This is a genomic window from Kribbella sp. NPDC051952, from assembly GCF_040680855.1.
GTDB lineage: Bacteria > Actinomycetota > Actinomycetes > Propionibacteriales > Kribbellaceae > Kribbella.
Window position 1 is genome coordinate 1 of sequence record NZ_JBFAXQ010000041.1, and the last position, 49,057, is coordinate 49,057.

The 49,057-nt window shown below is 67.9% G+C and carries 49 protein-coding genes; 31 read left to right on the forward strand and 18 right to left on the reverse strand.

The genetic code is table 11. The features are described 5' to 3' along the window. Nucleotides 1-3,144: UvrD-helicase domain-containing protein (locus AB0L70_RS39200; RefSeq protein ID WP_363691970.1), on the reverse strand; the 3,144-nt coding region annotated here is incomplete at its 3' end. Further along, a complete protein-coding gene (locus tag AB0L70_RS39205; RefSeq protein WP_363691971.1) occupies nt 3,137-6,223 on the reverse strand; it encodes a PD-(D/E)XK nuclease family protein in 3,087 nt (1,028 codons plus the stop codon). The genes AB0L70_RS39200 and AB0L70_RS39205, both read right to left, overlap by 8 nt. Nucleotides 6,224-6,472: 249 nt before the next feature. Here AB0L70_RS39205 and AB0L70_RS39210 point away from each other — a divergent pair, with 249 nt between their 5' ends. From AB0L70_RS39210 to AB0L70_RS39250, 9 genes are all read left to right on the forward strand, one after another. After that, a complete protein-coding gene (locus AB0L70_RS39210) occupies nt 6,473-6,670 on the forward strand; it encodes a hypothetical protein (protein ID WP_363691972.1) in 198 nt (65 codons plus the stop codon). Nucleotides 6,671-6,677: 7 nt separating this feature from the next. Further along, a complete protein-coding gene (locus AB0L70_RS39215) occupies nt 6,678-7,073 on the forward strand; it encodes a VOC family protein (protein WP_363691973.1) in 396 nt (131 codons plus the stop codon). Nucleotides 7,074-7,177: 104 nt separating this feature from the next. Further along, a complete protein-coding gene (locus AB0L70_RS39220; RefSeq protein WP_363691974.1) occupies nt 7,178-9,994 on the forward strand; it encodes an FtsK/SpoIIIE domain-containing protein in 2,817 nt (938 codons plus the stop codon). Then, entirely contained in the window at nt 9,991-10,668 is a 678-nt protein-coding gene (locus AB0L70_RS39225; RefSeq protein WP_363691975.1) for a hypothetical protein, read from the forward strand. Before AB0L70_RS39220 ends, AB0L70_RS39225 begins: the two co-directional genes overlap by 4 nt. Before the next feature lie 16 nt (nt 10,669-10,684). Next, nucleotides 10,685-10,945, forward strand: a complete 261-nt coding sequence (locus AB0L70_RS39230; protein WP_363691976.1) for a hypothetical protein — start codon at nt 10,685-10,687, stop codon at nt 10,943-10,945. 7 nt (nt 10,946-10,952) lie between these two features. Further along, complete coding sequence (locus AB0L70_RS39235) at nt 10,953-12,158, forward strand: hypothetical protein (RefSeq protein WP_363691977.1); 1,206 nt, start codon at nt 10,953-10,955, stop codon at nt 12,156-12,158. Further along, a complete protein-coding gene (locus AB0L70_RS39240) occupies nt 12,158-12,616 on the forward strand; it encodes a hypothetical protein (protein ID WP_363691978.1) in 459 nt (152 codons plus the stop codon). The genes AB0L70_RS39235 and AB0L70_RS39240 overlap by 1 nt, the downstream gene beginning before the upstream one ends. Before the next feature lie 231 nt (nt 12,617-12,847). Beyond that, nucleotides 12,848-13,039 carry a hypothetical protein gene (locus tag AB0L70_RS39245; protein WP_363691979.1) on the forward strand — a complete coding sequence of 64 codons (192 nt, stop codon included), beginning with the start codon at nt 12,848-12,850 and terminating at the stop codon, nt 13,037-13,039. Next, nucleotides 13,036-13,434 carry a hypothetical protein gene (locus AB0L70_RS39250; protein WP_363691980.1) on the forward strand — a complete coding sequence of 133 codons (399 nt, stop codon included), beginning with the start codon at nt 13,036-13,038 and terminating at the stop codon, nt 13,432-13,434. The genes AB0L70_RS39245 and AB0L70_RS39250 overlap by 4 nt, the downstream gene beginning before the upstream one ends. 93 nt (nt 13,435-13,527) lie before the next feature. Here the strand turns inward: AB0L70_RS39250 and AB0L70_RS39255 are convergent, their stop codons facing one another. Continuing rightward, nucleotides 13,528-13,839, reverse strand: coding sequence for a hypothetical protein (locus tag AB0L70_RS39255; RefSeq protein ID WP_363691981.1), 312 nt, complete (start codon nt 13,837-13,839; stop codon nt 13,528-13,530). 186 nt (nt 13,840-14,025) lie between these two features. Here AB0L70_RS39255 and AB0L70_RS39260 point away from each other — a divergent pair, with 186 nt between their 5' ends. After that, complete coding sequence (locus tag AB0L70_RS39260; RefSeq protein ID WP_363691982.1) at nt 14,026-15,015, forward strand: NAD-dependent epimerase/dehydratase family protein; 990 nt, start codon at nt 14,026-14,028, stop codon at nt 15,013-15,015. Nucleotides 15,016-15,026: 11 nt separating this feature from the next. Next, nucleotides 15,027-15,518, forward strand: a complete 492-nt coding sequence (locus AB0L70_RS39265; RefSeq protein WP_363691983.1) for a metallophosphoesterase — start codon at nt 15,027-15,029, stop codon at nt 15,516-15,518. Between the two features lie 96 nt (nt 15,519-15,614). On the opposite strand, the gene AB0L70_RS39270 is transcribed toward AB0L70_RS39265, so the two are convergent. Continuing rightward, complete coding sequence (locus AB0L70_RS39270) at nt 15,615-15,770, reverse strand: hypothetical protein (protein ID WP_363691984.1); 156 nt, start codon at nt 15,768-15,770, stop codon at nt 15,615-15,617. Nucleotides 15,771-15,887: 117 nt separating this feature from the next. Here AB0L70_RS39270 and AB0L70_RS39275 point away from each other — a divergent pair, with 117 nt between their 5' ends. From AB0L70_RS39275 to AB0L70_RS39290, 4 genes are all read left to right on the forward strand, one after another. Then, complete coding sequence (locus tag AB0L70_RS39275; RefSeq protein ID WP_363691985.1) at nt 15,888-16,421, forward strand: hypothetical protein; 534 nt, start codon at nt 15,888-15,890, stop codon at nt 16,419-16,421. Between the two features lie 87 nt (nt 16,422-16,508). Continuing rightward, a complete protein-coding gene (locus AB0L70_RS39280; RefSeq protein ID WP_363691986.1) occupies nt 16,509-17,120 on the forward strand; it encodes a 3'-5' exonuclease in 612 nt (203 codons plus the stop codon). Nucleotides 17,121-17,129: 9 nt separating this feature from the next. Next, entirely contained in the window at nt 17,130-17,741 is a 612-nt protein-coding gene (locus AB0L70_RS39285) for a hypothetical protein (protein ID WP_363691987.1), read from the forward strand. A gap of 124 nt (nt 17,742-17,865) precedes the next feature. Continuing rightward, nucleotides 17,866-18,390 carry a phosphoribosyltransferase family protein gene (locus tag AB0L70_RS39290; RefSeq protein WP_363691988.1) on the forward strand — a complete coding sequence of 175 codons (525 nt, stop codon included), beginning with the start codon at nt 17,866-17,868 and terminating at the stop codon, nt 18,388-18,390. A gap of 237 nt (nt 18,391-18,627) precedes the next feature. On the opposite strand, the gene AB0L70_RS39295 is transcribed toward AB0L70_RS39290, so the two are convergent. From AB0L70_RS39295 to AB0L70_RS39305, 3 genes are all read right to left on the reverse strand, one after another. Continuing rightward, complete coding sequence (locus AB0L70_RS39295) at nt 18,628-18,888, reverse strand: hypothetical protein (RefSeq protein WP_363691989.1); 261 nt, start codon at nt 18,886-18,888, stop codon at nt 18,628-18,630. Nucleotides 18,889-18,961: 73 nt separating this feature from the next. Continuing rightward, a complete protein-coding gene (locus AB0L70_RS39300) occupies nt 18,962-19,450 on the reverse strand; it encodes an FBP domain-containing protein (RefSeq protein ID WP_363691990.1) in 489 nt (162 codons plus the stop codon). Between the two features lie 85 nt (nt 19,451-19,535). Continuing rightward, a complete protein-coding gene (locus AB0L70_RS39305) occupies nt 19,536-19,922 on the reverse strand; it encodes a hypothetical protein (RefSeq protein WP_363691991.1) in 387 nt (128 codons plus the stop codon). A 210-nt stretch (nt 19,923-20,132) separates the two neighbouring features. On the opposite strand from AB0L70_RS39305, the gene AB0L70_RS39310 reads away from it, so the two are divergent. Next, nucleotides 20,133-20,684 carry a YceI family protein gene (locus AB0L70_RS39310; RefSeq protein WP_363691992.1) on the forward strand — a complete coding sequence of 184 codons (552 nt, stop codon included), beginning with the start codon at nt 20,133-20,135 and terminating at the stop codon, nt 20,682-20,684. A gap of 238 nt (nt 20,685-20,922) precedes the next feature. Further along, nucleotides 20,923-21,426 carry a hypothetical protein gene (locus tag AB0L70_RS39315; RefSeq protein ID WP_363691993.1) on the forward strand — a complete coding sequence of 168 codons (504 nt, stop codon included), beginning with the start codon at nt 20,923-20,925 and terminating at the stop codon, nt 21,424-21,426. Between the two features lie 480 nt (nt 21,427-21,906). Here AB0L70_RS39315 and AB0L70_RS39320 read toward each other — a convergent pair whose 3' ends face one another. Then, nucleotides 21,907-22,458: a hypothetical protein gene (locus AB0L70_RS39320; protein WP_363691994.1), complete on the reverse strand. Its 552-nt coding sequence runs from the start codon at nt 22,456-22,458 to the stop codon at nt 21,907-21,909. 245 nt (nt 22,459-22,703) lie between these two features. On the opposite strand from AB0L70_RS39320, the gene AB0L70_RS39325 reads away from it, so the two are divergent. Genes AB0L70_RS39325 through AB0L70_RS39340 form a run of 4 tightly spaced genes read left to right on the forward strand, consistent with a single transcriptional unit; the run spans nt 22,704 to nt 25,548 of the window. Further along, complete coding sequence (locus tag AB0L70_RS39325; RefSeq protein WP_363691995.1) at nt 22,704-23,342, forward strand: hypothetical protein; 639 nt, start codon at nt 22,704-22,706, stop codon at nt 23,340-23,342. 14 nt (nt 23,343-23,356) lie between these two features. Then, nucleotides 23,357-24,562, forward strand: coding sequence for a sensor histidine kinase (locus tag AB0L70_RS39330; protein ID WP_363691996.1), 1,206 nt, complete (start codon nt 23,357-23,359; stop codon nt 24,560-24,562). Beyond that, nucleotides 24,537-25,193: a response regulator transcription factor gene (locus AB0L70_RS39335; protein WP_363691997.1), complete on the forward strand. Its 657-nt coding sequence runs from the start codon at nt 24,537-24,539 to the stop codon at nt 25,191-25,193. Before AB0L70_RS39330 ends, AB0L70_RS39335 begins: the two co-directional genes overlap by 26 nt. 4 nt (nt 25,194-25,197) lie before the next feature. Continuing rightward, nucleotides 25,198-25,548, forward strand: a complete 351-nt coding sequence (locus AB0L70_RS39340) for an MmcQ/YjbR family DNA-binding protein (protein WP_363691998.1) — start codon at nt 25,198-25,200, stop codon at nt 25,546-25,548. On the opposite strand, the gene AB0L70_RS39345 is transcribed toward AB0L70_RS39340, so the two are convergent. Next, nucleotides 25,545-26,216, reverse strand: coding sequence for a maleylpyruvate isomerase N-terminal domain-containing protein (locus tag AB0L70_RS39345; protein ID WP_363691999.1), 672 nt, complete (start codon nt 26,214-26,216; stop codon nt 25,545-25,547). The genes AB0L70_RS39340 and AB0L70_RS39345 overlap by 4 nt on opposite strands. Before the next feature lie 28 nt (nt 26,217-26,244). On the opposite strand from AB0L70_RS39345, the gene AB0L70_RS39350 reads away from it, so the two are divergent. Next, nucleotides 26,245-27,714 carry a fused MFS/spermidine synthase gene (locus tag AB0L70_RS39350; protein ID WP_363692000.1) on the forward strand — a complete coding sequence of 490 codons (1,470 nt, stop codon included), beginning with the start codon at nt 26,245-26,247 and terminating at the stop codon, nt 27,712-27,714. Between the two features lie 53 nt (nt 27,715-27,767). Next, the gene (pgm, locus tag AB0L70_RS39355) at nt 27,768-29,390 is read left to right on the forward strand and encodes a phosphoglucomutase (alpha-D-glucose-1,6-bisphosphate-dependent) (RefSeq protein WP_363692001.1); all 1,623 of its coding nucleotides are present in this window, start codon (nt 27,768-27,770) and stop codon (nt 29,388-29,390) included. Here the strand turns inward: pgm and AB0L70_RS39360 are convergent. Continuing rightward, nucleotides 29,387-29,773 carry a DUF3037 domain-containing protein gene (locus AB0L70_RS39360; protein ID WP_363692002.1) on the reverse strand — a complete coding sequence of 129 codons (387 nt, stop codon included), beginning with the start codon at nt 29,771-29,773 and terminating at the stop codon, nt 29,387-29,389. The genes pgm and AB0L70_RS39360 overlap by 4 nt on opposite strands. After that, entirely contained in the window at nt 29,770-30,507 is a 738-nt protein-coding gene (locus AB0L70_RS39365; RefSeq protein WP_363692003.1) for a HipA family kinase, read from the reverse strand. Before AB0L70_RS39365 ends, AB0L70_RS39360 begins: the two co-directional genes overlap by 4 nt. Nucleotides 30,508-30,549: 42 nt before the next feature. Between AB0L70_RS39365 and AB0L70_RS39370 the strand changes: the two genes are divergently transcribed. After that, nucleotides 30,550-31,605: a glutamate--cysteine ligase gene (locus AB0L70_RS39370; RefSeq protein ID WP_363692004.1), complete on the forward strand. Its 1,056-nt coding sequence runs from the start codon at nt 30,550-30,552 to the stop codon at nt 31,603-31,605. On the opposite strand, the gene AB0L70_RS39375 is transcribed toward AB0L70_RS39370, so the two are convergent. From AB0L70_RS39375 to AB0L70_RS39395, 5 genes are all read right to left on the reverse strand, one after another. Further along, nucleotides 31,602-33,380 carry a glycerophosphodiester phosphodiesterase family protein gene (locus AB0L70_RS39375; protein ID WP_363692005.1) on the reverse strand — a complete coding sequence of 593 codons (1,779 nt, stop codon included), beginning with the start codon at nt 33,378-33,380 and terminating at the stop codon, nt 31,602-31,604. The genes AB0L70_RS39370 and AB0L70_RS39375 overlap by 4 nt on opposite strands. Before the next feature lie 126 nt (nt 33,381-33,506). Beyond that, the gene (locus tag AB0L70_RS39380; protein ID WP_363692006.1) at nt 33,507-34,226 is read right to left on the reverse strand and encodes a hypothetical protein; all 720 of its coding nucleotides are present in this window, start codon (nt 34,224-34,226) and stop codon (nt 33,507-33,509) included. A 46-nt stretch (nt 34,227-34,272) separates the two neighbouring features. Further along, nucleotides 34,273-36,936, reverse strand: a complete 2,664-nt coding sequence (locus AB0L70_RS39385) for an FtsX-like permease family protein (protein WP_363692007.1) — start codon at nt 36,934-36,936, stop codon at nt 34,273-34,275. After that, complete coding sequence (locus AB0L70_RS39390) at nt 36,933-37,673, reverse strand: ABC transporter ATP-binding protein (protein WP_363692008.1); 741 nt, start codon at nt 37,671-37,673, stop codon at nt 36,933-36,935. Before AB0L70_RS39390 ends, AB0L70_RS39385 begins: the two co-directional genes overlap by 4 nt. Nucleotides 37,674-37,837: 164 nt before the next feature. Further along, complete coding sequence (locus AB0L70_RS39395; protein ID WP_363692009.1) at nt 37,838-38,812, reverse strand: helix-turn-helix domain-containing protein; 975 nt, start codon at nt 38,810-38,812, stop codon at nt 37,838-37,840. Between the two features lie 141 nt (nt 38,813-38,953). On the opposite strand from AB0L70_RS39395, the gene AB0L70_RS39400 reads away from it, so the two are divergent. Beyond that, nucleotides 38,954-42,295, forward strand: coding sequence for a S8 family serine peptidase (locus AB0L70_RS39400; RefSeq protein ID WP_363692010.1), 3,342 nt, complete (start codon nt 38,954-38,956; stop codon nt 42,293-42,295). Nucleotides 42,296-42,478: 183 nt separating this feature from the next. Here the strand turns inward: AB0L70_RS39400 and AB0L70_RS39405 are convergent, their stop codons facing one another. Then, nucleotides 42,479-43,084 (reverse strand): hypothetical protein, encoded by a 606-nt coding sequence (locus AB0L70_RS39405; RefSeq protein WP_363692011.1) that lies wholly within the window; start codon nt 43,082-43,084, stop codon nt 42,479-42,481. A 129-nt stretch (nt 43,085-43,213) separates the two neighbouring features. On the opposite strand from AB0L70_RS39405, the gene AB0L70_RS39410 reads away from it, so the two are divergent. From AB0L70_RS39410 to AB0L70_RS39430, 5 genes are all read left to right on the forward strand, one after another. Next, the gene (locus AB0L70_RS39410; RefSeq protein ID WP_363692012.1) at nt 43,214-44,170 is read left to right on the forward strand and encodes a ring-cleaving dioxygenase; all 957 of its coding nucleotides are present in this window, start codon (nt 43,214-43,216) and stop codon (nt 44,168-44,170) included. Beyond that, nucleotides 44,167-44,790, forward strand: coding sequence for an alpha/beta hydrolase (locus AB0L70_RS39415; protein ID WP_363692013.1), 624 nt, complete (start codon nt 44,167-44,169; stop codon nt 44,788-44,790). Before AB0L70_RS39410 ends, AB0L70_RS39415 begins: the two co-directional genes overlap by 4 nt. 6 nt (nt 44,791-44,796) lie before the next feature. Further along, nucleotides 44,797-45,243 (forward strand): hypothetical protein, encoded by a 447-nt coding sequence (locus tag AB0L70_RS39420; protein ID WP_363692014.1) that lies wholly within the window; start codon nt 44,797-44,799, stop codon nt 45,241-45,243. A gap of 9 nt (nt 45,244-45,252) precedes the next feature. Then, on the forward strand, nt 45,253-46,185 hold the full coding sequence (locus tag AB0L70_RS39425) for a GNAT family N-acetyltransferase (protein ID WP_363692015.1): 933 nt from the start codon (nt 45,253-45,255) through the stop codon (nt 46,183-46,185). An 87-nt stretch (nt 46,186-46,272) separates the two neighbouring features. Next, the gene (locus AB0L70_RS39430) at nt 46,273-46,971 is read left to right on the forward strand and encodes a hypothetical protein (RefSeq protein ID WP_363692016.1); all 699 of its coding nucleotides are present in this window, start codon (nt 46,273-46,275) and stop codon (nt 46,969-46,971) included. Here the strand turns inward: AB0L70_RS39430 and AB0L70_RS39435 are convergent. Then, nucleotides 46,957-48,069 (reverse strand): pyridoxal phosphate-dependent aminotransferase, encoded by a 1,113-nt coding sequence (locus tag AB0L70_RS39435; protein ID WP_363692017.1) that lies wholly within the window; start codon nt 48,067-48,069, stop codon nt 46,957-46,959. The two genes, AB0L70_RS39430 and AB0L70_RS39435, sit on opposite strands and share 15 nt — an antisense overlap. Before the next feature lie 157 nt (nt 48,070-48,226). On the opposite strand from AB0L70_RS39435, the gene AB0L70_RS39440 reads away from it, so the two are divergent. Then, the coding region (locus AB0L70_RS39440) for a GntR family transcriptional regulator (protein ID WP_363692018.1) at nt 48,227-49,057 on the forward strand (831 nt) is incomplete at its 3' end.

Sequence of the window (49,057 nt, forward strand, 5' to 3'; positions counted from 1 at the left end):
GTCCACAGCTGCAGGAACGCGGTCAGCTCGTCGGATTGTTCGGCCATCCACGCCAACTCGGAATGGTCGAACCACCTCTCCGCCAAGGGTCGGATTGGACCAGGGCGGCAGCTCGAGGTCGCGGGGTGCCTTGGCCGTGCCTGGGTCGACGTCGGTGAGCGTGACGTCGGGGCCGGTGCCTTCGAGACCCGACGCACTTTGCGCGGAGCGCTTGCGGCTGGCGGACTGCGCTGCGGTGGCGCGGTTCTCCCAGTCGGTGCGGGAGATCGGTGGAGAGACGTCGGGTGCTGTCCGCGGTTCGCGTTCGATCGCGGGTGGGCTGGTGAAGAGTGTCGCGTTCGGTGCTTCGACCCCACCGGCGGATGCGAGGAGCTCGGCGTTGCTGGAGTGGCGGCGGTTGCCGGAGCGGTGCAGCGAGACGATGAGGTGATCACGTGCGCGGGTAGCGGCGACGTACAGCAGGCGGCGGCGTTCGTAGTCGTCCATCTGCTCGTCGACCGGTTGGACGAGGTCGAAGTCCTCGGTCTGCACGGATGACTTGAGCTTCACGGCGTACCCACCGTCGGGCGGCCAGAGCACCTGAACGCCACGCTGCCGGTTCGGGGCCGCGCTCATGCCGGACAGGATCACGATCGGGAACTCGAGGCCCTTCGCGGCATGGATCGTCATCACGCGAACCGCGTCGGCGTCGGTCTCCGGGAGGACGGCTTCGGCAACGCGAGAGGCCTCCTCGCCTTGGTGTGCAGCCCACGCGAGGTACGAGCGCAGTCCGCCATGCTCGACCTCGGACCACGCGCGGGCTTGGTCGACGACGAAGCGGATCCGGCGCCAGGCATCTCGTGCGCGCGGGCCGATCGCCGCGACCTCGAGCATGCGGCGGTCGGCGACGATCTTGGCGAGGACCTCGCTCGGGGTGAGCCAGCGGGCCGCATAGTAGGTCCTTCGGAGCCACTCCATCGCTTCGCCGACCGGATGCGTGAGGAGCTGGTCGGGGACGGGCGCGGTCAGGGTGAACGAGCCGCCGGAGCGCTTCCAGACGAACAGGTCGTCATCGCCGCAGCCGAAGAGTGGCGAGCGGAGGGTGGTGACGAGGGCGAGCTGGTCGCTGGGGTCGCCGAGCGCGCGGGCGCAGGCGAGGAGGTCGCGGACCTCGGCGGTCTGGTAGACGAGCGAGCTGGCTTCGGCGCGGTACGGGATGTCGGCGCGGTCGAGGGCGTCCTCGAGGAAGGGCAGCGACGTACGGGCCGGGACGAGGACGGCGATGTCGCCGGCTTCCGCCGTACGCCAGCGTTCCGTGCGGTCGTCGTACACCTGCCAGCCGTCGCGGAGGGCCTGCTCGATGACCGCGGCCACGTCGAGAGCCTCGCGTTCGCGCAGGACGGAGGCTTGGGCGCGGGGGAGGTCGTCGTGCGGCGCGGCGCCGAGGATGGTGACGGCGGGACCAGAGACGGTCTCGTCGTATTCCTCCGGGTCGGTGTCCGGGGTGTCGATGGGGATTTCGGCGCCGTTGCGCCGGAAAGGAAGCACGGTCGCCAGATCACCAACCTGCTCCCCGGAGCCGGCGCTCCCTGAGCCGGCGTCGTCGGAAGGAGCCGAGTCGTCGGAGTCGTCTGCCGGGCTGTCGCCGAAGAGGGTGTCTTCGCCGAACAGGGTGAGCTCGTCCTCGGAGTCGCCGAAGAAGGAGAGCTGGCCGCCGGAGACGTCCTGAGGTTGTGGAGCCGGTGTCGGCCGGACCGGGCCGGTAGGACTCGTGCGGTGCGGCGCGAGGGATTGGTACGACGGTTGTGCGGCCTCCTGCGGCTGGATCAAGGTCTCGAAGACTGCGTTGATCCAGCGCAGGACCGGCGGCACCGTCCGGAAGTTAGTGGTGAGGGCAACCGTTTCGCCGAGCAAATCCTGGGCGGTCAGGTACGTCGCGATGTTGGCGCGCCGGAACCGGTAGATCGACTGCTTCGGGTCCCCGACCACGAACAGTCGCCCCTCCGGCACTTCGACCTCGCGCCAGTCCTCGGCCTCCGCCTCGCCGCCGCCGGCGATCCGGACCGCGAGCTCGATCTGGATCGGATCCGTGTCCTGGAACTCGTCCAGCAGCAACCGTTCGAACCGCTCCTGCAGATCGGACCGCACCGCCGGGTCACGCCGGAGCAGATCGCGCGCGAGCACCAGCAGGTCGTGGAACTCGAGTCGTCCTTCCTCCCGCCGCAGCCGGGCCGACTCGAGCACCCGGCGCGCGATCCAGTGCGAAAGGTGCCGAAGGCAAGCATCCAGGAGCAGTTCGACCAGCGAACCGGCGACCGCGACCACCTCGGAGCAGTCGCCCCGGACCTTGGTGATGTCCGGCCAGTTCTCCTTGCGGCCGATTCGGCCGAGCTTCAGGCCGCGCAGCGTCTGCAGGATCGCGAGCTGCGTCTCCTGATCCGAGGCGGCGTCCAGCATCACGCCGAGCTCACGGATCTGATGCACCTTCGGCAGCAGCCGGTCCTCGGCATCCAGGCACGACTCGGCCACGCCGCCGATCTGCGCCGCCGCGGCGATCAATCCGGTGAGATCCGGCATCGACACCAACTCGGGCGGATCGATCAGCACGCGCTCGGCGATCAAGTCCCAGTCGTTCCCGAACAACCGGGCCAGCGACCGCAGGTGCTTCAGCTCGACCCCGACGGCCATTGCCAGCAGCAACGGCTCCGCGATCGAGTCGTCGTCCAGCAGTTGCTGCTGCAGCTCCGCCCAGCGTTCCTCGAACGCGACCGACGACCCGACTTCGTCCAGTACGTCGATCAGCGGCGGCAACCCGGCCTCTATCGGATGCGCCAGCAGAATCTGCTGCGCGAACGCGTGCAGCGTCCCGATCGACGCCGAGTCGAGGTCGTCCAACGCGCCGTCGGCCAGCTTGCCCGCCGGGCCCTTGCGCGCCTTCTCGAACTCGACCCGCAACCGATCCCGCAGCTCCGCGCCGGCCTTCTCGGTGAAGGTCACGGCCGCGATCGTTCGCAGCGGTACGCCGTCCCGCAGGACCAAGGTGGTCACGCGATCGACGAGCGCGTGCGTCTTCCCGGAGCCGGCGCCGGCCTCGACGAAGAGGGTCGCGTCGGTATCGGACCGGATCCGTTCCCGCGCGGGTGCATCCAGCAACTGCTCAGTCATCAGCGGCCTCCGCTGCAGCGGTCTCGAGCACCCCTGGGTCGATCAGCCGGACCAACCGCTCGAGCATCGGATCGAACCGCTTGCGGTCCCACCGCGCCCGCACCTCGCTGTGCCCGAGCCCATCCGGGTTGCAGTACTGACACTGCACCCACAAGAAGTCCGGCACCTCGGGCGCCTTCGGTGGGAAGTACCCGGCCGCGATCGACGACACGATCACATCGAGGGTATCGATGTACCGCTCCTCGACCTCCGTCGTCAGTGGCACGGGGATCCGCTTCCCGCCGCGCCGGACGAACCAGTACGACGCCTCGACCGGTGTGGACTCCGAACCGAGTCGGGCCCGTGCCGCATACGCGTACACCGGCAGCTGCAGCTTCGTCCCGCCCGCGACCGGATCGGTCTCGATCCCCTCGTACCGCGAGAATCCGCCGGTCTTCACGTCCGTCACATAGATGGTTCCGTCCGAGCCGAGGTCGACCTTGTCGGCCGACCCGCGCAGCAGCACCCGCCCGGACGGCACCGGGATCTCCACCGGCGCCTCGCCGTCGAACCCGAATCGCAGCTCGCTCGCCACCACCGACGCGTCCCGCTCCGACCGCCAGCGATCGTCGTCGGTCAGCAACACCATCAAGTCACCGAGGATCCGCAACCGTTCCCGCTGCCACAACCGTGGATGCCCGGTCAGCCCTTCGGCCTCGAACCGATCCCCGAGCTCCGCGCCGATCGCGAGCAACAGTTGTCGCTGCTCCTCCGTCCAGGGCTCGCCGCTCTCCGGGAGCGATCCCTTCAGCTGCGACACGAAGGCGTCGATGCTGTAGTGGATCAGGTTCCCGACCTGCATGGGCGAGATCACGAGAAGATCCTCGGGCGCCTCGAGCGGCTCCACCTGAAGCAACCGCTCGACGAAGTACGCATGCGGACAGGTCGCGTATGCCTCCAGCGATGTCGGCGACGCGATCCGGTCCTCGACCGCATACTCCGGCAGACCCGACACCCCGGACAGGTCGCCGTCGAAACGCGTGAAGGCATTGCTCCCACGTCCACGCAGCAATTCCCGTGCACGCACGAGGACCTCGTCGTTCACCCACAGTCGCGCTGCCGCGGCCCGGACCTGCCACTCCTGCTCGGTCGCGGGCATGGTTGCCGAGGTCAACGATCCTGCGTACGACGCCGACGTACGCAGCAGCTCGGTGTGCTTGTCCCATTGGGTTGCCGGCAGCCCGTGTTCGCCGGTCAGCTCGCGCAACGAGCCCAGCAGCCATCGCGTCGGCAACCGGCGCGACGATCGCCTCAGGTCGCCACGGGGGAATGATGCGACGACCCGTGCCCCGGCCGAGAAGGCGACGAGTAGATGGCGTTGCTTCTCGTCGAGTCGATCGCGGAACGACGCCAGTTCGGGCGCGGCCGCCTCACGGACACGATGAGGGAGCAGTGCGTCCTCGTGCACGCGGCCCGGATACAGGTCCTCCGACAGACCGACGACGTACACGATGTCTGCCGACAGTCCGATGCTTGCGGACAGCGGTGCCACCAGTACGCCGGTCCCGAACGTCCCGACGCGGGGGAGCGATTGCTGCAGCTCCAGATCGAGTACGTCGCGCAGTACGGCGAGGCTGGCCGGGGTGCCGAGCTCGTCCAGGGTGGACAGGCCCTTCAGCGAGCCCTCGACCGCGGCTGCGGCGTACTGCTCTTCTACCGGTAGAGACGAGTAGTCGCCGAGCAGGTCTTGGAAGATCCGGAGCACGCCATCTGCTAGCTCGGACCACGTCTCCAGCAAGGCCAGGGCACGGAGCCGGCGGCGGAGCTCTGAGGCGAACGCGTGCAGCCGTTCGGCCTTGGCTGCGTTGTACTGCGCGCGTCGTACGGCGGCCGGCCGTGGGTCTTCGGCCGCTTCCTCCTGATCAGCGGTCCGGCGCTCGGACTCGGCGTACCGAGCGAGCCGGGTGTCCCAGTCGTCGCCACGGATCACACCGGCAACACGTGACATCCGCTCCCACTGCGGCACCGGGATCCGCTCGCCGGTGAAGTCACGCGTCGGTGCGTTCGCGAGCGCCCGGAACACGTCCGCACGCGGCAGGTCCTGGTCTACGAGCGCGACGACTTCGAGCAGGGTCCGGGCGATCGCGCGCTCGTGCACAGGACGCGTGCCGGGGCCGTTGACCTCGATCTTGGCGGCGCTGAGGTGCTCGTGCAGAAGACGCGCGTACGGCGAGGCGGCCGAATACAGCACCGCGATCCGGTGCGCGGGCGTGCGCTCGAGTGCCTCGACGACATCCCGGACGACACAACGGACCTCGTCGTCTGCATCGGAGGCGTTGAGGATCTCGGTGGCGACCGGGTAGTTCTTCGAGATCGACGGGGGCAGGTCGATGCCGATGCGTTCGAGGGATCGCCGGACGGCGCGGTCGGCACGGCGTACGTCGGTCAGACCAACGATCACGGTGAGATCGGCTGCGGCGTTGCCGAGGGCTTGGACGAAGGCCGCCTCTGCCTGGGTGAGCTCTTGGGGGAGGTAGAGGACGAGTGCGCCGAGTTCGCCGGCGACTTCGGGCTTTGCGGCCAGGCGGTCGGCGGCCGCGCGGAGGAGGTCGGTCTCGTCGTACCAGTCGGTGGCGAGATCTGTGGTGACGTGGCGGTGCAGGCGGACCAGGTCGGGGCCGAGTGTTGAGGTGTCGACGATCCTGTCCAGCGCGGGGTCGGAGAGGTCGCGGAGCTCGCGGTGGGCTGAGGCAAGCGCTTGGATCGTCGACGGGTGCTCGGCGACTTCCTCGAAGATGCCGGGCGCTTTCGACAGCGCCGTACGCCAGGTTGCGGCGACGATCGGACGGGTCGCGGGGCGGCGCGGGGACAGGTCGGAGGCGGCGAGTTGCTCGGCCAGTCGCTCGAGGGTCGCGAGGTAGAGACCGGCGATGCCGGTGCGGGCGAGATGGCGGCGGGCGATCACGCCGGTCAGGTTGTTCGGCAGGAGGAGGGTGACGGGGGTCATCGGATCATCGGCCTTGAGGTCCGCGACGACGGCACGCAGGCGCTCCAGGGCGTCCGCGCCGTACGCCGTGCTCTCGATCCGGGTGGTACTCACCACAAGCCCCCGATCAGGTCCCGAAACTGTCACCGCAGACGGTAGACCCTCCCACAGACAAAAGAAGAAACAACCCACAACAACCCCAACAGACCGCGGTTGTGGGGATGGTGTGAGACCAGACAAGAACCCGCGGGTAGTGGGGTGGGGGCGCGCGTGGGGCCGAACTCATGCTCGCCGAACGGCCCACGATGGGTGCGAAACGCTGTGGTTTCTGCGGGGGTTGGGTTTGGATCTCACAATGAAGGAATGACCAGGGAGACGGCGGTGGCGCGGGTGTTGCTCGTGCTTGTCTTTGCGCCGGCGGGGGGACTGTTCGGTCAGGCTGTGGCCGAGGGGGCGCAAGGGCGTGAGTGGTGGCCGTGGCTGGTGGCGGCGCTGGTCTGGCTGGTGGTGTCGGGGCTGATCTCGGTGGCGGTGTCGAATCATTTCGACGAGCACAGATAATGCTCCGATGGCCGCTGCGGTGCATCACGTCGAGATCTGGGTCCCGGACCTGTCCCGGGCCCAGGAGAGCTGGGGCTGGGTCCTCAATCGGCTGGGCTGGAAGGACGGTGACGGCTGGCCCGGTGGGATGACCTGGATCGCCCCCGACGGTAGTTATGTCGTGGTCGAGCAGAGCCCCGCGATGTCGTCCGCCGAGCACGACCGGATGCGGCCCGGCATGAACCACCTCGCCCTGAACGCCGCCGGCCGCGCCGAGGTGGACGGGATCGTCGCAGAGGCCCCGAAGCACGGCTGGACCCTCATGTTCGCCGACCGTCACCCGTACGCCGGCGGCCCCCAGCATTACGCCGCCTTCCTCCACAACACCGACGGCTACGAGCTCGAGATCGTCGCCCCAGACTGACTGGTGAGACTGCTGATGCCTGGAGTGACGAGTGGGACTTCCGGTATGACATGGTTGCTCCAGGCAGTTGGTTGTCGCGGGGCAAGTGTGGAAGGACGGTGCTCGTGACGGAGAAGCCTGACGGGGGAAGTACGCCCGGACCGGCTTCGCGCGCCGCGCGCAAAACAGACGCGGTGCGCTCTGTACGCAATAGAGGTACAGCGACAGATACAGCACCAGAGGTCCTGGAAGCGCGGATCCGCGGCCTCCAGCACGCCCTCGGACAGTTGCTGGAGAACGCCCGCCGCTTGACCCATGGCGAGCACCAGCGCGCTGTCCAGCTGCACCGTCAACTCCAGGAGCAGACCGCGATCGCCCGCCGCGAGTCGCGTGCTCTAGTCGACGCCAAGACCGCTGAGGCCCTCTCGGCCGCCGAGCCCAAGGCCCGCCTGCTCGCAGACCGCCTCGCCCCGGGCCTGGCCTCGATCCCGCCGAACGACGCACGCTGGCGTTCGCGCCAACTCGTCGGCGCAGGCGTCCCGTCGTACCTGCGGGTCGGTGAGCTCGACCCCGGTACGCCGGTTGTGGCGCCACTACTGCGGACCAACGGCTGGAAGGTGACCGCGGACCGCAACGAGTCCGCCCGCCGGCTCCTGCAAAGCGTCGCACTACGCCTGGTCGCGGCAGCCGAACCGTTCCGGCTCCGGATCGATGCCTTCGATCCGCGGCTGACCGGGATGATGGGACTACTCGGTCACCTGACCACGAAGTACCCGCAATTGGTGCCCAGGGCAACACACACCGCGGAGCAGCTGCACACGGTGCTGTCCGGGCTCGTAGACGTTTCATCGCTGCGTGCCAGCCGACAGGCCCAGCTCGGCCATCAGCGGTTCGAGGACCTCATCCGCGAGACCGGTCAGGTCACCGATCCGTACCGGCTGGTGATCCTGTTCGACTACCCGTCCGGCATCGACTCTCTCGCCCAGCGCGACCTGCTCCGGCTGGCTGCCACCGCCGGTCAGCGCGGCATCTGCTTCCTGGTCCACCACGACCCGTCCACGACCTCCGCGACCGACGTGGAGACCAAACAGTTGCTTGAGCTCCTCAATCCCGTTGCCATCACCAACGAGAAGGTCGAGATCAGGCAGCTCCCCGGTGTCGCCGCGAAACTCGACCCGCCGTTCGACGCGAACGTTGCCGCCGGCATCTGTGATGTCGTGGCCGAGCTCGCGGAGATCGCCGTACTCCCGACCATCGATTTCGAGCGCACCCTGCCGGACCGTTCGACCTGGTGGCAGCCGGTCAAGGACGAGATCGGCACGGTGATCGGGTACGACGATCGCACGCCGGCGCTGGTGCGGTTGCGCAGTGGGAACCCCGCGCTCCCGCACGTCCTCGTCGGCGGTGCCGTCGGCCAGGGGAAGTCGAATCTGCTGCTCGTGATGATCCACGGCCTCGCCGCGCGCTACGACCCGGCGGACCTGGAGATGTACCTGCTCGACTTCAAGCACGGTGTCGAGTTCTCCGCGCTCGGTCCGGCCGCGGGACGGGAGCATTGGTTGCCGCAGGTGCGCGTGCTCGGCGTGCACAGCGACCGCGCGTTCGGTCTCGCCGTACTGCGTCATCTGTCCGACGAACTGGCCCGGCGCAGCGAGATCTTCAAGTCACACGGGAACGTCGCCGACATCGCGGAGCTTGCCCCGGGCCCCGATCGGCCGCCGCGGATTCTCGTCGTACTGGACGAGTTCCAGGTGCTGCTCGAAGACGACGACGAACTGGCGGACGAGGCGGCCAAGCTGCTGGAGCGGTTGGTTCGGCTCGGGCGTGCGTACGGCGTCCACGTCGTCCTCGCGACGCAGACGATCGAGGGGGTCAAGCGGCTGTCGACGCGGCGCGACTCGATCTTCGGGCAGGTGCCGTACCGGATTGCGCTGAAGACCACGCCGGCCGACGCACAGGCGATCCTGCGGAGCGGGAACACGGCTGCGGCCGAGCTGCAGTTCCGTGGTGAGGCCGTGCTGAATGCGAACTTCGGATCTCCGGACGACAACCAGCATGTGCTGGTGAGCTTTGCGGACAAGGTAGTGCTTGATGATCTGCGCCGTGAGCTGTGGTTGCGGGCGGGGGAGTCGGCGCGCCCGCCGCGGGTGTTCCACCTTGCGGAGGCGGCTCGACTGGCGGATACGGCGGCAGTGGTGAAGCCGGAGTTGGGGCGGCCGTGGACCGGGCTGCCCATCGCGGTGACCGAGGAGCCGGTGCAGGTCGAAGTACGGCCCGAGCCGGGTGCCGGCGTACTCGTGCTGGGTGACGGTCCGGCGGACGCGCTCGGCGTACTCAGTGGACTCGCATTGTCGACCGCGGCTGCGGCGGTGGACCCGCCGCGGTTCGTGTTCATGGACGGGACCGACTCGTCGCCAGCCGTTGCCGAGGGCAAGGATGCGCTGGTGCAGGCGCTGCGGCAGCTCGGGTGTGAGGTCGAGACGGTCGACAAGCACGGCGACATCGTGCCGCGGCTGTTCTCGCTGCGGGAGGACGTGCGGAACGGGCAGGTTGGTGCGACCTATCTGCTCGGGTTCGGGTTCCACGGCGTCCCTCGGATGCAGGTGCACGCGGACGGGTACTTCGAGAGTCCGGCGAACGCACTGCAGGACATCGTCCGCGACGGACCGACGCAGGGGCTCATCACCTTCGGGTGGTGGAACCGGCTGCACGTGTGCACAGAACACCTCGGGTACGGGCGGGCCAACGTCGCGACCCACCTTTTCCTGCGGCACCCACAGGACGGCGTACGCGCGGTGGCCGGTCCGCTGGTGCGGTGGGCGTCAGAGCCACACCGTGGGTTGCTGTGGGACGGACTGCACCCGGAGGCGCAGGTCGTCGTACCGTTCGCTGCGCTGCGATCGGACGAGGTGGATCGCGCGGTGGAGTTGGTGCGGCGATGAAGACGGACGAGCAGGTGTGGTCGGAGTACGCCCGGGCGCTGCGGACGGTCGCGGGAGCCCGTGCGGACGCGCAGCAGGCGCAGGACCGGGTGACGGCGCACAAGTCGAAGGCAGAGGCCACCGCGATGGCGGAGGCCGACGCCATGGCCGAGCGCGGGCGGCAGTTAGAACTTCGGTTGAACGCACTGGCCGAGAAGGCCGCTGCGTCGCTGCAACGCGCCGGACTGCCCGCGGAGGGCAAGCGTGCGAACCACGTGCTGCCCGAGATCCGTGTACTGAAGGACATCGAGGCAGTGGCGGCTCGCATCACGCAGCAGCTCGGTGACACCGTCGAGGAGCTGGAAGAGGTACGGGCGGCGGCCCGGGAGGAGCAGGAGCGACGCAGGCGACGTACCATCAGCGCGGTCCTGATGCTGGTCGGGTTCCTGGTGGTGTGGGTGCTGACCAAATCGTTCCTGGCCGGGGTCGAGGCCGCGGCCATTGCCGCCGTCACGATGCTGGCCGCGTCGCGGATGCTCGGTCTGCCTCGGCTGCCCGGTGCGCGCTGGTGGGGCTGGGGTGGTGCGGTCGCGGTCGTCGTGGCGATGGCGGCCGGCCTGCCGTGGTGGCTCGCGATCGCGGTGCCGGTGGTCGTGTCCGGTACGGCGATCGTGCTGCCGAAGAAGCGCAACTAGTTTGGGAGTGGGATAGGTGTCCGACGTACAGCGGCTCAAGGAACAGCTGCACCAGGTCTCGATGGAGGCCAAACAGGCAGCGGGCGGCCTGGCCGGATTCAAGCTGCGCTTCACCCAGCACAGCCAGCTGGTGGAGAGCCTGATCGCGGGTACGGCGACCGGCGTGGACCGGGACATCGCGGAGATCCTCGACGCGGCCGGCAAGGCGGTCGAGCAGGCCGCCGAGGCGCTGGAGATCGCGTCGGCCGGATGCAAGAGCTACGCCGACCAGATCTGATCTTGTCGTGCCGTCGGACCTGCAGCGAGTGGCTCGAGGCCTGGTAGAAAGCCTCGATGAAGTGCCGCAGGTGGTCGCCCACCTGCAGCGCACCGCCGTACGGTGCCGCGAGAACGCACAGGTCGCACTGGCGGCTTCCCATGGGCGCGCGACGGTAGCTGCCCAGCAGCTGGATGCCGCTGCTCGAGCGTGCGAAGCAGCCGCGCATTACTTGTCGATGGCCCCTCCGAAGGCCCGTGCCTGGGCCGCCGCCCTGATCGGCGAAGCCCCCTTAGGTAACTCCGCCAACCGCAACAAGACCACCGGCGGCACCGGCGACGTCGCCGAACGAGACACCCAAGGCCGAACCAAACGCCTGACCGCCACCTTCGAGGACCTGGACACCCCCGAACCCGGCGAACCACCCCTCATCACCGTGGCCCGCAAAGCCTTCGAGAAGTTCCGCAAGTCCCACGAACACGACGAGGACCTCCCCGAAGATCCCCTGGAGGTCGAGATCACCGTCACCGAATCCGGCGACATCGAGTTCGACGAACGCGACGAGGACGAAGACAAGAAGCGCAACGAGCACCTCCTCCAGGACCACGAGATCGAGGTAGACCTCACCGAGTCCGTCAAGGCCCTTCTGGCCGCCATGTCCGAGTCAGCCGACCAAGAGTGGAACCACGCCACCTTCACAATCACCACCGACCGGGTAGAAGCCACCTTCGACTATCCCGAAACCCTCCCCACCCCACCCGTCATCGACATCGACCTCCCGGAGATCCCCAAGCCCGCCTTCGACCTCAGCCCACTGGATGTCGACTTCGCCCCAGGCGTCCACGACCCTCAACGTGGCTTCAAGCCCAAGGAGGCAGCGATCGCAGACCGCCTCGCCGAGGAAGGTTGGCGTATCGACGCGCGGAAAGAGGACCACAGCTCGGGTGACAAGAATCCCGACGCGGTGGTGCGTAAGCGAGCTGCGGATCCGGGCGTGATCATCGAGTTCAAGACGCCGACCACCAACTCGAGCAGCACGATCGAGCGCAACATCTGTGATGCGGGAGATCAGGCGGGGGAGGTCGTCATCGACGGCCGGAACATCGGTCTGACCGAGGCAGATGCCTGGCGTGCCTACCGCCGCGCCGTCGGACAGCCCGGCAAGACTATTGCAGATGTCGTTCATGTCATCCTCGGTGACGGGCGGCTGGTCAGCTATCAGAAGGAGCGGTGATGTCTGTCGTCGACAGCGTTTTCGTAGCGGTCTCCGAAACACCGTCGCAGGTGGCTACCTGGCTGGTGCAGGCGAACGGTGCCGAGGTCATGGCTACCGAGCGGGATCTGGTCCGGCTTCGTCGGCGTGGCACAACGGTCGAGGAGTGGCTGGGAGTTGTGGTGCAGCCGAACGGGTATGCCGAGGCGGATCCTGCGCCGGACGAGGTGCAGGCGATGGATGCCTACGGCATCGAGATCCAGCTGCGCGGCGGCCGCTCCGAGGAGGTGCTGCACACGGAGGCGGGACGACTGTTCGACTCGCTGGTCGCATCCCACCCGGACACGCCCATGCTCCTGGTCCACAACCTCGACACCCTGGTAGCAGCTCACCTTCCGGGTGTCGGCACTCACACCTTCGACCGTGCGATCAGCCCCGACGCCCCGGACATCGACGCCTGGCGGGCGTGGGTGGTTTGAGGAGACGCGGCGTTTCTTCTGGGGCTGGAAAAAGTTCTGGGGGAATTGCGTCATGAATGTGCGTGGGGTTCGTCACTTCCTGTGAACGCGTCCACTACAGGGAAGTGGGAGTGATGGTTGTGAAGAGCTGTTGTTCTTGGGTGTGCCGGCCTGGGCGGCGGGTGCATTGAGGTGGCTGACAACGCTGATGGGGACCCTCACCCTGCGGTCAGGGTTGTCGAACGTCGTCGCGTGCGGGTGTGGTTCGGGGACCACGTCGTCGCGGACTATCGGGCCGAGGCCGAGCTGGCCGAACGCTACGCCGCTGCCATGTCGCGCCGGTTCGCCGGATTGCGCGTGACCAGTGATCCGATCCCCGATACCGACCCAGGCCCGGGCCGTGCGCTGCCGGGTGAGCGTCTGTGGGAGGTAGCCCCGAAATGACTCGTCGCTTCAAACTGATCCGCCATCAGGACGTCTCCGGTGTCAGCGGCACCGGTCCGGTCGCCGAGGGCGTGCAGTTCACCGACGGAGCGGTAGCGCTCCGCTGGTACGGCGACTATCCGACCACGACCGTCTGGGACGGCATCGACTCCGTCGTCGCCATCCACGGTCACGGTGGAGCCACTGAGGTCGAGTGGATCGACCCGGACCCGGGTCCGGATCCCGACCTGTTGCTCCCACCCCGTGATGCTCTCCCACCCCGACCCTGGCCGGATCTGCACTCCGCCCCCGAGCCACAGGATCCCGACCCCCTGCACAGCGACAGCGAGCGTCAGCTCGGTTCGTACGGCGGTGCCCCGCCGGCCGGATGGTCGTCGTACCGCGTGTTCCGATGAGCCGGCCCGGGTCCGGCGCCGCGGACCCGGACTGAAACGGGGTAGGCCGGTGCCGAACCTCCCTTGCGGCACCGGCCTATCCAAGTACCCCGGTCAGCTGTACGACTGGACCAGCTCCGCGTCGAGGTTGTAGAACTTCGTCGGCCCGTCGCAGAGCTCCATCATCTTCTGTGCGAACTCGGACGTGTCGGCGCGGGCGGAGTTCTCCATCGCGTCCTCGTACGAGGCGAACTCGATGATCGAGAAGTAGCGCCCGGACTCGTCCCGGTCGGCGCAGGTCATTCCACGGGTCGGCGACGGCCCGTCCCCAGCGGCTTCGCGTGTCTTCTGGAAGTCCTGCATCAGTGACGCGATCTCGTCCGGCTTCGACGTCCGGTACTCGATGATCTGTACGAAACCAGCCATTTCTCCCCCTTGCTCACGGCGCCCGTCACGGGTGCCTCTGAGGCCGACACTGCGCCTGGAACCCCCGTATCGCAAGGGGTCGGGTCTTACGGTGACGTGACGGCGGCGAGGGATCACAGGGTGTCGATTTCTGCCCTGGGCAGAGGTGCCTGGGTTTTGTCGGCGGGGCCTGATTGGCTTGCCTGCATGGAGATTCTGATCCTCGGTGGGACGGCGTGGCTGGGTCGAGAGATCGCGACGCAGGCACTCGCGCGCGGGCATTCCGTCACCTGTGTGGCCCGTGGTGAGAGTGGTGCGGTCGCGGACGGTGCCACGTTGGTCGCGGCCGACCGCAGCAGCCCCGATGCGTACGACGCTGTGCCGGATCAGGACTGGGATGCGGTGTTCGAGGTGTCCTGGCAGCCCGGCTTCGTCCGTGACGCGCTGGCAGCGTTCGGGCCGCGGGCCAAGCACTGGACGTATGTGTCGTCGGTCAACGCCTACGAGAAGTACGACACGCCCGGCGCGGACGAGTCCGCCGTACTGCGGGAGCCGACCGAGCTGGACGTGGTCGAGCGGGAGTTGTACGGCGAAGCGAAGGTCGCGAGTGAGCTTGCGTCACGGGAAGCGGTCGGGGATCGGCTTGTGATCGCGCGGGCCGGTTTGATCGGTGGGCCGAGGGACAAGAGCGACCGGGCCGGCGCTTGGGTGGCGCGGGCGGCTCGGGCGCCGGAGGAGCCGATGCTCGTGCCGGATACGCCTGACCTCGCCACGTCCGTGATCGATGTGCGCGATCTAGCCGGATGGTTGTTGGACCTCGCCACGGAGGGCAAGACCGGGACGTACGACGCGGTGGGGCCGGTGGTGCCGTTCGGGGAGTGGATCGAGCTCGTCCGCGAGGTCGGCGGTCACACAGGGCCTGTGGTGCTCGCGCCGCGGGAGTGGTTGGAGGAGCAGAAGGTCGAGCAGTACATGGGGCCGGATTCGCTGGCGATGTGGTTGACCGAGCCTGGGTACGAGGGCTGGTCGAGTCGCAGTGGTGCGGCGGCGGTCGCGGCTGGGTTGAGGCACCGGCCGCGGCGGGAGTTCCTGGTCGACACGCTGGCCTCGGAGCGTGAGCTCGGACTAGACCGGGAACGACGCGCCGGCCTGAGCCCTGCCAAGGAGAAGGAGTTGATCGAGTCACTGGGAGCGTAGAGAGTGGCCGCATGCAGTTGGTGCTGATTTCGGATACTCATCTGCCGGTGCGGGCGAAGAAGATGCCTGAGCCGGTGTGGGCGGCGGTCGAGCGTGCCGACGTGGTCATCCATGCCGGGGATTGGGTGAGCGTCGGACTGCTGGACGAGTTGGAGAGTCGTGCTGCCCGGCTGATCGGGTGCTGGGGCAACAACGACGGTCCGAAGCTGCGCGCGCGATTGCCGGAGGTCGCGCGGGTGACGCTCGACGGGCTGTCGGTCGCCGTCGTACACGAGACCGGTCAGGCCAAGGGGCGCGAGGAGCGCTGCGAGAAGGAGTATCCGGGCGTCGATCTACTGGTGTTCGGCCACAGTCACATCCCGTGGGACACGACGAGCCTGAGTGGATTGCGATTGCTGAATCCGGGATCTCCGACGGATCGGCGCCGGCAGCCGTACTGCACTTTCCAGACTGCCACGATCACCGACGGGCGTCTGGAAGAAGTTGCTCTCCACAACTTGTGACATCTCGTTGCGTAAAGCAACGAGATCGGCCGGGCATGCAAGGAAATGTCGCCGTACCACCGAGTTACGGCGTACCTTGCACACCCGGCCGATCGATCAGGCGTTCGCCGCTTCCTTGACCCGGGCCTTGAGCCGGTCACGAACCTCTTCCGGCGTGTACGCACGGCGCTTGCGCTCGCCCCGTGCGATCACCACGCCCGTAGCGGCCACGCCGACGAGCCCCGCAAGCCCTACCACCTTCCATACCTTCATGGGCACTAACCTAGCGACGTGGACAGCCGGATTTCACTGGATGACGCTACGGAACTGACACGAACAGGTGACATTTGGCTGTTCCGCGGTGGCAGTGCCGCCGATCGGGCCATTCAGATGACCACCAACAGCCCGGTCAACCATGTCGGGATGGCGATCGTGATCGAGGATCTGCCACCACTGCTGTGGCATGCCGAGCTGGGTCGTTCGCTCGAGGACGTGTGGACAGGGACGCATCACCGCGGTGTGCAGCTGCACGATCTGCGGGACGCCGTACTGGTGTGGGGGCGCAAGTACGGTCAGCGCGCCTGGTTGCGGCAGCTCGATCTCCCCATCACGCGGGACATGGAGGACGCCGTATTGCGGACTGTCGCCAGGCTGGACGGTACGCCGTTCCCGTCAACGGCTCGGCTTGCGTCCCGGTGGGTGCGCGGGCGGGTGCCGGCGATCCGGCAGGGATCGCGTGAACTCGAGCTGGAGTCGGCGTACTGCGCTGAGGTGGTCGCGGTGACGTACGAGGACATGGGGTTGCTGCGTGGGCGGCGGCCGAACTGGTATGACCCGGGCCGGTTCTGGAGCGGGGACGAGCTCCAGTTGTCCCGCGGTGCGCGGCTGGGTGACGAGATCGCGGTCGATCTTCCGGACGTCTGAGGTCGTTGGTCGCAGACAGCGACGAATTCTGTCGGCGGCGTGTGATTGGGTTGTTCCAGTGGGTCAACGAGCTGGAGGAGGCCCGGGATGTACGCCGTGATCGACACCGAAACGACTGGCCTGCTGCCGAGTCATCGGCACCGGATCATCGAGATCGCCGTCGTGCTGCTGGATGCCCGTGGGCAGGTCGAGCACGAGTGGGTGACGTTGCTGAATCCGCAGCGCGATCTCGGTCCGCAGCACATTCACGGGATCCTGACCGCTGACGTGCTGGCGGCGCCGGAGTTCTCGGACGTCGCGCGGCAGCTGGGTGGGTTGCTGGCGGGGCGGATGGTTGTCGGGCACAACGTCGAGTTCGATCTCGGGTTCCTGCGGATGGAGTTCGCGCGGCTGGGCGTCGACGTACCGCTGATCACCGAACGGTCGATGTGCACGATGGCTTTGGCCGGCTATCTGTATCCGGGGGCCAAACGGACGCTGGGTGCGTGTTGTGCGGCGGCTGGGATCTCGCTCGAGGGGTGGCATTCGGCGCTGGCCGACACGCGCGCTACGGCTGAGTTGTTCAGCCGGTATCTGCGGGCGTTTCCGGCGCCGCCGCCGTGGCAGTGGGCGTACGAGGAGGTCAGCCGGTTGCGGTGGCCGGCCTTGCCCGGGACGGACGTCGCGCCGACCGTGCGACCCGTGCACGCGGGCGGGTGACATGGGTGGATGAGTCGACTCGTCGATCAGTTGCCGCGGGTGCCGGAGCCGCCGCAGGCCGACTCGTACTTGGCGTTGCTCGACGGGATCCTGGCCAATCGGGAGATCACGGCGGCGGACGCGGATCAGTTGGTCCAGGTGGCGACGGCGCTTGGACTGGCTCGGTCGCAGGTCGATCTGTTGCATCAGTACTACGTGTCCGCGCTGGCCGGGGCGTCGTGGGGCAATGGGGAGATGACGGCGGATCAGCGGAGTGATCTGGATCGGGTCGCGGTGATGCTGGGGCGTCAGCCGGCAGATGTGGATTCTGCGCTCGTACGGGTCAGTGGTGGGCGGTACGCCGTACCTGCTCGTCCTGGGGCGCAGGGGTTTCCGCGGGGGAGCACGATGGTGTTCACCGGGGACATGGTGGAGCCGCGGGAGGTTTGGTGGGATCGGGCGGTGGGGGCGGGGTTTGTGCCGCAGGAGGCAGTTCGGCCGGATACGACGTTCGTGGTGGCGGCCGATGTCGACAGTCTGTCGGTGAAGGCTCGGGCGGCCCGGGAGCTGGGGATCCCGATCATTTCGAGTGAGGACTTCCGGCGGTTCCTGCCGGCCGAGGATCAACGGAAGGCCGGGTAGCTGGGGTGCTCAGCTGAGCGATGTGGTCGGTGGCCGATCAGGTTGAAGGAGATGCCGATGGTGGGGCGTCGATGCTTGGCTCGGTGGTAGCAGCGGGGTGGTGGGGTGCGGTTAAGGTGCTCGGGTGGAGATTCGGGAGCTGGGGCAGCGGATCTATGAGACTTCTCATCTGACTGGGGAGTTCTTGCTGCGGTCGGGGCAGACGACGGGGGAGTACTTCGACAAGTACCGGTTCGAGGCTGATCCGGTGCTGCTGGATGAGATCGCTGCGGCGATGGTCGCGTTGGTGCCGGCTGGGACTGAGGTGCTCGCTGGGCTGGAGATGGGCGGGATCCCGGTGGTGACGGCGCTCGGGCGGCGTACTGGGTTGCCTTGCGCCTTCGTCCGGAAGGAAGCCAAGCGGTATGGCACACGGCGGCTGGCCGAGGGTGCCGAGACCGCCGGGCGTCGAGTGACGATCGTCGAGGACGTCGTCACGACGGGCGGCCAGATCGTCCTCTCCACGAATGCACTCCGCGAGCTAGGCGCCAACATCTCGGACGCCCTCTGCGTCATCAACCGCAACCCCTCCACCCCCGATCCCCTAACCCAAGCAGGCCTAACCCTCCACCCCCTCCTAACCCCAACCGACCTAACCCCAACCCTCTAACCCACGCCCCCACCGACACGGTGGGACGGTCGCGGGAGCCGAGTCCGCGGCGGTTGGCGTGAGTCGAGCTACCCGCCTACGTGTTCCCCGAACAACCCCACCGACGCGGCGGGGCGGGGCCTCGGGCGGGCTCAGGGCTTGAGGGTTGGTGGGGTTGTTGGGAACAGGTTGGCTTGTAGGTTGGGGGTGTTGTGACCGGCGGCGTCGGCGTACGCCGGCCGTCCGAATGGGTGGGGGTCAGCCTTCTTCGGCGGGTTCGCGTTCTTCTATTTCGAAGCGGAGTTGTTTGCCGGAGCGGATGCGTTCGATCGCGGCCAGGCAGGCTGCGTCGCTCATGTGGACGCCGATCTCGGCGAGTTTGTGGCGCAGCACCAGGGCTGCGTCCTCGGCGGATCTTGCACTGGACTCGTTGATCGCCTCGATCGTGGTAGCGGTGAGGGTCTCGCGGATGTCCGGGTGAACCTCGTGGATCTCGTGCGTGATTCTGAACTCGGTCATCGCGACTCGTTCTCCCTTCGCCCACAAGCCGGGTGCTCGGCTCCAGCCTAGGTCCAGTACCCCACCGAACGCGTCAGGAAAGGACGCGATTTACGAAACCTTCAACCCGGTTTGCGAGCCGCTCGGCTCGCACTTCCGGCGGAGCGGTTTCACCTTGTGGTACGTCGAGTTCGCGCAGACCCCGTACGTACAGCGAACAGGCCAGATCCGCGCAGATGTAGGTGCCGACCGTGTTGCCCTCCCGGCCCGCCGTACCGGCCCGGCGGGCGACGAACAGCGCGACGTCGGTGAGGTGCTGGGCGGTGTTGCACAGGTCGCAGAGACCGGCGCCGCGACGGGGTACGCCCGAGGCCTGGGTGTTCACCGCGATCCCGGTCACGCCGGCGTCTCGCTGTACCACCAGGTAGCCGCGGTTCGGCGCCTTCGGGTCGCGCCAGCCGAGGTAGTCCAGCGACTCCCAGGGGAGTTCGGTGAACAGACGCGGCAGCGTCATCGCCTTGATCTGGCTCTTGGTCGAGTTGACGAACGAGCGCCTGATCTCGTCGGCGCTGAGCGGTTCCACGGGAGTTCTCCGATCTTTCGACCACCTATGAGACCCGCTCCCCATCGGACCCCGCAACCGAATAATCCGTTGCCGCGAGCAACGGTCAGCTGTCGACGTACCCGGCGGTCCGCCCCTCGTCGTGGTTGCGCAGATCGACCCCGAAGTCGACCGAGGCCTTCAGTCGCAACAGGAGCGACACGTGTTCGGCGGCAGTGTCAGAGGTCGAGTCGAGCGTGAGTTCGGTGCCGCCAGCGGTGGCCGTGAGGACGAAGGTGAGCGTCTCGCCGAAGTGGCGCACCCGGTAGAGCCGGTCCGGGTCGGCCTGCTCGATCCGGCTGTCGTCGGTCCGCCCGTCGGGCAGCGCGAACGCGATCACCCCGTCGGACTCCTCTGCCGAACTCGCCCAGAACCGCTCCCGCCCGAGCCGCGTACTCAACGCCCGGTACACGTCACTCGGCCCGGACTTGCAGAACACCTTCCACAGCGCCAACCCACACCCCCAGCATCGAACCCAACATCGAACCCAACATCGAACCCGGCATCGAACCCGGCATCGAACACAGCGTCGATTTCGATCTCCATTGTCGGCCCCGCCGGGTCCAGCGACCGGACACGCCGCATCCGGGGTGGACATATCACCCTAATGGGTGAATTCTTGACGATGAAATCTTCAACTATGACCCCCTGGAGGAAGTTCACTATGTCCAACGAGTACGCCGCACTGTCCGGTGACTACACCATCGACACCGCCCACAGCCGGGTCGGGTTCTCCGCACGGCACGCGATGGTGACGAAGGTGCGGGGAGCGTTCGACGAGTTCGAGGGGTCGTTCCACCTCGACGGCGAGAACCCGGAGAACTCCTCCGGGAAGGTGGTCATCCAGGCCAAGAGCATCAACACGCGCAACAACCAGCGCGACGACCACCTGCGCAGCAACGACTTCCTGGACATGGACAACAACCCGGAGATCATCTTCGCCTCCACCGGGATCAAGCAGGCCGGCGACGCGGAGTTCGTGGTGTCCGGCGACCTGTCGATCCGCGGCGTGACGAAGCCGGTCGAGGTCTCGTTCGAGTACACCGGCACCGCGACCGACCCGTTCGGCAACGAGCGCGTCGGCATCGAGGGTTCCGTCGTGATCAACCGCAAGGACTGGGGTGTCAGCTGGAACGCGGCGCTCGAGGGCGGCGGCGTACTGGTCAGCGAGAAGGTCACCCTGGAGCTCGAGATCTCCGCCATCAAGAACAAGTAGGCGGCTGGACCAAGTAGGCAGCACGAGCAAGTAAGCGGCAGGAACAAGTAAGCGGCAGGAACAAGTTGGGCCGCAGTACAAGCACGCCGACGTGAAGATCCCGCGGGCACATCCCGCGGGATCTTTCGTTGTGCGTCGGGTTTGTGGCGGTGGGGTCACGATTGCGAGTGTTGGGGGTACGCGCGGATCGACCTGGGCAGACTCGTGGTGAGTGCCGCAGAGGTCGAGGGGTCCGCCGATGATCGACACGAGATTGGCCCGTTGGTTGCTTCCGTTGTTCGGGCGCCGGCGCGGTGACCGCCGTACGCCGGAGACGTTCCGGCCGCGCGGGACGAGTTCACGGGTTAGCCGGCTGGCGGCGCGGTACGACGCCGACGTGGATATCGCGTTGCAGCGGCTGTGGCCGAAGGCGCGGATCTACCACGATCGCGAGTTCACCCGGGATCGTGCCGACTTCCTGCTGGTGGTGCGCGGGCGTGGCGTGATGGTCGAGACCAAGGTGAAGAGCGATCCCGGCGTGTTCCGGGGGTCGACGCTGCCGCCGTTGCTGGAGCGGTTGCAGCGTGATGGGCGGCGGCTGGTCGTCGTACTCAACCAAGGTGATCCCGCGCCGGCGCGCGAGTTGGTCGCGAGCAGGTTGGGGGACAAGGGCTGCGTGGTGGTGTGGTCCGGGCCGGAGCACGACGCCGACCTCCGCGGCGCAGTAGAAGCCCTACTCCACCAAATGATCCGCCACGCCTGAGCAACCCCTAAGCCACAGCGCCCCTCAATCCGCCGCACCCCTGAAGCCGCCGCACCCCTGAAGCCGCCGCACCCCTGAAGCCGCCGCACCCCTGAAGCCGCGGCACCCCTGAAGCCGCGGCACCCCTGAAGCCGGGGCACGCGTGAAGCCGCGGCACGCGTGAAGCCGGGGCACGCGTGAAGCCGGGGCACGCGTGAAGCCGGGGCACGCGTGAAGCCGCGGTACGCGTGAAGCCGCGGTACCCCTGAAGCCGCAGCGCGCGTGAGGCTGCGGCGCGTGAAATCGCGGCACCCGTGAAGGCGTGGCGTGCTTGGAGGGGTAGTGCGGTTGACGGAGCTGCACGTTTGAGGGTGCGTGTTTGAAGGAGCAGCGCGGTTGGGGCGGCGCAGCAGCGCGGAGAGAGGGTCTCTCCGCGCTGCGGGGCTCCGGTCGCGAGGTGTGCCGGATGGCGGCGAGCCGGAGACGTTGTGCGGCCGGCTGTCAGCAGCCGTTGGGGGCGGTGGTGCCGCCGTCGACGATCCAGCGGCCCTGGACCTGCTGGACGCGCATCTGGTCCAGCCAGCGCGTCGGGGTGGCGGCGGGCAGGACCGAGTGGCCCTTGGTGTCGACAGTGCGCGCCGCGGTGGTGTCGTAGCAGGCGCTGACGATCACGCCGTTCGACGCGAGGGTGCGCTTGGCCCAGACGACCGTGGTGAGGCCGGTGTTGTGGAGCTTCTTGGTCCGGAAGTACTTCGCCTGCGCACTGATCGCCTGGAACATCTTCGGCGTCATCACCGGCACGAGTTGCTTGGTCTTGCTGCCACCACTGCGCATCATCTGGTCGAACGCGATGCGGTAGTCGTAGTAGGCCTGGACGACCGGATCCGCGGCCGGGTCGGTCTGGCTGGCGACCTCGTCGGTCAGGCCGTGCTTCGACGCCTTCTTGGCGCCGGGAGCCGAGGCCGTGGCGCCGGACGCGGTGTCGGTGCCGCAGCCGGCCAGCATCAAAACCGGGATCAGGGTGGCGGCGACCGCCAGGTTCCGAATGCGCATGTCCGAACCTCCTCGTGGATGCGGCGTCGCCGCTCGTGCCGGCGGCTCCCCAGCCGTGCACGCGAGCCGCGCACACCGTCCGGCACTGACCGTGTAACGTCGCAACACGGACGGTGGTCACTGTGACCTGGATCACAGGCGACCCCCTACCGGGGTACTGATCCCGACTTGGCTCCCGGGCCGGATGTGCCGGGAGCCGTGGATTCCTAGCCTCGATCTCAGGACTTGAGACCCGAGGAGAGACCATGACGGACACACTCAGTACTCGCGCGACCGCCCCGGATCGACCGCTATCCGGTCAGCGCCGACGCGGGTGGCTGCGCCGGCTGGCCGGGACCATCGCGTACGACGTCCTACTCGTGCCGGTCGGCATCCAGTCCATCGCCGATGCAGTAACCGACGAACCACGCGAAGCAGTCACCCGCTGGCAACGTCTGTCCCGACTGCTACACCCAGTCCAGGCAGCAACCGAGCACGAGCTGCGTCGAGGGCAGTCGGCGGCGGGTGGGGATGAGCCGGGGGTTGCTCGGGTGTTTGGGTATGGGCTGGTTAGTTCGGTGCTTGGGTTGGTCAGTTGGTTTCTGTTGTTTCTGATGGTGACGGCGGTTGTGCGTGGGCCGTTCTGGGGGTTTGTCGAGCATGGGCCGGTTGAGCCAGGGACCTGGGGTGGACCGTCCAGAGCTGGTGCCTGGGTCACTCACGCCGCGGTTGCGATCCCATCGATCGTCCTGTTCCTCGCGGCACTCACCGGTCTCGCCGCGCTGCACGCAGCCCTGGTCCGCCGGCTCGACGGCCGCGAAACAGCACGATGGGTGCTCCCGGCAACCATCGTGGTGGCGACCGGCGGGCTGATGTTCTTCTGGTCCTGGCTGCAGCAGCTGTGATCTAAGGTCCAACCGTGACAGCAGAGCAGGTCGGTCCGAGCGGATGGCCGCGTGGGCGCTGGGCGCCCGTCGCCCGCCTCGGCGTCGCGGCGTTGGTGCTACTGACCATGCTGGATCTGGTCCAGCACTACCGCGTCGCACTGGTCGCCGTACTAGCGCTCGCCCTCGCGCGCGGTCTCGCACTGGCCCTGGCCTGGCTGCGGCCGCGCGCCGCGGTGGTCGTCTCGCTGGTGACCGCGGTGATCACGGCGGCGGCGACCGATCCGGTCAGCCCGTCCGAGCCGTGGCCGTGGGGGACAACGGCGACCTTCGGGCACGCCTTCGTGCTCGCGATCGTCGGTTCGCGCGGTCTCGGGCGTCGTGAGCAGGCGGTCTGGTGGACAGTCACGCAGGTCTTCGGCTTCTTTGCCACGGTTCTCGTACCGGATCGAGAGAACTGGGCCGGCCTGCTCACGATGGCCGTGATGTCGGCGATCGCCATCGTGGTCGGCGACCTCCTGCGGACCCGCGCCGACACCAACCAGCGGCTGGCCGAGCAGGAGACGATCAGCCGGACCGAACGCGCCGAGCGGGCCCGGTTACAGGAGAGAGCCAGGATCGCGCGCGAACTGCACGACGTCGTAGCGCATCACCTGTCGGTCGTGGTGGTGCGGGCGGACAGTGCGCCCCACCGGTTGCCGGACGTGCGAGACGACGTACGCGCGGAGTTTGCAGAGATCGCGGGAGAAGCACGGGCGTCGCTCACGGAGATGCGACGGGTGCTCCTCCTCTTGCGAGAGGCGGAACAGCAACCATCAACGGATCCACAGCCGGGGCTGGACCAGGTGCAGGACCTGGTCGCAAGCACGCGCCGTGCCGGGGCCGACGTCAGCATCGACGGCGACGTCCCGATGGGACTCGATCCCGCGGTCGAGCTCACGGCGTACCGGGTGGTGCAGGAGGCGCTGAGCAATGCCGTCCGCCATGCGCCGGAGTCGGTGATACGAGTGCAAGTACGGCGCAAAGAGACCCAGCTCGCGGTAAGAGTGCAGAACAGCGCCCCCCGCGAGGCGCCCCCGCCAACCCAAAGTGGACACGGCCTGGTCGGGATGCGGGAGCGAGTAGCGCTCGTGGACGGCACACTCACCGCAGGGCCGACCCCCGAAGGCGGTTATCTGGTGGAGGCGTCGATACCGGTCGGGCAGGAGGTGGCGAGTGGCGATCAGGGTCTTGGTGGTTGACGACCAGGAGATGGTGCGGGCCGGGTTCAGTGCGTTGCTGGATGCACAGCCTGACCTCGAGGTGGTCGGTCAGGCCGGCGACGGCGCCGAGGCAGTCGTACTCGCGGCCGAGCTGCAACCGGACGTGATCCTGATGGACGTGCGGATGCCGGTGCTGGACGGCCTGGCAGCCACCGAGCAGATCCTGGCGGCGTCGAGCTCGCCGCGCGTCATCATGCTCACCACGTTCGACCTCGACGACTACGTGTACGCCGCACTCCGGGCCGGCGCGAGTGGGTTCCTCCTGAAGCACTCCACCCCGGACGAGCTGGCGGCGGCCGTCCGGATCGTCGCAGCGGGTGACGCGCTACTGGCGCCCTCCGTGACCCGCCGCCTGGTCGAGGACTTCGCCCGCGCACAACCCGTCGTACCGATCACTCCGACCCAGCTGACGCCGAGGGAGACCGACGTACTGCGGCTGGTCGCGCGTGGGCTGTCCAACCGGCAGATCGCCACGGAACTCGTGCTGGCCGAGCAGACCGTCAAGACGCACGTCAGCAACATCCTCACCAAGTTGGATCTGCGCGATCGCGCCCAGGCTGTCGTCTACGCCTATGAAGCGGGCGTAGTGATCCCTGGTCCGCGACACTAGAGCGATGGACGTTCTGGAACGCGTACGCACGCTCTGCCTGGCGATGCCCGAGACGACCGAGCGGCCGAGTCACGGTGAGCCGACCTGGTTCGTGCGGGACAAGAAGACGTTCGTCATGTACGCCGATCAGCACCATGACGACCGGGTTGCGGTGTGGATGGCCGCACCGCCCGGCGTGCAGGAGTCACTGGTCGAGGACGACCCCGAGCACTTCTTCCGGCCGCCGTACGTCGGTCATCGCGGCTGGCTCGGCGTCTACCTGGACGTCGAGGTCGACTGGGATCACTTCGAGGACCTGGTCGAGGGCGCGTTCCGGCACATCGCCCCCAAGACCCTGGCCGCGCGACTGGACTAGTCGGTCAGGTCCTTCGGGGTCTGGGGGAGCCGGGCAAGCTCCACGCTCCACAGCGCGGCATGCTCGGGTGATTCCCAGTCCCACTTCTGGATCTGCTCGGGACTGCGGCGCCCGAAGAGCGCGCGGAAGAATTCGTACGACGAGGTGTGCACGGTGGCGACTGGTTCGTCGGAGCCGGCCCGGAAGGTGCCGTCGGGTGTGATCACCGTGAGGGGGCCGTCGGCGTCCGACAGCATCCAGTCCAGTGCGGCGAGCCAGGCTTCGACAGGTGGTCGCCCTGTCCCGACCGCGCCATGCAGGTCCGCCTCATGAACGGCACCGTCGACGTACGGGTTGCAGACGAACGGGTGGGACGTGGTGCCGCTCAGGATCAGCCGCTCCAGGGCAGGCCCGGCAGTCGCCCACTCGGCCAGTACGGCGTCGATCGGCAGGTTCTGACGGGCCTGGACCTGGACGGCGGTCCACGGCGGTAGCGGGGCGCCGGCCAGGTTGCCTGCGCCGAAGTCGACGGCCGCTCCGCTGAGGTGTGACACCAGGTTGTGCACACTCCACTGCGGGCAGGCGGGCACCTGCCGGTCCAGGTCGGCGGGGTCCAGCCCCACGACCGCTTTGCTCACTCGCTCCCGGTTAGCGCGGTACAGGTCAGCGCTGGTTTTCGCGTCTATCACGTTCTCATTGCACCGGTAGGCTCACGCAATGAGCAAGGGTGAGGGCGGGCCGGTTGGTCAGCGGCTGGCGATTGCGCTCGCCTTCGGCAGTTCCGCCGCCGTGATGGTGCTGGAGCTCGTCTCGCTGCGACTGGTCGCGCCATACATCGGACTGACGCTGGAAACGAACACTGCGGTCATCGGGGTTGCACTGGCTGCGATCGCGACCGGGGCCGCGCTGGGCGGGCGGTTCGCGGACACAGTCCCGCCGAGCCGGACGCTGGGTCCGCTGATGCTGTTCGCGGGCGCACTGGTGATGCTGGTGCTGCCGGTTGTCCGCTGGACCGGCGAGGCCGTCCGCGGCGGCTCGACGGACCTGGTTTTCCTGGTGCTCGCGGTGACGCTGTTCATCCCGGCCGCTTTGCTCGCGGCCGTGACACCGATGGTGACGAAGCTACGTCTCGGCAACCTGGCCCAGACCGGCACCGTAGTCGGTCGGCTGTCCGCGTACGCGACGGTCGGCGGGATCGTGGGCACGGTGCTGACCGGGTTCGTGTTCGTGGCCGAGACGCCGATCAGCGGGATCGTGCTCACGCTCGGCGGACTGCTGGTGGTGGCCGGCGCTGTGCTGACCGTCGTACTGCGCGGTGCACAGGCGGCTGTGAAGCCGGTGGCGCTGGCGCTGATCGGTGCGACGTTGACTCTGGTCGCACCACGGCCCTGTGAGGTCGAAACGGCGTACCACTGCGCGAAGGTGGTGGCGGATCCAGGCCGGGACGGCGGACGGACGCTGTACCTGGACCAGCTCAGGCACTCGTACGTCGACCTGAATGACCCGACCTACCTGGAGTTCACCTACATCAAGAACTTCGTCGCCGCGATCAACGCCACGTGGCCGGCCGGAAAGCCTGTGGACGCGCTGCACGTGGGTGGTGGCGGGCTGACGATGCCGCGCTACCTGACGGCTACCCGTCCCGGCAGCAAGAACCAGGTGTACGAGATCGACGGGGCTGTCGTCGAGCTGGACAAGAAGGAGCTCGGAGTGCGGACCGGTCCGGATCTCGCGGTCACGGTCCAGGACGGCCGGCTCGGGGTCCGGGACGAGGCGACGGACAGCAGGGATCTCGTCGTCATGGATGCGTTCAGCGGACTGTCCGTGCCCTGGCACCTGACCACGCGGGAGCTGGTCGCGGACGTACGGCGGGTGCTGCGGCCGGACGGTGTGTACCTGGTCAACGTGATCGACTACGGCCGGGAACTGTTCGCCAAGGCCGAGATCAGGACCCTGCAAGCGGAGTTCGCCCACGTCGCGGTGATCGCACGCCCGGACGAGTTCGCGGAGAAGGGCGGCGGCAACCTGGTCCTGATCGGCTCGGACCGGCCGATCGACGTGGCCGCGATCAAGCCGGCCCCGGGCAACGACGTGCGCGACGACCTGACCGGGTTCGTCGGTAACGCGCCGGTGCTCACCGATGACTACGCGCCGGTCGATCAACTGCTGACGCCGTACCGGAGCTGAGACACAGCTCTCGGGGAGTTGTGATCTGACGCTTGGGCTTGTTGCATGAGGGCATGCACTCACGCGCAGGCCAGCCCGCTCAGCCCGAGGACCTCGTCGACATCGACGCACTGCTCTCGGCGTACGACGACATCACGCCGGACGTGGCGAATCCCGCCCAGAAGGTCGTCTTCGGTACGTCGGGCCACCGCGGCTCGAGTCTGGACGGTGCCTTCAACGAGGCGCACATCCTGGCCATCACCCAGGCCATCTGTGAGTACCGGGCCGGTGAAGGGACCTCCGGCCCACTCCTGGTCGGCCGGGACAGCCATGGCCTGTCCGAGCCCGCCTGGCGCACAGTGCTCGAGGTGCTCGCGGGCAACGACGTACAGACCCTGGTGGACAGCGCGGACCGGCTCACGCCGACCCCTGCCGTGTCGCACGCGATCCTGCGGCTCAACCGGGGTGCCGGCGCCGGTGCGGACGGCATCGTCATCACCCCGTCGCACAACCCGCCCCGCGACGGCGGCATTAAGTACAACCCGCCGCACGGTGGCCCGGCCGACTCCGACGCGACCGGCTGGATCGCGGCCCGGGCGAACGAGCTGATCGCCGCCGGCAATCGCGACGTACGCCGGAAGCCGTTCGAGCAGGCCCGTCAGCACGCGGGGGAGTACGACTTCGTCGGGCACTACGTCGACGACCTGCCCGCGGTGATCAACCTGGACGCTATCCGGTCCGCCGGGGTGAAGATCGGCGCCGACCCGCTCGGCGGCGCGAGTGTGGACTACTGGTCCGCGATCGGCGAGCGGCACGGCCTGGACCTGACCGTGGTGAACCCGCTCGTCGACCCGACCTGGTCATTCATGACGCTGGACCACGACGGCAAGATCCGGATGGACTGCTCCTCGCCGTACGCGATGGCCTCGCTGGTCGCGCAACGGGACAAGTACGACGTCGCCACCGGCAACGACGCGGACGCGGACCGGCACGGCATCGTCACCCCGGACGCCGGCCTGATGAACCCGAACCACTACCTGGCCGTCGCGATCTCCTACCTGTTCGCCAACCGCCAATGGGGTACGGACGTCGCCGTCGGCAAGACCCTGGTGTCCTCGTCCCTGATCGACCGCGTGGTCGCGGACCTGGGCCGTCGACTGTGGGAGGTCCCGGTCGGCTTCAAGTGGTTCGTACCGGGACTGATCGACGGTTCGGTCGGCTTCGGCGGCGAGGAGTCGGCCGGAGCGAGCTTCCTGCGCTTCGACGGCTCGGTGTGGACGACGGACAAGGACGGCATCCTGCTGGCGTTGCTGGCCAGTGAAATCACCGCAGTGACCGGGGAGACGCCGTCACAGGCTCACGCGAAGCTGGTCGAGCGGTTCGGCGCATCGGCGTACTCACGGGTCGACGCGCCGGCCACGCGCGAGCAGAAGGCCAAGCTGGCGGCCCTGTCCGCGGACGCGGTCACTGCGACCGAGCTGGCCGGCGAGCCGATCGTGGACCGGCTGACGAGCGCACCGGGTAACGGTGCCGCGATCGGTGGACTGAAGGTCACCACCGAGTCGGCGTGGTTCGCGGCTCGCCCGTCCGGCACCGAGGACCTCTACAAGATCTACGGCGAGTCCTTCAAGGGCGCCGACCACCTGGAGCAGGTCTTCGTCCAGGCCCGCGAGGTCGTGTCGGAGGCCCTCGGCTAACGCACGAAGGCGTCGAGCAACCGGTCCAGGTCCGCGGCGGGGTCGTTGGTGAGCCCGCTGTGGATCGGTCCGGGGTGTACGACGGTGCTGCGCGGCGCAGCCAGCCACCGGAACCGCTCACCGATCCGGGTGGTCGCAGCCGGTCCGCCGGCCTCTTCACCCGCACAGATCGCCCGGATCTGCTCGAGCGCCGCACACACCACGTCCACGTCGACCGCCGGGTCGAGTGCCCGCAGCCGGGCCGGATCCACATCCCAGGCCGCGCCCAGGAAGTCCATCGCGCGGCAGTAGAGCACCGCGCCCACGTTGACGAACTCACCGCGCTGAATGCGCGGTGCCGCACGCAGGATGACGTAATCGAACGGAACCAGGTCTGAGCTCACTTGGCACCGCCAGGCAGCCAGGCGGACCGGCCTTCGAGCCGTGCGGTCAGGTGGCCGAGATACCGCTCCCGATCCCCGTCCTCGAGCCACTCGTCCGGCACCAGCCCGATCACCTCGGTCAGCAACTCCGGGGTGACCGCCGCGGCCAGCTCAGCATCCACAGCCGGTACGCCGGGAATCGCGACCGAGAACACGTGGTCCGACGCGTCGTACGGGAGGCCGGCGAACTTCTCCGCGGACATCCAGGAGTGATGGAAGTACAACGCGGCTCCGTGGTCGATCAGCCAGAGATTCTTGTGCCACACCAGCATGTTCGTGTTCCGCCAGGACCGGTCGACGTTTGCGACGAACGCGTCCAGCCAGAGGATCCGGGCCATCGCCTCGTCACCGGGGTTGCCGGCCGAACCGTCGTACCCGAAGGAGCCGGGCAGGAAGTCGACGGCCAGGTTCAGGCCCGCGCTGCGGATCAGCAGTTCCTGGATCTCGAAGTCCGGCTCGGACTTGCCGATGGCCGGATCGAGCTGGATCAGCTTGAGCTCGGGCACGCGCAGGCCGAGGCGGCGGAACAGTTCGCCGACGATCACTTCGGCGACGAGCGCCTTCGGACCCTGCCCGGCGCCGTGGAACTTGATCACGTAGGTGCCGAGATCGTTGCCTTCGACAACACCAGGCAGCGACCCGCCCTCACGCAGCGGCAGCACATATCTGGTGGCGATAACAGTCGGCAGACTCACGCGCCAGAGCCTAACCGGTTTGTCCGCGGGTACCGTCCGAGGGTGAGGCATCCTTCGTTCGGCGTGGAGGAAGAGCTGCTGCTCGTTTCCGCCACTGGTCATCCACTCCCACGCAGCAAGGCGGTCGTAGCCGGCGTCGCGGAACTCGACGTCGAGTTCGAGCTGACCCAGGCCATGGTCGAGATCAACACGCCGGTCTGTGAGACGCCGATCGAGCTGCGCGGACACTTGTCAGACATGCGCACCAAGCTCGCGCAGTCGGCAGCGGAGGCCGGCGCTCGGCTTCTGGCGATCGGGGTCCTCCCGCACGGCGCCGCGGCCCAGCCGATCACGAAGAAGCCGCGCTACCAGGAGCTGGAGAAGAAGTGGGGGCTGCTGGCTCGCGAGCAGGGCGTGTGTGGCTGCCATGTCCATGTCGACGTGCCCGACAAGGACGCGGCCATCCGGGTCGGCAACCATTTGCGGCCTTGGCTGCCGGCCCTGCTCGCGCTCACGGCGAATTCACCGATCTATCTGCAGCAGGACTCCGGCTTCGCGAGCTGGCGATGGTTGATGACGACCCGGTGGCCGTGCTCCGGTCCGCCGCCGTACCTGGAGTCGGTCGAGCACTTCGACGCCTTGGTGGCAATGCATCTGGCCGCAGACACGCTGATCGACGAACGGATGGTCTATTGGGACGTCCGGCCGTCCTCACACCTGCCGACCGTGGAGGTGCGGGTCAGCGACGTACCGCTGACCGTCGACGAGACAGTGTTGCTGGCCACGCTCGTCCGGGCGCTGGTGATGACTGCGTTGGAGGACGGCTCGAAGGGACCGACCTTGGAGCCTGAAGTGCTGCGCGCGGCCTACTGGTTGGCCGCCCGCGACGGTGTCACTGCGCGTGGACTGGACGTTCTCACTGCCGAATCGCTTCCCATGGCCGACGTGCTCAAGGGTTTGTGTCAACACGTCGGGTCTGCGCTGCAGGAGCTGGACGCAGTGGAGTTGGTGGACGCAGGCATCCAGCGCGCACTGGTTGACGGCAACGGCGCGGTCAAGCAGCGCAAGGCTTTCCGTGAGGGCGTGGATGTCCTCGCCCTCACGGAAATCACGCCTTAGCCGCGGAGGAAGTCCTCCAGACCGTGCAGGTCGTCGGTGTTGAGGTAGTCGACCCCGACTGCGGCCAGCTCGCGCCACACAGCCTCGCGAGCCGCGCCCGCGGTGTCGGGCGTCTCCCAGAAGCGCACCTTATAGCCGGAGTGGTGCGCCGACACCACGATGTCGTGGAGCTTGGACCGCTCGGCCTCCGGCATCGGACCGATACCGCGCCACGTGAAGACGTTCGACCAGTTGTCGCTCACCAGCGGCATCAGCGACGCGGGCATTCCGGACTGCAGATCAGTCAGCCGGCCGTCGTAACCGGCGTACCGGATCTTCTGTGCCTTCAGTACGTCGAGGGGCCGGTTGCCGCTGATCACCGAGGTCACCGCGCCCTTGCGGACGTGCCCGTTCACGAAGACCGTGCTGATGCCCCGGTACTTCTGCAGCGCCTTGTCGATCGCGGCGTACGTCGTTGGTCCGTCGCTCTTGATGTCGATCAGCAACTGGAAGTCGCGACCGTGCTGGTACACCTGCCCGTGGTTCGCCCGGATCCGGTCGGCCAGTGGCTTCAGGTACAGGCTCTCCAGGTTCCGGCCCGGTACGGCGGCGTCCTGGTCATGCGCGACTCGCAGTTCACCGTCGATCAACCAGACATCCGCCTCGACACTGTTGAAGCCACGGTCCAACGCGTCCAGCAGCGGGCGCCGGTGGTCGTAGTCGTTGTGCGCATGCGCCGACGACAACGCCCGTACGGCGGGAGCGTCGTACGACTGCGGCAGCCGGAAACCCTCGGACCGTACGACGTCGCGCACCCGATCCGGGTAGTCGCTGATGATCCCGTCGACGCCCTGGTCGATCAGCCACCGCATCGTCGCCGGATCGTCGACCGTCCACGGAATGACCTTCAGCCCGGCCTTGTGCGCGGCCTTCACGGTGGCCTTGGTGAAGTACGGCCGGAAGTCCGGGTCGGTGATCTTCCCGCCCTGCGGGAAGCCCTGCACCGGTGAGATCGCGGATGCGCCGAACGACCTCACCGCCCTGATCGGGTCACCGCCGAAGTCGTCGATGTCGATACCGCCGAGCCACGGCGACTTGCCGGGCTTGCCGACCTGCAGGAAGTCGTAGTTGTCGAGCGCGACCAGCGGCAGCTCCGGCATCACCTGATGCATCCGCATCAGCGAACCCCAGTCGAAGCTCTGGATCGTCACCTGGCGGGCGATACCGGCCTTGCGAATCTCGCGGGCGACCACCTGGACGAACTGCTCGCGCGGCGCGGTCTCGGTCGGCGCACCGGCCTCGACCTTGGTCTCGACGTTCAGCTTCACGTCATGCGCGTGGTAGCGGTGCACGAGCGCGAAGATGTCGCGCAGCTCCGGCATCCGGGCGCCCGGGTCGGGTTGCTGGCCGGGGAAGCCGGACTGCGGCAGCGAACCGCAGTCGAGCTGCTTGACCTGCTTGAGGGTCAGCGTGTTGATGAACTTCCCGACGTACGGGTACTCGGGGTCGTTCGGCGTGTAGGGCGCGGTGTCGCGGCACTTGCTCCCGGTGACCTGGCGGTCGTGGGTGACGACGGCGTACCCGTCCTGGGTGATCTGGACGTCGAGCTCCAGCGTGCTGACACCGAGCTGGAGCCCGTGCGAGAACGACGCGATCGTGCTCTCCACGGTGAGGCCGAGACCACCACGGTGGGCCTGGATGTCGAAGTCACCGCGTTTCGCCACAGCAGGGGTCGCCGGGACCAGCAGCCCCGCTACGACGGCAAGCGGAAGCAACACGCGAGGAAGGCGTCGCATGGGAGGGGTTCCTTCCGGAGGGGTATGGGCGGATGTCCCCGAGGCTGGCTGCCGCAGGAATACCTGTTCCTTCGTGAAGGTAGCCGACACAAGGCCGACCGGTGACCGCCGCGTGTCGCCGGACGACTACGGAACGGAGTTGATCTGCCGGGTCGAGCGCGATTCCGCCGTCACCGAGCCGTCCTTGAAGGCGGGATCGAGCTTTCCTTCGGTACGGCGAGTAACCGTGACCTGGATCGGACACCGGGAGAGATCCTTGCCCGGGGTCGGCGTGGTCGTCACTTGCCTGATCGAGCCACGGGCAATGGTCGCGGTGGTCCGACCGGGCTCCAGCTCGAGGCTACCTTCCTGCACGCACTCGCCGGCCCAGGTGAGGACCGACGGCTGCCGGGACGGTTCGCTGTCGAACCGTACGACGAGGTCGCGCCGGCGCGAGACCGTCGTACCGGCCGCGGGTGCGACCAGCCGGACTCGTTCGGGCAGCTTCACCGTCGAGGTCGGTGCCGAGTCGTCGGCCCCGCCGCGCTTGAGGTTGAAGGTGATCTCGGTTCCCGCTGCGACCACACCGTCCAGGCGATTGGTGTAGTTGGTGACCCCGGCTGCTCGGTGATGTCGCAAGGACACATCCTTGCCGCCACCCGAGGCGGTGAGCTCCTCACCGTTGCCGAGTTCAACGAAGGTGAGTGTGCCGACCCGGAGGGTGGCGCTCACCTCTGCGGCGTCGGTTGCTTCGGGCAAGGTGACTATGAGACCGGCGGTCATCCCACTGGTGCGGATGTCCTTCGACTCAACGGTCGAACAGCCAGTGAGCACGAGGATGACGGCCAGGGCGGCGATTCGCTTCACAGCGAGCGAAGCTAACACCGCCCGGGATCACGTCACGTGCGTAGAACTACTCGTACTGGAGCGCTTGGAGGGGATCCAGGCGGGCGGCTCGACGGGCCGGCCAGATGGCGGCGAAGATGCCGACCACGACCGAGACCACCGCGAAGATCGCCAGTTGGCCGGTCGGGACGGTGAACGTGATCTCGTCCAGCCGGGCGGCCAGCAGCGATGCGAGAACCAGGCCGAGGACGATCCCGATCACCGCGCCGATCAGTGCGGTGATCACGCTCTCTTGCCGGATCATCCGCTTCACCTGACCGCGGGTCAGGCCGATCGCGCGCAGCATGCCGAGTTCGCGGGTTCGCTCGAAGACCGTCAGGACCAGGGTGTTGACGATGCCGAACAGACTGACGAGGACGGACAACGCCAGCAGCACGTAGAGCACGTTCAGAACGCTCTTCACGCCGTCGGTCTGGGACTTCTTGAACTCGTCCCGCGTCATCGCCTTGGCGTTCGGGAAGCCGCTCAGCGCGGTCGTCAAAGCAGCGGTGTTCTCCGTCGTCACGCCGCCACGTGCCTTCACGAACGAGTAGACGTTCAACGGCTGCGTGCTGGTCGCGTCGAAGGTCGCGGTCGAGATCGTCACGTTTCCGAACGGCGACCCGCCGGCCGGCGGGCGGAACACGCCACGGACCGTGAGCTGCAAGGTCTTCCCGGTCGCCGTCTGCAGGGCGAACTTCGATCCCTGCGTGAGCGCGTGGTTGTCGGCGTACTCGGCGTCGACGATCGCACCGTCGGCCCCGAGTTCGCCGAGTGACGCCTGCGAACCGGATCGCCAGTCGAACCTGAGCAGATTGGGCGCGTTGTTGTCGACGGCGGTGATCGTGATCGTCTTGTCGAAGGCCTTCGCCTGTCCGCCGCGCACGCTGGTGAGAGATTCGACCTCAGGAGCCTTTGCCACGGCGGCCGCGACCGTGGGCGGCAGCGGGCTGAAGTTGTTCTGCGCGGTGATCGCGTAGTCGGCGCTGAAGATTCCGTCGACCGCTTGCTCGAACGGCTTGATGAGTCCTGCGCCGAGAGTTGCGACCAGTGTGACCAACGCCAACCCGATCATCAGCGCGGCCGCGGTCGACGCGGTCCGGTGCGGATCCCGCCGGCTGTTCTGCCCGCCGATCGCCACCGCCGGCCCATCGGGCAGGATCCGGGGGAACTCGGTCCGTCGCCCGAACAGACGCCGTACCGCCCAGAGCGGAACCAGGAAGAACGGCCAGACCAGAGCAGTCAGTACGACGACCGACCAGCGCGCGATGGGATCGGACACGGCCGCGAGCGGTCGCACCAGACGCGCGGAGAACAAGGCGATCCCGATGAACAGCAACAGCACGCCGGCCCCGAGCAGCGACAACAATGCGCTTGTCGACAATCCGTCCGCAAACAATCCGACCAGCACCAACGCGATCCCCGCGACGGCCAACAGCGCAGCACCAACCGGGCGGAACCGATTCAACCGACCGGGCGCGAGCGTCGCGCCTTCACGAACCGCCGCGATCGGAGGTACGCGCGTCGCCCGCCACGCCGGCCGCAGACTCGCCAGCACAGTGACCAGTACGCCGACAACCAGTGCGACCACGATCGTCCGGGTCCGGAAGACCAGCCCGTTGTTGGGCAGCGTGAATCCAACGGCGTCGAAGAGTTTGAAGAGCCCGGTCGCGATCGCGAGGCCGAAGAACAGCCCGGCCACGGCCGCGACGAACCCGGTCACCAATGCCTCCAGCACCACCGTGCCGAGGATCTGGCGGCGAGACGCACCCAGGGTTCGGAGCGTGGCGAACTCGCGGGTCCGCTGGGCGATCGTGATCGACAGCGAGTTGGCGATCACGAACGAGCCGACGAACAAGGCGATCCCACCGAACACCAGCAGGAAGGTCTGCAAGAAGCTCGTGAAGCTGCTGGTCCCGGCCGCGTCCTGCTCAGCCTGATCTGCGGCCGACCGGACCTGGGTTCCTTCCGGCAGAACCCGCCGTACGGCGTCGAGCAGTTGCTGCTCGCTGGTCCCGTCCTTCTTCGCGATCAGGATCTGGTCGAGTTTGCCGGGCTTGTCGAGGAGTCGCTGGCTCGTGTCCAACCCGAACCCGGCCAGGGTCGCCCCACCGATCGACGACACCGCCCCGAACTCGACCAGCCCGGAGATCCGCATCGGTTCGGCGGCGCCGCGGGCCTGGACGCGGATCGTGTCACCGGCCGCGAATCCCTTCTCCTGCGCGGTATGCGTGTCGATCACGACCTCGTTCGCGGCCGGCCAACCACCGGAGACCAGGGTGAGCGAGTTGAACTGCGGCAGAGCGGGATCGACGCTGAAGGCAAGGTTCGGAGCACCCCCGAACACGATCGACTTGCCGTCCTTGCCGATCAACTGCGCCTCGCCGGCCACCGCACCGCCGGCCGCGCCGACCTCGGGAAGTTCGCGGATCTTCGCCAGCAGGGCGGCATCGAACGGCGGAGCCGCCACCGCTCCGTCGTCGGCCTCGCCCGGGTCGAGCGCGTTCTTCCCGGTGATCGCAGCGTCGGTGTTCTTGTAGTTCTCGGTGAAGATCGAGTCGAACGCGGACGTGATCGAGTCGGTCAGCACATAGGTGCCGGAGATCAGTGCCACTCCGAGGACGACGCCGATCGCGGTCAGCGCCGTACGGAGCTTGCGGGCCAGCAAGCCCTGCAACGCGAACTTGATCATTGCAGGTCGAGAGTGTCGATGATCTGCAGGATCTCGTGCTGGTTGGACCGGCCGGTCTCCTTCACGATCTCGCCGTCGGCCAGGTACAGCACCCGGTCGGCCATCGCAGCCGCCTTGGCGTCGTGCGTGACCATCACCGTGGTCTGGCCGTACTCGTCCACCGACGAACGCATCAGCGCGAGGATCTCGCCGCTGGTGCGGGAGTCGAGGTTGCCGGTCGGCTCGTCCGCGAACACCACAGTCGGCCGCGACACCAAGGCACGGGCGATTGCGACCCGCTGTTGCTGACCGCCCGATAGCTCGGCCGGTCGGTGCTCGAGGCGGTCCGCGAGTCCGACCCGTTCGACCAGTCCGTCGAAGAACTTCTGATCCGGCTTCTCGCCGGCGATCGTCAGCGGCAGCACGATGTTGTCGCGGGCCGTGAGCATCGGCAGCAGGTTGAAGAACTGGAAGATGAAGCCGATGTGCTTGCGGCGCAGCTTGGTGAGTGCGTCGTCACCCAACGTGGTGATCTCGATGCCGTCGATCCGCACCGATCCCGACGTCGGACGGTCCAGCCCGGCCAGGATGTGCATCAGCGTCGACTTGCCCGAGCCGGACGGTCCCATCACCGCGGTGAGTTGTCCTGGTTCGATCTGCACACTCACACTGCGCAACGCGTGCACTGCGGTGTCACCCTCGCCGTAGACGCGTACCACGTCCTCCGCGTGTACGACGTCAGTGAGCGTTCCCTCCATGCCGATCGCCCTCCCTGGCTGATCAGCGGCCCCCCGAGACCGATCTGGAACTTCTACCGAGTCTGCGCGCGTTCGGACCGCACCGGTAGGGGGATGCCCCCGGCTCGACCCTGGTATCAGGGCCGGCCGTCTTCAGAACCAGCCGTCTTCAGAACCAGCTGTCTTCAGAGCCAGCCGCGGCGGGCGGCGTGGAAGCCTAGTTGGAGGCGGGTGTCGGCGGAGACGAGATCCATCAGTGCTCTGACGCGTCGCTGCACAGTGCGCATGGACAGGTTGAGCTGGTTCGCGATGGCCTGGTCGGTGAGGCCCGCGAGGAGCAGGCCCAGGATGCGGGAGTCGAGTTCCGGCAGCCCGTCCGACGTACCCTCGGCCACCCCGTCCGTGCCCAGGACGAGCGGCAGACCGTCACGCCAGACCCGGTCGAACAGGGCGAGCAACGCGTCGAGCATGCCGCTGCTGTGGACGATCAGGGCGCCGATGCTGCTGCCGGCACCGGAGAGCAGCGGTACGAGCGCAATCCGCCGGTCCACGATCAGGAGCCGCAGCGGGAGTTCCTGGACCACGCGGACCTCTTCGCCGGCCTTCAGGGAATCGGACGCGGCCGCGAAGAACCCTGGTCGATCGAACGCACTCCGCTCGATCATGACCCGGTAGCGGACTCCACGCGTGACCGCGGCGTCCTCCTCCTTGTTCTCCTCCGGCGGGACCACGGCGACCTCGGCCTTGACGAACCCGAGCACCTCCTCGCGGGCCGACATCTGCAGCTGCGCGAATCGTTGCCCCACCGCCTTGGCTCCGCGGACGACGTCCACCACATCGCTGACCGAACGCTCGGTATCCGTGCCGCGATAGACCTCTGCCAGTGCCTCGATCTCGCGTTGTGCCCGCCGCAGCTCCTCCTCACGCTGCACGGCCAGCGCCGCGAGCGCGACGGACGGCGGTGACGCGACGTAGCGCTCGTCGCCGCCGCTGGAGCGAGCGGCCAGGCCCAGCGTCTCCAGTGCGGTCAGGGCGCGCGTCGCCTCGACCGGGTGCCAGCCGAGTCGGGTCGCCAGTTCGGCGGCGTCGTACGACGGCACCTCGACGAGGGCGCGGTACACGAGTTCTTCGGAGTCATCCAGTCCGAGCACGTCGAGCACGATGCCTCCCAGCAGGCGGCGGGGTAGTGGGCGGACCCTGGCGGGTTGGCGAATTGTCGCAATCTTGCCAGGAGATACCGGTCCTTCGCTGGCGGTTTTGCGGTGAACTACCGGTCAACCGTCCCGAAGGTGGTTCTCCCCATGCATCTGGCCCGTAAAGCCTTGATCGGCGCGACCGTTACCGCCCTCGTCGCCGTGACCGCTCTCGCCCCGGCCACCGCGGCCCCGCCCCCACCGACCAGCCAACCGACCCTGCCCGTGCAGGTCGACAGCGCGAAGGTCGTCACGCTCCTCACCGGCGACAAGGTGCAGGTCAGCCCGGCCGGCTCCGGCCGCAGCAACGTGCGGTTCGTCCCCGCCGACGAGGCCCACGCCGGTTACGAGACGCGGACAGTCGGCAAGGACCTGTACGTCGTACCCGACAGCGCGGCGCGCTTTGTCAACAATGGGAAAGTCGACCAGGCGCTCTTCAACGTCAGCGGCCTGATCCGGCAGGGGTACGACGACGCGTCCACCGACCAGCTCCCGGTCATCACGACGTACAAGCCGACGGCGAGGGCCGCACAGCAGGCCGTACCCGCCGGATCGACGCGCGTCCGGACCCTCTCGTCCGTCGGCGCGAGCGCACTGCGGACCGACAAGGCCCGCGCCCACGACACCTGGCAGGCACTCTCGACCGGGCGTGACGTCCAGAAGATCTGGCTCGACGCGAAGGTCTACAAGACCCTCGACCAAAGCGTCCCGTACGTCGGTGCCCCACAAGCCTGGGCGGCCGGGTACGACGGAACCGGTACGACGGTCGCCGTCCTCGACTCGGGTGTCGACGCGGAGCACCCGGACCTGGTCGGCGCGGTCAAGGCCCAGCAGAACTTCACCGACAGCCCCGATGTCGCCGACCACGACGGCCACGGCACGCACACGTCGTCGACCGTCGCCGGTCGCGGCGTCGCGTCCAACGGCCGCAACAAGGGCGTCGCGCCGGGCGCGCAACTGTTGTCCGGCAAGGTCCTGAACGACTTCGGCAACGGTGATCTCTCCTGGATCATCGCCGGCATGGAGTGGGCCGTTGCCGAGGGCGCCGACGTGATCAGCATGAGCATCGGTACGTCGGAACCTGTCGACTGCACCGACCCGATGGCGGCCGCGGTCGACCAGCTCAGCGCGGCGTCCGGAGTCCTGTTCGTGGTTGCTGCCGGCAACCTCGGTGGACCCGCGGAGGCGATCAGCAGCCCGGGCTGCGCCGCATCGGCGATGACGGTCGCGGCGACCGACCTGACCCAGACCACCGCGGACTTCTCCAGCCGTGGCCCGGTGATGACCAACCACGCGGTCAAGCCCGACATCGCGGGGCCAGGCGTGGACATCACGGCGGCACGGGCGGGCGGTCGCGGCGATTCGGCGTACGTCGACATGAGTGGCACCTCGATGGCGACACCGCACGTGGCCGGCGCGGCGGCGATCCTGAAGCAGCAGCACCCGGACTGGGACGGTCAGCAGCTGAAGGGAGCCTTGCAGAACTCGGTCCGCTCGGAGAGCAAGGTCGGCATCTACGAGCAGGGCGCCGGCGAGCTCAACGTCGCCCAGGCGGTCACGCAGCAGGTGACCGGACCGGGCACGGTGGATCTCGGCACCTTCGCCTGGCCGCACACTCCGGCCGGCAAGGTCACCAAGCCGCTCACTTACCGCAACAGCGGTGACCAGCCGGTCACGCTGACGTTCGCAACCGATGCCCGCGGCAACAACGGGAAGCCGTTGCCTTCCACCCTGATCAGCTTCGGCGCTACCTCACTCACTGTCCCGGCAGGTGGCACCGCCGATCTGCCGATGACCGTCGACCCGTCCGTTGCCCTCGACTACGGCCTGTACGGCGCGATCAGCGCACGGGTGGTTGCTACCGGCAAGGACGGACGGACCGTGGTGACGCCGCTCGGCTTCTACCTCGAGCCGCAGTACGTCGACGTCACCTTCAAGCTGATCGACCGGGACGGACAGCCTGCTTCGTCGATCAGCTCGCTCGATGTGTTCGACCTCGACAGCATCGCCGCGCAGCGCGTCGGCTTCGACGGCACGGACCGGACGCTGCACCTGCGCGCGGGCACGTACTCGCTGGCCGCGTCGATCGCCCACGACGGCGCCAACGGGTTCGTCGACTCGTACGCGTTCCTCGGCGATCCGGAGATCACGCTGACGAAGGACACCACGATCACGTACGACGCCCGGAAGGCGGCCGAGGCGACGGTCACGACCCAGCGCCCGACCGCGCGGAAGGGCGGGAGCCTGACCTATGGTCGGATTGTCGACAACTGGATCCTCTCCTCGAGCCGGAGCTACGGCACCCAGGTGAAGTCGATCTACCTCGGCACGACGCCGAAGGCGCGTCGCGGGATCTTCGAGGTGGTCGAGGGCTGGCAGTACGGATCGCCGGCCGGTGCGACGTCGCCGTACCTCTACAGCCTGGCGTTCACGCACGAGCAGCAGATCAAGGGCAAGCCGGAGCATCGGGTCCGGGACCGCGACCTCGCGACGATCGACGCGACGTACTACACACCGGGGAAGCCCTACAGCTACTCGGAGTACCTCGACGTGTGGCGACCGTGGAGTATCAACCTGATCCCGACCGGCGACCGGGGCACCGTTGCCGCGCCGACCCGGGTGCAGCACCTGGTTACGGCCGAGCGGAACACCAAGGTGGCCCAGATGGTCGGGCACGCGGATGCGATGAGCTGGTCGTTCGCAACCCTCATGACGTCGACGGCCACGGCGTACAAGCCCGGCAGCCGGCACAGCGAGAGCTGGTTCAAGGCGGGATTGCGGCCGGGGCTGGTGACGGATCAGACGACCGGGCAGAAGTTCATCCCGGCGGCGCGGGACGGGAACACGGTCTGGAGCAACTTCGCCAGCTGGTCCGACACCGAGCCGGGCCACTTCTCGCGGCAGGGGTTCCTTGATCTTGGTGGGACAGAGCTGCTCGCGAACGGAGTGTCGCTGGGGGAGTACGGGTGGTACGGCCAGGGCGTCTGGGACGTGCCGGCGGCCCCGACGAATCTCGAGCTGGTCTACGACCTGAACCGGTGGCAGCGCGGCGACTACAAGTGGGAGTCGCCGTCGAACGTCGAGACCCGGTGGAAGTGGAAGAGCTCGTCCGCCGACGCGGGTAAGCCGTTGCCGCTGCTCTTCCCGGACTACGACCTGGCCGTGGATCTCAACGACCGCGCGCCGCGGGTCCCGCTCTTCCCGATCAGCATCACCGCGCAGTCCGGCCAGTGGTACAAGCCGGGCGCCTTCACCTCGGCCCGGGTGTCAGCCTCGTACGACGACGGCACGACCTGGACGTCCGTCCCGACCGTGAACCTCGGCACGAAGGCCGTGGCTCTGGTCAACAACCTGAGGGCGACCAGTTTCGTCACGTTGAAGGTCGAACTGACCGACTCGCACGGGAAATCGGTGACCCAGACGCTGACGCACTTCTACGGCGTTCGCTAGGAGAGTTTGAGGTGTCGGACCGGGAAGCGCCTCACGGCGCGTGGCCGCTCGTAGCGGCTAATTTTGGGACCCGGGGCTTGCACCGGCCCGACACCTTGAACAGTATAACCGGCGCTCAAACCCCTTGTCCTGTGAGGATCTCGGGCCCCGAGACGCTATAACACCCGATCGCCAGGCGCGCAACTACCAGAGGTGTCCGGCGCGTTCGGAGCGCGCCGCGGCCTGCAGCTGGTCCGCCATTTCGACCAGCTTCGACGCCGACAGCACCCGGTCGTGACCGTCGTCCGCGAGGTGTGCCCGGCCGGTCGCGACGATCCGTGCGAACGCGGCCGCCCGGTCCAGCGTCGTGGCGAAATCCCCGGTCGCGACACCCCGCAGGACGGCGTCGACCATGTCCCGCACCTCGGTCGGTCCGGGCGGCTCGGCGACACCCGCGATCACCGCATGCACCTCGGCGTACTTGCGTCCCGCCGCGAACTCCCGGGATACCTCTTCGGCGTTGGTATGCACCCACGACCGCAGCAGATACAGCCGCCACAACGACCCCGGCAGTGAATCGGCCGGCGCGTCGGACCAGAGCTCCGCAAGCTCGTCCAGGCCGTAGTCGTCGGCGAGCTTGACCACCCGCGCATGCACCTCGGCGTCCTCGGAGTTGCGGACGCCACGCACCAGCAGCTCGGCGGTCCGGTGCGCGACCTCGGTCACGGCCGCCGGGTCGGAGGCTCCGGGCAGCGACTCGAACAGCTTGTTGCCCGGCAGGATCGGTCGGCGCGGATTGGGCGTGGTCACGCGCTCCATGGTGCCTGACAAGAGGTTGCCTCGCACGCCGACCCGGCACGCTCCCTTCGCCGTATCCGTCCCGGCGGCGCGGACCTATGCTGCCGACAAGGAGCACGCCGCAGCGAAAGGGGAGCAGCGATGTCGGACGCCAGCGTTGCACCGCACGGGCTTCATCACGTCACAGCGATTGCCGAGGACCCGCAGCGGAACGTCGATTTCTATACCACCGTGCTGGGGCTGCGGTTGGTCAAGCGGACTGTCAACTTCGACGCGCCGGACACTTATCACCTGTACTACGGCGACGAGTCGGGGAAGCCGTCCACGCTCTTGACCTTCTTTCCCTGGCCGGGCGTAAAAGCGGGCCGGCAGGGGACCGGGCTGACCACGGCGACCGCGTTCAGCATCCCGCCGGAGGCGCTCGGGTGGTGGCAGCGGCGGCTGAAAGACCTGGGGGTCGATGCGGACGACCCGTTCGCCCAGTCGGACGAGGAGGTACTGCGGCTCCGCGACCCGGACGGGTTGGTGATCGAACTGGTCGCCTCGGACGGTGATTCCCGATCCGGGTGGGACGGGGCTGCCGCCGTACCGGCCGAGAACGCGATCCGCGGGCTGTACTCGATCACGATGACCGAGCAACAACTCGACCCGACGGCGGAGATGCTCGCCGGGATGCTGAGCATGGAGTACGGCCACAACACCACCGACCGGACGCGGTTCGTGATGTCGGGTGGGCAGGACGGTACGGCGGTGGACGTCGTACCGAGTAAGGACGATCGAGGGCTGCAGTCGGCCGGGACGGTGCACCACGTCGCGTTCCGGGCTCCGGACCACGAGACGCAGGTCCGTTGGCGCGAGGAGTTGCTCGCCGCCGGGATCCAGGTCACCGAGATCCTCGACCGGCAGTACTTCACCTCGATCTACTTCCGGGAGCCGGGCGGCGTACTCCTCGAGATCGCGACCGACCAACCCGGGTTCACCGTAGACGAACCGCTGTTGGAGCTCGGCCGGCACCTCAAGTTGCCGCCGTGGCTCGAACCGGACCGCGAGCAGATCGAGGCGTCGCTGCCGACCCTGACCACGGCTGACCCCGAGTGAATACCGCGCTCGAGCGGCCGCACGTGTGGGAGCCCGGGACCGGTAGTCCGCCGCTGTTGCTGCTGCATGGCACCGGCGGGAACGAGTACGACCTGCTCGGGCTGCGCGAGCACCTGGCCCCCGATGCGCCAGTGCTCGCACCACGCGGGACCGTGCTGGAGAACGGGATGCCGCGGTTCTTCCGGCGGGTGCGCGAAGGCGTGTTCGACGAGGACGACCTCCGGGAGCGCGCGGACGAGCTCGCCGCGTTCCTGACGGCAGCCGAGCAGGAGTACGGCGTATTCCCTGGCTCGTGGATGGCGATCGGTTTCTCCAACGGCGCCAACATCGCCTCCGCGTTACTCCTCCGCCACCCGGAGTCGCTGGTCGGCGCGGTCCTCCTCGCCGCCATGGTGCCCTTCCAGTACGACGATCCCGACGGCCCCGCGGTGACCGGCAAACGAGTCCTGATCGTCAACGGCAACCAAGACCCCATGGCCACGCCGGCCCAAACCCAAACCCTGTCCGCCCACCTCCGCCGGCACGGCGCCACCGTCAAGACCCTCTCGTTCGACGGCGGCCACACGATCGACCTGAACCAGCTGCCCGACGTCAAGAAGTTCCTCGAGAACGAAGGCTGAGCACGCATGCCGACGATTCATTTGCACGCGACGACGACTGCGACACCCGAGCAGTTCATTGCCGGCCTCACCGATTTCGGGCCGGGGCGAGGGGAGTTGTTCGGGAACAGTACGGACGACTATCTGGTGGTGCACTCGCGCGGGGACCATGAGGCCGACGTCACCGAGGGGTCGTCGGGGATCTGGGAACGGCTTCGGTACGACTGGTCCGATCCTGAGCACGTCGTGCTGACCACGACGGACTCGAACATCTGGGGTGGACGATCGGGGCACACCTACGACTTCACGCGGCAGCCTGACGGGACGACCGCGGTGGATGTGACTGTCGTGCGGGAGGGCAAGAATCTGCAAGGGCGGCTGCTCGGGCTGTTCGTCGGGATCCTTGGCCGGAGTGTCTTGACGAAGGCGTTCGCGAAGACCGTGAAGGCCATCGAGGACCGGAACGCCCCCTAGCATCTGGTCATGGAGCTGGAGTTCAGCGGCGAGTTGATCGAGTGGCGCGGGCCGGCGCCGTACTACTTCGTTCCGGTGCCCGAGGAGGAGACTGCCGCGCTGCGGGCGGCGGCTTCGGCCGCGAGCTACGGCTGGGGGACGCTCCCGATCCGCGCCCAGCTCGGCGGGACCGAGTGGAGGACGACGCTGTGGCCGAAGGATGGTGCCTACCTGCTCCCGCTGAAGGACGCCGTACGCAAGCCGGCCGGACTGGACGCAGGGGACGAGGTAGACGTTCGCCTCACCTTTGACGCGCAACCCCGGCAGCAGAAGGCCAAGCGCACGCCGGTTGCTCGCCCGAGGCGTTCGCGGGAGCCGGTCACAGACGAGCAGCTCACGATCGTCCCGGCCAATCAGGCGGAGTGGGAGGACCTGCAAGCGGTCTTCGGTGCGAGCACTGACACCGGGCGGTGCTGGTGCCAGCGGTTCCGGATGCTGCCCAAGGAGTCCTGGGCATCTGAAGGTCCCGAAGAGCTTGCCGCCCGCCTCCGCGACCAGACCGCCTGCGGAAACGGGAAGGCACGCGCGACGAGCGGTCTGGTCGCGTACCTCGATGGCGAGCCGGTCGGCTGGTGCGCCGTCGCACCGAGGGCCGACCACCCGAGGCTGCTCCGCGACTTCCGCGTCCCCTGGCTGGGCCGTAGCGAGGACAAGACCGACACCACGGTCTGGGCGGTGACCTGCTTCGTCACCCGCGCCGGCTACCGGCGGCGGGGCATCAGCCGCGCGCTCGCCCGCGCAACCGTCGGGTTCGCCCGTGAAGGCGGTGCCCGCGCAGTCGAGGGCTACCCGGACTTCGTGGACGGCGGGTCCGTCGGCACGCTCGCGATGTTCGCCGACGCCGGCTTCGCCGAGGTGAGCCGCCCGGGCAACCGCCGAGCCGTCATGCGCATCGACTTCTGAGCCTGCTGCGCCGACTCAGCTGCCTGCTGCGCCGACTCAGCTGCCTGCTACGACAAGGTCGTGCCGGGGTGTGTCAGGGTGACTCGCATGGCTGATGAGAAGGGGAGACAGGCGCATCCGGGGGAGCCCCGGTTACCGGCCGCCATCGGGGTGATGGTGGCGATCGGGCTGTACGCCGTACTGCCGAGCGCTCTCCAGATCGGGCCACGGTTCGTGATCCCGGGGCTCGAGTTGCTGCTGTTCATCCCGTTGGTCCTGGCCAACCCGCGCCGGATGAGCAGACAGAACCGGCTGCTGCGGCGGCTGTCGATCGGGCTCGTGCTGCTGATCGCGTTGTCCAACACGACCGCGCTCGTGCTGCTGATCCGGTCGCTGGTCATCGGCGAGGCGACGGCCGGTGGGCAGTTGCTCGCAGCCGCCGGCCAGGTGTGGCTGACGAACGTTCTCGTCTTCGCGCTCGCGTACTGGGAGCTCGACCGCGGCGGTCCCGTCACGCGGTTCCGCGTCGACCGGCCGGGGTTGCCCGACGCCGACTTCCGCTTCCCGCAGGACGAGGACCACGACGCGATCAGCGAAGTCGCGAAGCGGTCGTCGGCCAAGTCCGGGTGGGCACCAGGATTCATCGACTACCTGTACGTGTCCGTGACCAACTCGTCGGCGTTCAGCCCGACCGACACCATGCCGTTGAGCGTCCGGGCCAAGCTGCTGATGGCCGTCGAGTCCGTCTCGGCCCTGATGCTCTCCGTCCTGGTCGTCTCCTTCGCCGTCGGCCTACTGGGGCACTGAGCGGCAGGCCTGGGTCAGCGCGTCGACAAGTTCGGTAAGGACTTGCTCGGACGAGCCGAAGGTGAGCCGGACGTGGGTCTCGGGGGCGTGCATGTCCGCACCGCGGATCGTGGTGATGCCGTGGCGCAGGAGAGTGCGGTCGATCTCGGCCGGTGTGCGACCGAGGCGGGAACAGTCGACGAGTAGGAAGGCGCCGGCGGCAGGTCGGACGGGCGCGGGCAGGCCGCTTGCCGCGATGCCGTCGCAGACGAGGTCGCGCTTGACCTGGTACGTCGAGAGCGCCTGGTCGAGCCAGTCGCGTGGTCCGGTCAGGGCCGCGACCGCGGCCCGTTGTGGAACTGTTCCGCAATTGACGGCTTCCCACTGGAGGCGGCGTTCGAGTGCGTCGACGATCGGCGGCGGCGCAACGACGTACCCGAGCCGCCAGGTCGCGAGGGCGTAGTACTTGCTGAGGCTCGTGATCGTGACGATGTGCGGCCAGCGATCGGCGAAGGCCTCCACGGGCTGATAGGGACGGCCGTCGTACGTGAAGTGCTGCCAGGAGTCGTCGGAGATGACGAGCAGTCGGTGGCGCGCGGCGATGTCGACGATCGCTGCGACGGTCGCGGCGTCGGGTAGGTAACCGGTCGGGTTGTTCGGGTTGCAGAGGAGGATCGCGCGGCTGTCCGGTGTGACTGCGGCCTCCAACTCGGCGGGATCGAGCGCCCAGCCGTCCTCCGCGCGGGACGGGACGTAGCGTGGCGTCGCACCGCATTCGCGCAGGAGGCCGTCGAAGAAGAAGGTCGGCGCGGGCACGATGACCTCGTCGCCCGGAGCGAGCATCGTGCGCAGGACCAGAGACAGGCCGTGCATCGCGCCGTGGGTGATGAGCAGCCGGCGATCGGGGTCGACGTGGAGGCGGTGATCGCGCTCGAGTTCGGCCGCGATCGCGGTCCGCAGTTCGGGGAGGCCGCGGCTGTTGCGTGGGTCGGGCTGGTCCATCGCGTCCGCGACCGCCTGCCGCACATGCGCCGGCATCGGAAGGACGGGAGCTCCCACCAGCGGGAGAACCTTGACTCCGCTGCCGGTGCTCCTGGCCGCGCGGTCGCGCGCGCTCATCGCCCCCATGGTCGGGAGGTCGCGCACGGTGGGAGTCCATGATCGCTGCACAGGCAGAGTTTATCCGTTGAGATATCAAAAGACAAGATAAACATCTTAAGACACCTGCGTACGGCGAGTCTGCTGTATCAACTCCGCTCGGTGATACGCTCAAATGGTGCTCGATATCCATTCCGTCATCCGTGGAACGCCGCACGTCCCCGCACTGCTGCTGGTTGGCAGCGAGGAAAGTGGCCTCGACCGCACCAGTCAGGCCTATCGGGCGATCAGGCGCCAGATCATCGACCTGACGCTGTCGCCAGGGAGCAGTTTCACCGAGACGTCGCTCGCGCAGCAATGGCGCATCAGCAAGACGCCGGTGCGAGAGGCGCTCGCCCGGTTGCGGCGTGACGGGCTCGTCAACGCGCTTCCGCGGGCGGGGTACGTCGTCAGCCCGATCACGCTCCAGGACACGGACGATCTGTGCGCGCTGCGGACACTTCTGTGCGGCGAGGCCGCCGCTGCGGCTGCACGCCGAGGAGTCGAGGCGCCGGCGCTCAAGCGGCTCGAGGTGCTGTCCAAGGTGCCCTTCGCGCTCGCGGCCGGTGAAGTCGGGCTCGAGGAGTCGCTGCAGGCCGGGATCGAGTTCGAGGCCATCATCGCGAACTACAGCGGCAACAACCGGCTGGCCAAGGCGATCGTGGATCTGCTCGACGAGCTGGAGCGGGTCCTGCGGATGGCCACGCTGATCTCGCCGGACATCGCGAGTCCGCCCGGGGAGCTGGAAGCGATCTTCGAGCGATTGCGTGACCGGGACGACGACGGCACCCAGGCCGCTTCGCACAAGCGCTGTGAGCGCGTCCGCCAAGACGTTCTCCAGGTCCTCTCGAAGAGTGCCTCGGTCAGCCGGGCCAACATCGCCCGAGCACCGCGCCCCGGAGACACCGATCGCCACTCGGCCGACATCCAAAGCGTCTTCGTCCTTCCCGCCCACCGCGGCAACCGTCTC

What these genes read in the sequence shown, in the direction of transcription:
- AB0L70_RS39210 (WP_363691972.1), top strand. Translation starts at nt 6,473, where the DNA reads ATGACCAGGGAGACGGCGGTGGCGCGGGTGTTGCTCGTGCTTGTCTTT.
- AB0L70_RS39215 (WP_363691973.1), top strand. Translation starts at nt 6,678, where the DNA reads ATGGCCGCTGCGGTGCATCACGTCGAGATCTGGGTCCCGGACCTGTCC.
- AB0L70_RS39225 (WP_363691975.1), top strand. Translation starts at nt 9,991, where the DNA reads ATGAAGACGGACGAGCAGGTGTGGTCGGAGTACGCCCGGGCGCTGCGG.
- AB0L70_RS39240 (WP_363691978.1), top strand. Translation starts at nt 12,158, where the DNA reads ATGTCTGTCGTCGACAGCGTTTTCGTAGCGGTCTCCGAAACACCGTCG.
- AB0L70_RS39250 (WP_363691980.1), top strand. Translation starts at nt 13,036, where the DNA reads ATGACTCGTCGCTTCAAACTGATCCGCCATCAGGACGTCTCCGGTGTC.
- AB0L70_RS39255 (WP_363691981.1), bottom strand. Translation starts at nt 13,839, where the DNA reads ATGGCTGGTTTCGTACAGATCATCGAGTACCGGACGTCGAAGCCGGAC.
- AB0L70_RS39260 (WP_363691982.1), top strand. Translation starts at nt 14,026, where the DNA reads ATGGAGATTCTGATCCTCGGTGGGACGGCGTGGCTGGGTCGAGAGATC.
- AB0L70_RS39265 (WP_363691983.1), top strand. Translation starts at nt 15,027, where the DNA reads ATGCAGTTGGTGCTGATTTCGGATACTCATCTGCCGGTGCGGGCGAAG.
- AB0L70_RS39270 (WP_363691984.1), bottom strand. Translation starts at nt 15,770, where the DNA reads ATGAAGGTATGGAAGGTGGTAGGGCTTGCGGGGCTCGTCGGCGTGGCC.
- AB0L70_RS39275 (WP_363691985.1), top strand. Translation starts at nt 15,888, where the DNA reads ATGACCACCAACAGCCCGGTCAACCATGTCGGGATGGCGATCGTGATC.
- AB0L70_RS39280 (WP_363691986.1), top strand. Translation starts at nt 16,509, where the DNA reads ATGTACGCCGTGATCGACACCGAAACGACTGGCCTGCTGCCGAGTCAT.
- AB0L70_RS39285 (WP_363691987.1), top strand. Translation starts at nt 17,130, where the DNA reads ATGAGTCGACTCGTCGATCAGTTGCCGCGGGTGCCGGAGCCGCCGCAG.
- AB0L70_RS39295 (WP_363691989.1), bottom strand. Translation starts at nt 18,888, where the DNA reads ATGACCGAGTTCAGAATCACGCACGAGATCCACGAGGTTCACCCGGAC.
- AB0L70_RS39310 (WP_363691992.1), top strand. Translation starts at nt 20,133, where the DNA reads ATGTCCAACGAGTACGCCGCACTGTCCGGTGACTACACCATCGACACC.
- AB0L70_RS39315 (WP_363691993.1), top strand. Translation starts at nt 20,923, where the DNA reads ATGATCGACACGAGATTGGCCCGTTGGTTGCTTCCGTTGTTCGGGCGC.
- AB0L70_RS39320 (WP_363691994.1), bottom strand. Translation starts at nt 22,458, where the DNA reads ATGCGCATTCGGAACCTGGCGGTCGCCGCCACCCTGATCCCGGTTTTG.
- AB0L70_RS39325 (WP_363691995.1), top strand. Translation starts at nt 22,704, where the DNA reads ATGACGGACACACTCAGTACTCGCGCGACCGCCCCGGATCGACCGCTA.
- AB0L70_RS39340 (WP_363691998.1), top strand. Translation starts at nt 25,198, where the DNA reads ATGGACGTTCTGGAACGCGTACGCACGCTCTGCCTGGCGATGCCCGAG.
- AB0L70_RS39350 (WP_363692000.1), top strand. Translation starts at nt 26,245, where the DNA reads ATGAGCAAGGGTGAGGGCGGGCCGGTTGGTCAGCGGCTGGCGATTGCG.
- pgm (WP_363692001.1), top strand. Translation starts at nt 27,768, where the DNA reads ATGCACTCACGCGCAGGCCAGCCCGCTCAGCCCGAGGACCTCGTCGAC.
- AB0L70_RS39375 (WP_363692005.1), bottom strand. Translation starts at nt 33,380, where the DNA reads ATGCGACGCCTTCCTCGCGTGTTGCTTCCGCTTGCCGTCGTAGCGGGG.
- AB0L70_RS39385 (WP_363692007.1), bottom strand. Translation starts at nt 36,936, where the DNA reads ATGATCAAGTTCGCGTTGCAGGGCTTGCTGGCCCGCAAGCTCCGTACG.
- AB0L70_RS39390 (WP_363692008.1), bottom strand. Translation starts at nt 37,673, where the DNA reads ATGGAGGGAACGCTCACTGACGTCGTACACGCGGAGGACGTGGTACGC.
- AB0L70_RS39400 (WP_363692010.1), top strand. Translation starts at nt 38,954, where the DNA reads ATGCATCTGGCCCGTAAAGCCTTGATCGGCGCGACCGTTACCGCCCTC.
- AB0L70_RS39410 (WP_363692012.1), top strand. Translation starts at nt 43,214, where the DNA reads ATGTCGGACGCCAGCGTTGCACCGCACGGGCTTCATCACGTCACAGCG.
- AB0L70_RS39420 (WP_363692014.1), top strand. Translation starts at nt 44,797, where the DNA reads ATGCCGACGATTCATTTGCACGCGACGACGACTGCGACACCCGAGCAG.
- AB0L70_RS39425 (WP_363692015.1), top strand. Translation starts at nt 45,253, where the DNA reads ATGGAGCTGGAGTTCAGCGGCGAGTTGATCGAGTGGCGCGGGCCGGCG.
- AB0L70_RS39430 (WP_363692016.1), top strand. Translation starts at nt 46,273, where the DNA reads ATGGCTGATGAGAAGGGGAGACAGGCGCATCCGGGGGAGCCCCGGTTA.
- AB0L70_RS39435 (WP_363692017.1), bottom strand. Translation starts at nt 48,069, where the DNA reads ATGAGCGCGCGCGACCGCGCGGCCAGGAGCACCGGCAGCGGAGTCAAG.